We start from the raw sequence: 57,017 nt of genomic DNA, 5'->3' as shown, positions 1-57,017 counted from the left end.
GGATCTGCCGGATCACTGAACAAAGATCGTCGCGCTTGCGCGCGTCCACGATACGCTCCGGCACCACGCCCGCTGTCTGGGGAGATCTGCAGAGATAGTCCGGGCAGAAAAGCAAGTGCTCGATCCCGACAAACTCGCCCGGAAGTGTGCGCGTCAGCCGGGTCCGGAAGCTGTTCACCGTGCGCGCCATCTGCACCGGCACCGACTTCAGCTTGCCACCATAGTTCTTGGCCAGCCCGTCAGACGTTTCCTCGAGATCGCCGCACTTCTGCTCGATCAACATCATGTGGCCGGCGCGGTTCACAACGACAAAATCGATTTCGCCGTGAATCGCGTGCACGCATTCGATGTTCGTCCAGTGCACGGCGTGATAGACCGTGTAGTCGTCCGGCAACCCTTGCGCCAGCACGCCAAGCGTCTCAAGCTCCCGGCGCATGCCGCCCACGGCGTCCATGTGCTGCCAACCGTCCGGCACGATCTGCGCCATGTCGCTGTTTCCTTGTTGTGCTCGTGGCGCACAGCGCCGTTAAGTCAGCAGGCGTTTCACCCGGCTCGCCAGCAGCGCGAACACGGAGGCTTTCTGGATCTTCAATGCTTGAGAACCACAGCGGGGACAGTGTGTGGCAATGTCGCGCCCCGCTATCAACACATCACTGGCCGGCACGGACGTCCTGGACCAATCGCATCGAGGACAGACTTGGGTAAACGGTTTAGGGCGGACAGGCATTTGCGATCTTCAAGGTGTTTCTCCATACAAGGCCATCAGCGTCCGCGCTTCCGCAACCATCTCGCCGCGCAGCGCGGCCGGGCCAAGCACCTGAACATTGGGCCCGAACGAACGCAGCCACCAGCGCAGCCGTTTGCTGAGCAGCACGGTGCCTGTGACTTCCAATCCCTCGTTCGTCGTTGTCGCCACCTGGTCATCGGACAGCGGCGATTCCAGCAGATGGTTGCCAGCGCCGTTGAAGAACCGCAGCTCGACCGTGATCGCGCCTTCGACCATGAAGTCGAATTGCCTCTGATCCTTCACGTACTCGGCGAGGCTGAACTCCGCGGGGTAGGTGAACCGCTCCGGCAGCATCTTTGCGCTGACGAGCCGATCCAGCCGGTACATCGCGGGCTTGGGGTAGCCGGGCATTGCGGCAATGAGATAGACCAAGCCGCCCACCTCGACCAACCCTAGCGGGTCGACGACCTTGGACTTCTCCTGATAATCCTTGGAGCGAACGCGATAGACGACATCGAGCTGCTGCTCGTAGAACAGGGCGTGCGTGACGGCGGAAAACAGCACGGGATCGATGGCCGGATGCTGCAGGGCAAAGCCGCCGCTTTCGACCTCGACCTTGTCCACCCATTTCCGGTAGCGGCGCTCGGAGTCGTTCTGCGACGCATCCAGGCGCTTTTCGGCGGTATCGAACAGCGACGCCAGCGACTCGGCCACCAGCGACGGAATCTGGCGCGACGAGAAGCGCTTCAAGGTCTGAAGCGCGAGCGCCTGTTCATAGGTCATCAGGCCGGACGACCGGGACGCCATGCCGTTGGCGCCAGGGCGCTTGCGCCAGAAGAGGGCCGTGCCGCGCTTTTCGCAGTCGACCAACTGCTCGTTTCGCAGCTTCACCAAGGCACGCTGCACGGTCTTGACGGAGACTTCAATACGGAAGGTATTGAGCAGCGCCTTATTTACCTCGGGCGTACTCAAGAACAGGCCGTCTTGTTCGGCGTCCTTCAACACATGAAATACATTGGCGACTAGCGGGGGCATGGCAAACATCTCGCGCTTCGACTTAGTGTTAACGGCAGGGCGACTCGATTTCTTAAACGCACAACGTCAACCCAGCGCCGGCCATTCAAATCCCAACAGCGCATCCACGCGCATCGTGCCGTCCAGCGTCATCGGCGTGACTGCCAGGGTCTGCAGATCGTGCAGGCCTGCCTCGACGATCGTGCGCCGCGTTTCGCTGTCTGGCGCGCCCGCGACCGCGAGCGCGGTCGGCGGCATCAGCGATGCCGACAGCGCGTCGCGCAACACCGAAGAGAACGCCGATGCCGTCCTGTCCACGGCCGTCACGGCCAGGAGGTTGCGCTGGGCAAGTTCGCCTGTGGCTCGCCAGGCCGGCAGCGCCTTGTAGCCGTCCTCGCGGGTCCATTCCAGCACCGCCAGCGCGCGCACCAGGCTTTGCACGGCCACGTCCCACGCGTTGTCGGCCCGCAGGACCCAGACGCCCCTGCGCTCGGCCGGCAACTGGCTGGCGCGTCCCCGGCACAGCGCGAATGCCGGCTGGCCTTGCAGACGCGCCTGACGCATCGCGTCAAGCGGTCCGGACGCATTCCATACCGCGCGTCCGTTGCCCGCCAACTCGGCAAAATCGACAAGATGCAGCGCCAGCGCGCCGGCCGGCGCCGCTTCTGCTGCGTACCAGTCCATGCAGGGCATTGCCTCTGCAAGACGCGCCACAAGCGCCGCCAGTTCCCCCGCGGACACACCCCAACGCTCCAATGCGACCGCCGGCCGCACCAGGACGTCAACGGAACCTTGGCTCGATATCGATTGCGTCACTGTCGCTCCTCTTGAATTGGGAACTGACAGTTTGGGACGCCATCGGGACATTTTCTGTCCGGAGTTCGAATCCAGGCCATATCCGTCGATTTCGCCATCAGACCGTCAGTTGGCGTCCAAGGCCTCGGCGTGCAGAACACGCTTCCAACACGCGCGTTGCGGCGCGCCGGAAGCCGCGTTCCGCGCCACCGCAATGCGCTCTACCGACCGCTTCAATCGACCGTTCCGTTGCTCCAGCAGCCGTATCTGACGCAGATCGTCCCGGCTCTGAACCGCCTGCAGGTAGGCGCGCAGGCCATCGAACGGCGGTGCTGTACCAGGGCGGGTATCCGGCGCGCGCTTATCCATCCTTCTGATCCGCCTCAAGCGCCTGTCGCGGCAGCGCCGGGCGCACCAGGCAACGGAAACGTCACGTTCAAACACACCCCACGCCCGTCGGCGCCTTCCTCCACGGTGACGCGCGCATGGTGCGAGCGGGCGATTCTTGCCACCAGGGCCAAGCCCAATCCGCTGCCGTGGCTCGGCGCGCCCGGGCCGCGGTAGAAGGGGTCGAAGATGCGTTCGCGCAGCGGCCGTGCGATGCCGGGGCCGTTGTCCGACACCGCCAACGTGACGCTGTCGGCCGCCCAATGCAGCGCCACCCGGATCGAACTGCCGTCGCCGCTGTACCGGCCTGCGTTGTCCAGCAGATTGCGGACCAGGATGCCCAGCGCATCGACCTGACCCAGGATCTGGCCCGGGGCGGCATCCACCTTGAGCCGCTGGCCGCGATGGACGAACGATGCCTGCATGTCCCGCAGCACAAAGCCCACGACGGAAGCCAGATTCACCGGCTCGAGCACGATGTCGTTCCTGTCGGTGCGCGCCAGGTCCAGCAGCTGTTCCACGATGCGCGCGCTGCGGCGGGTCGTCTCGGCGATCTTCTGCATCAGCATCTTCGCTTTGACGGGATCGTTGACCCGATACGCCGTGTCCGCGTACACGGCCAGCACCGCCAGCGGCGTGCGCAGCTCGTGGGCGGCGTCGCCGATGAATCGCCGCTCGTTCTCCATGAGCGTCATCACCCGCCGCTGCCGCTCGTTAATGGCGCGTATCAGGGGTCCCACCTCGGCAGGGACGGCGCGTTCATCAACCGTCACGCCGTCGGTCACGCTGGCCTGCGCGATCTCGCGGCCGGCGCGGCCCAGCTTGCGCGTCGAACGGCAGACCACGAACATCGTGACGCTGCCGATCCCGGCAAACATCAGCAGCGTGATGATCAAGCCCAACTCGAACCGGTCGGCAAGCCCCGCATAGAACGCGCGCGTCGGCGTTGCGGCAACGATCTCGAAGCGGGCCGTCTCGTCCAGTCCCGCATAGACGCGCCAGGTGTCGCCGCCGAAGGTGACGCACGAGAACCCGATGGAATTGGCCTGCGCCATCCGCGTCCGGGGTGCGTCCGTCGAGGCCAGCACCAGCCGGTTCGTGACGCGGTCCCACACCTGGATCTCGGTCTTGCCGATGGACTGGCGCAACAGGAAGGCAGGCACCGGCAGATCCCGGCGGATGTCCTGAGTCACCGGCACCATCGCCAGAAAGAACGCGACGCTGTCGACCACCGCGTTCAGCTCATGATCGCGCGCGCCGGACTCCGTCCGCGTCAGGCTGTTCCAGTACAGGCCGAACTGCACCAGCCACGACACCAGCAACGCGCTGAAGATGCCCAGCAGAATCTGCGCGCGCATCGAATTCGTGACCCGGCGCATCAGCCGCCATCCCGGGCCAGGCGATAGCCTTGGCCGTGCACGTTCTCGATGGCGTCCTTGCCCAGCTTGCGCCGCAGGGCATGGATGAACACGGCGATCGTATTGCTCTCGCCGGGACGGCCGGCGCCGTAGAGATGCGCCCGCAGCTCTTCCGTGGACACCAGCCGGTCGGGATGCCTGAGCAGCATCTCCAGCGTGCGGAACTCCTGCTCCGACAGCCGCGTCGGCACGTCGTCGACGAAGGCCTCGCGGCGACCCGGATCCAGCTTGACGTGACGCCAGGCCAGCACCTTGTCGCCCGTCGCGCCGCTGCGCCGGAGCAACGCGCGCATGCGGGCAAACAGCTCCGTGGGCTCGAACGGCTTGATGACGTAATCGTCGGCGCCCAGATCCAGCCCCTTGATGCGGTCGCTCAAGGCGTCCCGCGCGGTGATCAGGATCACCGGCACCGCGTCGCCGCGCCGGCGCACAAAGCGCAGCACGTCCAGGCCCGACCCGCGATGCAGGCCGATATCGAGCAGCACGATCGTGAAGGCATGCGCGAGGAGCAGCACCTTGGCGGCGTCGACTTCCTGCACCAGCGTCACCGCAAAGTCCAGTTCCTCGAGAGCCAGCGTCAATGCGTCCGCGAACATCGCGTCGTCCTCGACCAACAACACCCGCATGTCAGTTCCCCTCCGTGGGCGTTGGCAGCCTCTGCGCGGCGCGGCGTGCTTGCCGCGCGTGCCGCATCATAAAAGGTCCGCCGCCGGCTCAGGCGTGCGCTGGCGCGGCCAGCGCCAGCGGTTCATAGCGCGCACCCGGATGCGCCGCGGCCGTCCGCCGTTCCGTCTTGAAGCGCGCCACCGCCTGCAGCAGCTCCTTCGCCTGCGTGGCCATCGCGCCTGCCGCCGCGGCCGATTCCTCGACCAACGCGGCGTTCTGCTGCGTCATCGTGTCCATCTGGGACACCGCCACGTTCACCTGTTCGATGCCGCTGGTCTGCTCCGCCGAGGCCGAGGCGATTTCCACGGTCACCTCTTTCAACCGCGCCACCGCGTCCAGCACCTTCTGCATCTGGTCGCCCGCCGTGGCCGCCAGCGCCTCGCCGCCTTGCACGGCGCGCTTGGAATTCTCGATCAGGCCCTTGATCTCCTTGGCCGCCGTGGCGCTGCGCTGCGCCAACGCGCGCACTTCGGTGGCCACCACCGCGAAGCCGCGGCCCTGTTCGCCGGCACGCGCGGCTTCCACCGCCGCATTCAGCGCAAGAATGTTCGTCTGGAACGCGATGCTGTCGATCACCGACACGATCTCGCCGACGCGCTCGGCATCGGTGGAGATCGCCCCGATGGCGTCCACCACTTGGCCCACCACGCGGCCCGCTTCACCCGTGAGCTGGCTGCAATCCACGGCAAGGCTGCTGCCGCTGGCCGCGTTGTCCTGGTTCATCCGCACGGTCGAGGTCATTTCCTCGATGCTGGCGGCCGTTTCCTCCAGCGACGCGGCCTGTTCCTCGGTGCGTTGGGAAAGGTCGGCGTTGCCTTCGGCAATCTGGGCGGACGCCGTCGAGATGGACTCCGCCGCGCTGATGATGGTCCCGACCGTCGTCGCGAGCTGCATGCGCATCGTCTCCAGCGAATACATCAGGCTCGACCGGTCGCGTCCGTCCAGCGTGAGCGCCGTCGTGAGATCGCCGCTTGCAATGGCGCCGGCCAGCTTCTGCGCATCGGCAGGCTCGCCGCCAAGCTGACGGAGGATGCTGCGCGTGATCAGCCAGGCCGACAGCACGCCGGCCAGCACGGCGATCGCCATGATCACGACGATTGCATTGCGCAGACGTGCAGACGTCTGCGCGGCCTCTGCGGCCGATTCGTCGCTCAGTTTGGTTTCCAGGTCGGCAAGGGCCATCAGCTGGTCGAGCCAGGCGTCCTGCTTGGCGCGCAGCTCTTCACGCAGGATCCTGGCGGCTTCCTGGGTATTGTTCTGCCGCCCCGCTTCGAGGGCGCGCATGTAGATCGGCGTCGCCTCGTCTTCTGCACGCCGGGCGGCGGCCAACAGGTCGGTTTCCGCGGGCAGCGTGCCGTGGTCCTCGGCAAACATCCGCGTGAGCCGCTCGCTGGCTTCGCGGTAACGCGTGGCCATGTCCTGCGAACGGGTCATCTCGTTCGCCACGGCCTGCGCATCCGTCTGCAGCACGATGTTGCGCACCACGATGGCGCGGCTCTGCACCAGATCCCGCATCTGCAACGCCAGCTTCAACTGCTGGTTGTTCACGTTCACGATGTCGGACATTGACTTGTCCAGCGTCCGCACGGCGTACAGGGACAGGCCCCCAAGCACCAGCAACGCCAGGATAAGCAAGAGGAAACCGATAGCGAGGCGGGACCTCACTTTCATGGCTGCAAGATTCATCATTCGCCTTTGTTGTGATCGACAACCGGCTCATGACTATTCGCGCTTTGGCAGCGCGGGACCCGTTGACAGGGGCCGCGCCGGCTGACGAGCGCGAATATAGCGAGGCAAGAATTAATGAATCGTTAAGCCCCGCCGGGATTAAAAGTTATGCCGCAGCCCCAGCGCAATCGTCTGCGGGCTGCCGCCGGCGGTCACGCCAAGTTCATTGATGGCGAAGTCGTACGCGGCGTTCGAGCGGTTCTTGATCTTCGAGTAATACGCATACACCGACGTGCGCTTGGACAAGGGCTGCTCATAACCGAGCGTGTACTGGACCGCGCCGGTGTTCTCGCCGCTACGGACATAACCCACCTGTTGCGTGGACGGCCCGGTTCCATTGGCGGCGTACCCGACGGAGGCATTCAGGCTGCCGGAGCCCAGCTTCTGCACGAGCGACACGTAGTAACCCTTGCGGCGCAGATCGCCGGTGGCCGTCTGGTAGCGCAGCTGCTCGACGACGAGGTTGATCGTGGTGGACGGGAACGAATACGAAGCACCCAGCTTGATGGCATCGTCGTGCGAGTCGGCCATCTGGTAGTTCTTGTGCAGTTCGTAGGCCGCCACCAGCGCCAGCGGACCTTCCTTGTAGGCCGCGGACCAGGAGAAAAGCTGGGGATTGCGCGGCGTCGTCATGCGCTCCTGCGGCAGGCCCCAGGTGAAGCCCGCGCTCAGGCCATGCCAGTCGGCCGACCGGAAATGCAGCGAGTTCTTCTGGCGCCGGTCGAACGAGCTGGTGTTCTCGACGTTGCCCGAGGTGGAGGCCGAGCCGTTGCCCATCAGCGCCATGTATCCCGCCGTCATCGGATAGTAGGGATCCATCTTCATGGTCGACTCGGTAAAGGCCGTGTGCCAATTGCCCAGGAAGAACGTGCCGTAGGGGGACGCCAGTCCCAGACGCGTGTTCCGGCTGGCGATCTCGCCTTGCCCGGTGTTGAGCGCGATGCCGCTTTCAATCTGGAAGATCGCGGACAGGCCATTGCCCAGGTCCTCTTCGCCGCGCAGGCCGAATACCGAGCGATTGTTCGTCATACGCGAGCCGGATCCGGCATTCTCGCCGCCGCTGATCCACGCGTATTCCAGCGCCGTGTTCAGCCGGCCGTATAGCGTCACGGACGATTGCGCCGACGCGCTGCCGACTGCGCCGCACAGCGCGGCCACCGCGCATCCACCAACCAGAACCCGTTTGCGCGCGTCGCGGCCAACTTTCATCTCATGCTCCTGTGCTTTCCGTGGGAATCCTGCGCGATGAACCCATGGGCACGGGATACGAGCGACCCCGGAACTGCAAGGCAGCACGCAAACGGCAAAACAATACGCGTGCATGCGGCGCCAGCGCCATTCGTCGATGGTATAGGGTCACAACCCTAATGTCGGATTGCGCCCCACTGGCCGCCATGGAAACCTACCCACCACGAAATTAATCGAGGAGAGTGGCATGGCTTCGCGTCGACAAGTCCTGGGAGCGGCATCTTCGCTGGCTTCAGCGTTTGCGCTCAACAGCATGTGGGCGGGCCGGGCGAATGCCGGGTCGCAGTCCCAGACGGGCACGCCGCTGGCGGACGGCCCCCCGGAAGTGATCTTCTACAACGGCCGCTTCACCACGCTGGACCGCGCCAATCCGGAAGCGGGCGCCGTCGCCGTGCAGGCCGGCAAGTTCGTCGCGGTGGGCAGCGACCGGGAAGTCCTGCGCCTGGCGGGATCGAACACCCGGCTGGTGGACCTGAAAAAGAAAAGCGTCCTACCCGGACTCTATGACAACCACACGCACGTCGTGCGCGGCGGCTTGAACTACAACATGGAGCTGCGGTGGGACGGCGTGCGGTCGCTCGCGGACGCGATGGAAATGCTGCGCCGGCAGGTCGCCAATACGCCCGCACCGCAATGGGTGCGCGTGGTGGGCGGGTTCACCGAGCACCAGTTCATTGAAAAGCGCCTGCCGACCATCGAGGAAATCAACGCGGTCGCGCCGGACACGCCCGTGTTCCTGCTGCATCTGTACGACCGCGCGCTGCTGAACGCCGCGGCGCTGCGCGTCGTGGGCTACACCCGGGACACGCCGGACCCCGAAGGCGGCCAGATCATCCGCGACTCAAACGGCAATCCGACGGGCCTGCTGCTGGCCAAGCCCAATGCCACGATCCTGTATTCCACGCTGGCCAAGGGTCCGAAGCTGCCGTTCGACTATCAGCTCAATTCCACGCGCCACTTCATGCGCGAGCTGAACCGGCTGGGCGTCACGGGCGTCATCGATGCGGGCGGCGGTTATCAGAACTATCCGGACGACTACGCCGTGATCCAGAAGCTGGCCGACGACAACCAGTTAACGGTCCGGCTGGCCTACAACCTCTTCACGCAAAAGCCCAAGCACGAGAAGGAAGATTTCCTGAACTGGACGTCTTCGGTGAAGTACAAGCAGGGCGACGACTACTTCCGCCACAACGGCGCGGGCGAAATGCTGGTGTTCTCGGCCGCCGACTTCGAAGACTTCCGCGTCGAACGCCCGGACATGCCGCCGGAAATGGAAGGCGAACTGGAAGAGGTCGTGCGCGTCCTGGTCCAGAACAAGTGGCCGTGGCGCCTGCACGCCACGTACGACGAAACCATCACGCGGGCGCTGGACGTCTTCGAGAAGGTGCATCGCGACACGCCGCTTACCGGCATCAACTGGTTCTTCGATCACGCAGAGACGATCTCGGACAAGTCGATCGACCGGATCGCCGCGCTGGGCGGCGGCATTGCCGTGCAGCACCGCATGGCTTACCAGGGCGAATACTTTGTCGAGCGCTACGGTGCGAAGGCCGCGCAGGCCACGCCCCCGGTCAAGCGCATCCTGAAAAAAGGCGTGAAGACGTCGGCCGGCACGGACGCGACCCGCGTGGCGTCCTACAACCCGTGGATCTCGCTGTCGTGGATGACCACGGGCAAAACCGTGGGCGGCATGCCGCTGTATCCGCATGAAAACCTGCTGGACCGCGAGACGGCCCTGCGCATGTGGACCGAAAACGTCGCGTGGTTCTCCAACGACGAAGGCAAGCGCGGCCGCATCCAGGTGGGCCAGTTCGCCGACCTGATGGTCCCGTCGCAGGACTACTTTGCCGTTGCGGACGAGGAAATCTCCTTCCTGACGTCCGACCTCACCGTGGTGGGCGGGCGCGTCGTCTACGGCGCCGGCGACTTCGCCAAGCTCGACGAGAACGCGCCGCCGCCCGCCATGCCCGACTGGTCCCCCACGCGCCTGTTCGGCGGCTATGCCGCCTGGGGCGACCCCGAAGGCGCGGGACGCAATTCGCTGGACTACAAGCGCTTTGCCGCCGCCTGCGGTTGCGCCACCGCGTGCAACATGCACGGGCATAGCCACGCCAATGCCTGGGCCTCCAGCGTGCCGGCCTCGGACCAGAAGTCGTTCTTCGGCGCGCTGGGTTGCTCGTGCTGGGCCGTGTAAAGGACTGAATCCATGTCGAGCATTTCAACTTCGCTGGCCGGCATCGCGCGTCCCGTTCTCGGCGGCCGCGTTGCCCGTTTTGTCGCCTATTTGGGCCTGTGCGCGGCGTATCTGCAGGGCGGCCTGGTCAAGCTGACTGACTTTCCCGGCGCCATCGCGGAAATGACCCACTTTGGGCTTACGCCCGCGCCGTTCTTCGCCGTGGTCGTGATCGCGCTGGAGATCATCGCCTCGCTCATGATCCTGATCGGATGGCACCGCTGGATCGGCGCGCTGGGGCTGGCGATCTTTACGCTCATCGCCACGTTTGTCGCCCTGCAGTTCTGGGAGATGCCGCCGGGCCAGGCACGCTTTTTCGCCGCCAACTCGTTCTTCGAGCACCTGGGCCTGGTAGGCGGATTCCTGCTGGTGATCTGGCAGGACCTGAACGAACGGCGGTAGTGGTCATGGAACAGACACCCGTATCTCCCCGATTCACCGGCCTCTTGGGCTTTAACGCGGGATACGTCGATACGGCGGGGTTCCTGGCGTTGAATGGCTTGTTCACGGCGCACGTGACCGGCAACTTCGTCACGCTGGGCGCCGCGTTCGTCCACGGCACGACCGGCGCCTTCGCCAAGCTCCTGGCCTTGCCGCTCTTCTGTGCCGTCGTCGTCCTGACGCGCCTGTTCGCATCCAGTCTCGCGGCCGCGGACACGGCCATGTCCAAGCTCATGTGCGCGAAGGTGCTGCTCCTGGCCGCCGCCGCGGCCGTCCTCATCGCCTACGGCCCGTTTCCCGACAGCGACGCCCCCTTTGCCGTGACGGGAGGCATGCTGCTGGTCGCGGCCATGGGCATCCAGAATGCGATCCAGCGCATGCACCTGGGCAGCGCGCCGCCGTCCACGCTGATGACCGGCACCACCACGCAGGTGATGATCGACCTTGCCGACCTCTGCAAGGGCGTCTCGGGCGAGGCCCGCACGGCCGCCATCGGCCGCCTGCGCAAGATGCTGCCCGCCCTGGCGGCCTTTGCGTCCGGCTGCGCCATTGCCGCGCTGCTGTATTGGGCGTCCCTCATGTGGTGTTTCGTCCTGCCGCCTGTCGTCGCCGCGCTGGCCACCCTGGGCATCAAGCGCGTCCCCGATTGACCCTACTTGAGGGGGGACGCGCCATACCTTCGAACAATGTCGAGATGCGAACGTTTCCCATATCCTGACGTTCTCGTTAAAGCCCGCGGCACAGCGGGCGGATGAGGCCTCCTCATGCAGCAAGGCGCTATGCGTCCCCCTCTGATTCAATCTTCCAGGTGATATTCATGTCCCAAGCAAAGCTCGAAGTCCTGACCCCGCAGAACAGCCAGATCATCTTCATCGATCACCAGCCGCAGATGGCGTTCGGCGTGCAGTCGATCGACCGCCAGACGCTGAAGAACAACACCGTCGGACTGGCCAAGGCCGCCAAGGTCTTCGGCGTCCCGACCACCATCACCACCGTCGAAACCGAGTCGTTCTCGGGCTACACCTACCCCGAACTGCTCGACGTGTTCCCGAACCAGAAGGTCCTGGAGCGCACCTCGATGAACTCGTGGGACGACCAGAAGGTGCGTGACGCGCTGGCCGCCAACGGCCGCAAGAAGGTTGTCGTCGCCGGTCTGTGGACCGAAGTCTGCAACACCACCTTCGCCCTGTGCGCAATGCTGGAAGGCGAATACGAGATCTACATGGTTTCCGATGCGTCGGGCGGCACGTCCAAGGAAGCGCATGACATGGCCATGCAACGCATGATCCAGGCCGGCGTCGTGCCGGTCACGTGGCAGCAGGTGCTGCTGGAATGGCAGCGCGACTGGGCCCACCGTGACTCCTACGATGCCGTGATGGAAATCGTGAAGGAACATTCGGGCGCCTACGGCATGGGCGTGGACTACGCCTACACCATGGTGCACAAGGCCAAGCAGCGCACGCAGACCGCCCACGACGCCATCGCGCCTGTCGCGGCGCCCGTCATCGCCCGCTGATGCCTCACGGGCCCGCAGCCGCTCTTGCAGCGGCCGCGGGCCTTTTTGCTTTCTTCCGCAGCCTGCCCCGCCATGACGACCGCCGACACCCGACCCGCCGACCACCCCCCGCCTTCCTCCCCGTTCGCCTACTCCGCCTTCACGGTGATCTGGGTGGCCACCGTGCTGTCGAACATCGGCACCTGGATGCACGACGTGGGCGCGGGCTGGCTCATGACCTCGCTGTCGCCGTCGCCGATGTTCGTGGCGCTGGTGCAGACCGCGGGCGCCTTGCCCGTGTTCCTGCTGTCGCTCCTGGCCGGCGCGCTGGCCGACACGATGGATCGCCGCAAGCTGCTGCTGATGGTGCAGATCGCAATGGGCTTCATCGCGCTGGCGTTGGGCCTGGTGGTCTGGTTTGGCCTGACCACGCCGTGGGTGCTGCTGGGCTTCACGCTGCTGATGGGCATCGGCACGGCGCTGTCGGCGCCCGCGTGGCAGGCCATCGTGCCCAGCCTGGTGCCGCGTCCGTCGCTGCAGCAGGCCATCGCCACCAACAGCGTGGGCATCAACGTCAGCCGTGCGATCGGCCCGGCGCTGGCCGGCGTGCTGATCACCAGCCTGGGCGTGGCGATTCCCTTCTTTGTGAACGCGGTGAGCTTCATCGTGGTGGTGGCCGCACTGATCTGGTGGAAGCCGCCCGCGGCCGCTGAAAAGCGCCTGCCGCGCGAGCAGCTGTTTCACGCGATGCGTGCCGGCCTGCGCTTTGCGCTGCACAGCAAGCCGCTCAAATCCACGCTGGTCCGTGCCGTCGCGTTCTTTCTGTTTGCCAGCGCCTACTGGGCGTTGCTGCCGGTGATCGTGCGTCAGGTGCTGCAGGGCGGCGCCTTGCTCTACGGCATCATCCTGGGCTGCGTCGGAGCGGGTGCGGTGATCGGCGCCATCGTACTGCCGCCGCTGCGCAAGAAGCTGGGTCCGGATCGCAGCGTCATGGCCGGCACGCTGGGCACGGCGCTTACGCTGGTGGTGTTTGCGGTGGTGCCGCATCCCGTGGTCGCCGGCGCGTTCAGCTTTCTGGCGGGCGCGTCGTGGATCATGGTGCTGACCTCGCTCAACGTCTCCGCCCAGGTGGCGCTTCCCGACTGGGTGCGCGCACGCGGGCTGGCGATCTTCGTCACGGTGTTCTTCGGCTCGATGACCGCCGGCAGCATGATCTGGGGACAGACGGCCGTGCGCGCCGGCGTCCCGACGGCCCTGCTGATCGCGGCCGCGGGTTCCATCATTGCGATGCTGCTGACCCGCAAGGCCAAACTGCAATTGGGCGCGGACCTGGACCTGGCGCCGTCGATGCACTGGCCCGAGCCCCTGATCGACCAGCACGTATCGCATGATCGCGGCCCGGTGATGATCACGGTGGAGTATCTGATCGACCCGGCGCGCGGCGCGGACTTCGTGCAGGCCATGCAGCATGCCGGCGCCGAGCGCCGCCGCGATGGGGCCTACGCATGGGGGATCTTCGAAGACGCGGCGCAGCCCGGCCGCTACCTTGAATACTTCCTGGTGACGTCGTGGCTTGAGCATCTGCGCCAGCACGAACGTGTCACGCACGCCGACGAAGACCAGCAGGCGGAAGTGCGCGCCTTCCATATCGGCGACACGCCGCCGCGGGTGTCGCACTTCGTTGCCCCCATCCCGCAATAAGGGGGGCAGGATGAGACCGGCGCTGCCCGCACACACCGTTACAAGAGAAGAATGATTCCTGACTAGAATTGCGCCGACAGGGATTTTGATGCCGCGCGCCGAGAGGCCGCGGCTTAGGTGTGACATGGATAGCGCTCCTCGCTTCGAGGCAGTCAACGGAGCCCGTTTCGAGGTTCTGTGGGTGGATGGCGACCGGGTCTTCGGACGCGGCGCCTCGAAGCTGGCCGTCTGGCTCAGGCCGAACGACAGCTCGGAGTGCGCGCGGCACCTGCTCGAGCAGGAATACGGCCTGCGCGACTACCTGCATCCGGGCTGGGCCGCCGTGCCGACCGAACTGGCGCGCGTCGGCGGCTCCACCGTCCTGTATCTGCAGGATCCTGGCGGACAGCCCCTGGCCACGCACCAATCGCGGGCGATGCCCGCCGCGGCGTTTCTCCGTTTCACCATCGCCGTGGCGCTGTCGCTGGGGAAGATGCACAACGCCGGGCTGATCCATCGGAATCTCAAGCCGGCGCACGTTCTCTTCAACGAACAGACCGGGGCCGCTCACCTGACCGGCTTCTCGTTTTCCACGCCCCTCGGCGCCTACCAGGCGGCGCCCGCCTCGGCCCCGGGCGACATCGTCGGCACACCCGCCTACATGGCCCCCGAACAGTCCGGCCGTTCCGGCCACCGCGCCGACGTGCGCTCGGATCTCTATTCGCTGGGCGTCGTCTTCTACGAAGCCTTGACCGGCGAGCTGCCGTTTCAGGCCGAATCGCCGCTGACGTGGCTGCACAGCCATACGGCACGCATGCCCGTGGCGCCTGCCGAGCGCAACGCCGGCATCTGCGCCGAGCTCTCGGCCATCGTCATGAAGCTGCTCGAGAAATCGGCAGACGAGCGGTATCAGACGGCGGAGGGGCTTGCCGCGGATCTGCAGTGCTGCCTGACCACGCTGACGGCCGGCCCCGACGCCGTGCCGGACTTCGTGCTGGGCCGCTACGACCATCCCGGACGCGTGCGCGTGCCGGCCACGCTGTACGGCCGTGGCACCGAACTGGACATCCTGCTCGGCGCCATGGGCCGGGTGGCGGGATCGGGCCGCGCCGAGGTGGTGCTGATCTCCGGCGAGCCGGGCGTCGGCAAGTCCATCCTCATCGAAGAGCTGCATCGCGTCGTCGGCAGCCAATACACCCTGCTCGCAAAAGGCAAGGGCGACCCCCACAGCCACGCGGGCCCCTATGCCGCGCTGGTCGAAGCGGCAAGAGGCCTGCTCCAGGCCGTGCTTGCCAAGAATGAAAGCGATCTGGACGAGTGGCGGGAAAAACTGCGCGTAGTGGTCTCGGCGGGCGGCGACAGCCTGCTCGCGTTGATCCCTGAACTGGCGATGATCGTGCCGGACGCATCGGGCCTGCTGGCCGAAGGCGACGCCAAGGCGCGGTTGCGCCTGGCCTTTCAGCATCTGTTCTGCGCGTTCTCGTCGCCGGGCCATCCGCTGATCCTGTTCCTGGACGATCTGCAGTCGACCGACGCCGCCACGCTGCGCGTCATCGAACAGCTGGCGCAGACGGGGCTTCAGAATATCCTGGTCGTGGGCGTGTACCGCGCCGAAGACATGACGGCGCGCCACGCGCTGGCCGCCTTCATTGACAGCCTGCGCGCCAACACGATTCCCCTGACCGAGATCGCGCTCAACAACCTGCACGAGCGCGATTCCGCCCGCCTGATCGCCGATGCGCTGCAAAGCAAGTCGCCGTGGATCGATCCGCTCGTCAGCCTGGTGCAGGCCAAGACGGCCGGCAATCCGTGCTTCATGCTCCGCTTCCTGGCCACGCTCACGGCCGAGGGACTGCTGCACTACGACCCGCGCCGCCAGCGGTGGATCTGGGATGCGGACGCCATTCGCGAGCAGGCCTATACCGACAACGTGGTCGGCATCATCATCCAGCAGGTCGAGCGCTTGCCGGCGGACAGCCGCGAAGCCATACAACATATGGCGTGCCTGGGACACGACGCATCGCTGGACAAGCTTGCGGTCGCACTGGACTGGCCGCGACTCGACGTTGCCACCGCGATGCGCGAATGCGAGCGGCAGAGCCTCGTGTTCCGGACCGGCGACGTGTACCGCTTTCCGCACGACCGGGTGCAGGCCGCCAGCTATGCGTTGATCCCCGAACGGCAGCGCGCGGCCACGCACCTGGCGATCGGCCGGCGGCTTGCGCGGGACCTCGAACCGGAGCAACTGAAGGCGCACGCGTTTGAACTGGTCGACCAGTTCAACCGGGCCTGGCAGCTGGTTCACAGCCCGGAAGAGCGCGTCCGGCTTGCCCATCTGAACGCCCTGGCCGGCGCGCTGGCCAAGGACACCGCCGACTATTCCGCGGCCATCCGGTATCTGGAGGCCGCCTCGGCGTTCCTGTCCGACGACGGCAGGCAGCATCAACCCGCGCTGGCCTTCACCATCGAGATCACGCGCGCCGAATGCGAATTCCGCAATGGCGCGGTGGCAAGCGCCAAGCATCGGCTGGCCCGCCTGGGAGAGCGCGACTGGCCCTTGCCGGAACTGGCCCGCGTAACCCAACTGCGCGTCGAAGTGTTCATGGCGCTGGGCGAGCGGCACGAGGCCATCGGCGCCGGGCTGCACTACCTGCGCCGCGCCGGCATCGATTGGACGGACAGCCCTTCCGAAGAGGTCGTATTCAGCGAGTACGCCGAGTTCAACGCGCTGCGGGCCGGCCGCCCCGCGTCCGCGCTGCTCGGCCTGCCCGAAATGAAGGACGCCGAAGCGGAAGGCACGATGGGCGTGCTGACCGCGCTGCTGCCCCCGGCCTGGACGCTCTTTGCGAATCTGCGCGAGCGCGTCATTCTGCGCATGGCCAACCTGAGCCTGCGCCATGGCAATACGGATGCATCCAGCCTGGGATACGCGTGGCTGGGCATGATTCTGGCCGCGCGCACCGGCGACTACGCCGACGGCTACGCCTTCGGCAAGCTGGGCGTCGATCTGGTCCAGCAGCGCGGGCAGGTCCGTTTCAGCGCGCGGGTGTATCAGGTGTTCGGCGGCCAGATCGTGCCATGGTCGCAGCCGGTCAGCCAGGCGCGCGACATGCTGCAAACCGCCTTCGAGCTGGCAAGCCTGCAGGGCGACTGGACCTATGCATCCTTTGCGCTGAACAGCCTGGTCACGCACATGCTGGCCACCGGCGGTCCGCTGAACACCATCCGCGCCGACGCCAGCCGCGGCCTCGCCTTTGCGCGCAAGGCGGGTCTTGAAGTCCTGGACCGATACACGTCGCAGCTCCAGCTAGCAAAGATGCTGCAAGGCCTCACGACGCAATTCGGCGCGCTGGACGACGCCGGTTTCAGCGAGGCCGAATTCGAAAGAAAGATCCAGGCCGAGCCCGGGCGCAACGTCACGGCGTGCTGGCATTACCTGCGCAAGCTCCAGGCCCGCGTGTTCGCGGGTGACTTCACCAGCGCCGTGCGCGCCAGCCAGGACGCGTCGGCGTTCGTCTGGACGTCGCTTGCGTTCATCGAGGAGATGGAATTCCATTTCTACTCCGCGCTGGCGCGCGCCTGGTGTCCCATTGCGGCATGTCCGTCGGAACGCGCCGCGGCGCTGGCCGCCGTGCAGGCGCATCTTGAGAAGCTGCGCCCGTGGGCCGCATCCAGCCCGTCCAACTTCCAGAGCCAGCAGATGCTGATCGACGCCGAAGTCGCGCGGCTCAATGGCGATGTGCTGGACGCGATGCAATGCTACGACGACGCCATCCATTGCGCCAGCGATCACGGCCTCGTGCATGTTGAAGGCCTGGCCAATGAATGCGCCGCGCGCTTCTTCGAGAGCCGCGGCCAGCAGCGCATTGCGCACACGTATCTGCAGCATGCGCGCGCGTGCTATCAGCACTGGGGCGCGTCGGGCAAGGTCAGGCAGATCGACGCCTTGTATCCCACGCTTTTTGTGGACCGCCGCAGCGCCGCGCAGGGCTCCACCATCGAAACGCCCGTGGAAAGCCTGGACCTGGCCACCGTCATCGACATCTCCCGCGCGCTGGCCAGCGCGCTGGACCTGCAGACCTTGCTGGACAAGCTGATGAAGATCGCGCTGGAACAGGCCGGGGCGACGCGGGGCGTGCTCGTCCTGCAAACCGACGGCGAACTGTATGCCCGCGCCATCGCGACCACGTCCGGCGATTCCGTGACGATCAGCCAGCGCGCCCAATCGCTGGACGAAGCCGGCCTGCCGCAGCAGATCGTGAACTACGGTTGGCGGACCGGCGAAACCATCGTGCTCGACGACGCATGGGTGACGGGCGCATTCACCGGCGACCCCTACGTGCGCGCCGCGCGGCTGCCGTCCGTGTTGTGCCTGTCATTGACGACGCAGTCCAAGTCCATCGGCGTGCTGTACCTGGAAAACACCTTGGCGCGCGGCGTATTCGCACCGCACCGGACCGCCGTGCTGCGCCTGCTGGCCTCGCAGGCCGCCATCGCCATCGAACGCGCGCGCCTGTATCGCGACCTGGCGCAACGCGAGGCCCGGATACAGCGGTTGGTGGAAGCAAACATCATCGGCATCTGGTTCTGGAGCACCGGCGGACAGGTGCTGGAAGCTAATGACCTGTTCCTGTCCATGACGGGATACGACCGCGAGGACGTGAGCGCCGGCCGGTTGCGGTGGACGGCGCTGGTGTCACGCAGCGGCGCGGTGTCGCTGGATGAACTCTTGCTGCGCGAAGCCGCCGAGCCGGTCGAGACCGAACTGACCCGCAAGGATGGCCGTCGCGTGCCCGTGCTGCTCGGCTCCGCCCGGTTCGCGGCCGACGACAACCAGGGCGTGTCGTTCGTCCTGGACCTGTCCGAACGCAAGGCTGCGGACGCCAAGATGCAGCAGATCCAATCGGATCTCGCGCACGTCACCCGCATGACCACCGTCAGCTCGATGACGGCGTCCATCGCGCACGATGTCAGCCAGCCGGTGTCAGCCGTCCTGACCGAAGCGCAGGCTGCGCTGAACTGGATTGCGCGCACACCGCCCAACACCGAAGAAGTCGCCGAGTCGCTGCGGCGCATCGTGCGCAGCGGCCAACGCGCCGGCTCGATCATCTCGGGCGTGCGCGCGTTGATCAAGAAGGCGCCCGCGGCTTTTGGGCCGATCGAAATGAACGGGCTTGTGAAGGAAACGCTGACGCTGCTGCGCAGCGAGCTCGATTGCAGCGACGTCGAAGTCATCCTGGATCTGGCCGATGCGCCCCTGCACAGCAGCGGAGACCGCGTCCAGCTTCAGCAGGTCCTGCTCAACCTCTATGTCAACGCGGTCGACGCCATGAAGCATGAGCCGTTCGCGCGGCAACTGACGGTCGTCACCCGGCGCACGTCAGCCGACGACGTGCTGGTCGAGGTGCTGGATACCGGCAGCGGGATCGACGCGGCATCCGTGAAGAAACTGTTCGATCCTTTCTTCACCACCAAGACCAAGGGCCTGGGCATGGGTCTTGCCATCTGCCGCGAGATCATCCAGTTGCATCACGGCCAGATGTGGGCGCGGCCCAATAGCCCGGCGGGCGCGGTGTTCTACTTTTCGCTGCCCGCGCAGGCGTGAGTCATTCGCCGTCGTTCGCCTCGCCGTCGCCACGCAATTGCGGCGATTGTGCGGCAACGCGCGGATTGACCTTCATGATCATCTGTACAAGCTGGGCAAAGCTGCGCGCCTGCATCTTCCGGTAAGCACTGGCCCGGTGCGCCTTGACGGTCACTTCGCTGATGCCCAGCTGCTCGGCGACTTCCTTGTTCAAGCAGCCGGACGCGATCATCTCGATCACCTGCTGCTCGCGCGCGGTCAACGAGCGATAAAGCTCCATGACCTTCTCGAACTCCTGCTCCTTGGCGCGCCGCGCCACGTCCGATTCCAGCGCGCGGTGCACGGAGTCCAGCAACCGCTGCTCGGAAATCGGCTTTTCCAGGAAATCGATGGCGCCGGCCTTCATGGCCTTGACCGTCTGGCGGATGTCGCCAAATCCCGTGACCACCACGATGGGGATGTGATCGCCGAGCTCGCGCATGCGCGCCTGCAATTCCAACCCGTCGCCGTCCGACAACTGGAGATCCAGGATCAGGCAGGACGGCACCGCCGGGCGCGTTGCGGCCTGGAAGGCGGTGATCGAGTCGAAGGTTTCGGCGTAGATGCCGATGGACGACAGCAGGCGAAACAGCGAGTCGCTGACCTCGGCGTGATCGTCCACGATGTACACGATCGCAGCGGGCGCGCCGGATTTTTGAATGTTCAACGCCATGACTCCTTGCGGGGCGCGACGCAGTGCTTTCATGCATCGCATGCCTCATAGGGCAGCCACCAGATACAAATGCTGCGAGTTTAAGCGTTGAGATTTGTCCCCTTTATCTGCAGGCGGCTTCAGCCGCCATGCAGGGGGCCCGCTAAGGGTCTTATTACTTCTTCTTCGCGCAGTCGATCACACTGGCGTGCTCGATGATGTCGTTCTTGTCGGTGAACAGCGTGATGCTGCAGAAGTAATCGATCACCGTGCGGTTTTCCGTGTAGCCCACCTTGCGATAGACCGGTTCACTGCTCACCGGCATCTGGCCGCTGACGCCCTGACCGCCGATGGTGACTGAGGTGGTCCGCTGCCCGACATATTCAACACCAGTCTGCACGAACACTTTCTCGTCCGTGGTGTGAGTCTGCACGCGGTTCCACGCGTAGAAGCCGCCGCTGCCGTAGGACGAGGGACCCATGCCCTGATCCGGCCTGCCAAACAACTTGAATGCGTTCTTGGCCGGTTGGCCCACCAGCTTCTGGGCCGCGATCTCAACGTCGTTGGGTGCGGCGGGCTGCATGGCGCAGCCGCCGAGGGCCAGAAGCGCGAAGGCCAGGCAACCGTGCTTGAGTGACGGCATCGGGCCAGACTCCTTGGGGAGATGAAGGGATGCCAAGCATACCCGCTTATGTGTCCCCGTTAGACGCCCCGCGTGGCGGCAATCGCAGCGGCTGGCTGACGCGCCATCTCGATGAATGCCCGCTGATAATCCAGGGCGTCATCGGCCTCGCGCGACCCCAGGAAGATCTGCTTGGCAATGCCCCGCGGGCCCAACCGCACCGGCACCAGATCCATCTTGACCGCGTACTCCTCGACCAGCCAGCGCGGCAGCGCGGCCACGCCGCGGCCGCTGGCCACCATCTGCAGCATGATGTCTGTCGTCTCGATCGCCTTGTGGCGTTTGGGCGTGACGCCGGCCTTCAAGAGGAACTGGTTGTAGATGTCCAGCCGTTCGATATCGACGGGATAGCTGATGAGCACTTCCTGGGTCAGTTGCTCGGGCTTCACGTACGCCACCGATGCCAGCGGATGCCCCTTCGCCACAACCAGCACCTGCTCGTAATCGAACACGGGTTCGAACTTCAAGCCCGGCTTGAAGAGCGGGTCGGGCGTGACCAGCATGTCGATCTCGTAGCCGAAGAGCGCGCCGATGCCGCCGAATTGGAACTTCTGCTTCACATCCACATCCACGTCCGGCCACGCGGCCAGATACGGCGCCACCACCTTGAGCAGCCACTGATAGCACGGGTGGCACTCCATGCCGATCCGCAGCGCGCCGCGTTCGCCCTGGGCAAACTGGCCCAACCGCTCTTCGGCCAGATCCAGCTGCGGCAGCACCCGGTTGGCCACCGCCAACAGATACTGGCCGGCCTGCGTCAGGCGCAAACGTCTTCCTTCGCGCAGCCAGATATCGGTGCCGAGCTGCACCTCCAGCTTCTTCATGCTGTGGCTCAGGGCCGACTGGGTCAGGTTCAGCACGCCTGCGGCGGCCGTCAACGAACCTTGCTTTTCGACCTGCTGCACGATGCTCAGATGGATACGTTCAAGCATTTCTATGATCTAGTTTCATGGAATCGTGAAATAAAACCATTTTACGTCATGGATATTGATATTTAGCATTGCGTTCTTGTTTGCCGCTGTGTTCCGCACGTTGATCTGATCAACACGCACGTTCCATGGCAAGTCGACCCCCTCCGCGCCGATTGGCTCCATGGAAGCAAAGATGACACACCCCCTACGCCTGGTCGCCGTTTCCGGCGGCATGCAACGTCCCTCCAGGACCACCGCCCTGGCAGAGGAACTGCTGGCGCTGATCGCCAACGAAATCCCCTGCGAGCCCCGCCTAGTCGAAATGGGCCGGATCGCCCCGCAGCTTGCCGGCGCAACGTGGCGCTCGAACTTGCCCGACACGGTCGAGCGCGAGTTGGCAGCAGTTGAGCAAGCCGATGTCCTGGTGGTGGCCACGCCCGTCTACCGCGGCTCCTACACCGGCCTGTTCAAGCACTTCTTCGATTTCATCCATCAGGACGCCTTGATCGACAAGCCGGTCCTCTTGGCCGCCACCGGCGGCAGCCAGCGCCATGCGCTGATCATCGACCACCAGTTGCGGCCGTTGTTCAGTTTCTTCCAGGCGCGCACGCTGCCGCTCGGCATCTACGCGACCGACGAGGACTTTGTCGACTACCGGCTTCAGAACGACGCGCTGATTCAACGCGCCGGATTGGCCGTCCAACGCGCACTGCCGCTGGTCGAACTGACCCGGCAGATGCGAACCGCCGCGGCCGCGGAAGCCGTCGCGGCCTGAGGCAAAGGCCCCACCGCTTTCACAGCAAGCAGCGCAGAAGCGGTTCTGCAAACGCCGCACTTGCCCGTTCCGAATTCACGCTTATCGCAGCACTTTCGCATCCGACCATCATGAACAAAGACTTCACTTTCAGCATCAAGAGCCTTCGCTTCGATGAAAACTATCAGCCGTCGGACAGCACGCGCATCACGACCAACTTCGCCAATCTGGCCCGGGGCGAAAGCCGCGAGCAGAATCTGCGCAACACGCTGAAGATGATCGACAGCCGTTTCAATGACCTGGCGCATTGGGACAACCCCACGGGCGATCGCTATTCCGTCGAACTCGACATCATTACCGCCGAGATGACGCTGGGCGCAAACGGCAACGCCAGTGCATTTCCGCTGATCGAAGTGTTGAAGACCAACATCGTCGACAAGAAGACCGGCAACCGCATCGACGGCATCGTCGGCAACAACTTCTCGTCCTACGTGCGCGACTACGACTTCAGCGTGTTGCTGCCCGAATACAACGACAACAAATCCACGTTCAGCACGCCGGACGATTTCGGCGACCTGCACGGCAAGCTGTTCAAGCACTTCGTTGAATCCGAAGCCTACAAGGCGAACTTCAAGAAGCCGCCGGTCATCTGCATCAGCGTTTCCAGCAGCAAGACCTATCACCGCACCGACAACCACCACCCGATCCTGGGCGTGGAATATCAGCAAAGCGAATTCTCCCCGACCGACCAATACTTCGAGAAGATGGGCCTGCAGGTGCGCTACTTCATGCCGCCGAACAGCGTTGCGCCGTTGGCGTTTTACTTCCAGGACGACCTGCTGGGCGCCTACACCAACCTGGAGCTCATTGGCACCATCAGCACGATGGAAGCATTCCAGCGCATCTACCGCCCCGAAATCTACAACGCCAATTCCGCGGCTGGAAAACGCTATCAACCCAGCCTGAAGAACCAGGATTACTCGCTGACGCAGATCGTGTACGACCGCGTCGAACGCAGCCAGCTCGCCGTCAAGCAGGGCAAGTTTGCCGAGGCGCACTTCATCAAGCCGTACAAGCACGTGCTTGATCATTGGGCTGCCAGCCACTCCCACCAATAAACCGAACACAGACGGACCCCCGCCATGAAAAAGCTTTTGCCCACCTCGACCGCCGGCAGCCTGCCCAAGCCCTCCTGGCTTGCCCAACCCGAAAAGCTCTGGTCGCCCTGGAGCCTGCAAGACGAACAACTGATCGAGGGCAAGCAGGACGCCCTGATCCTCGCGCTGAAGGAACAGGAGCTGGCCGGCATCGATATCGTCAGCGATGGCGAGCAGACGCGTCAGCACTTCGTCACCACGTTCATCGAGCATCTGGACGGCGTTGATTTCGAAAAGCGCGAAACCGTCCGCATCCGCGACCGTTATGACGCCAGCGTGCCCACCGTCGTCGGCGCCGTCAGCCGCCAGAAGCCCGTCTTCGTCGAAGACGCCAAGTTCCTGCGCCAGCAGACCAAGCAGCCGATCAAATGGGCGCTGCCCGGTCCCATGACCATGATCGACACGCTGTACGACGCCCACTACAAGAGCCGCGAAAAGCTGGCCTGGGAATTCGCCAAGATCCTGAACCAGGAAGCCCGCGAACTCGAAGCCGCCGGCGTCGACATCATCCAGTTTGATGAACCCGCATTCAACGTCTTCTTCGACGAAGTGAACGACTGGGGCGTCGCCACGCTGGAACGCGCCATCGAAGGCCTCAAATGCGAAACCGCCGTGCACATCTGCTACGGCTACGGCATCAAGGCCAACACCGACTGGAAGAAGACGCTGGGTTCGGAATGGCGCCAGTACGAGGAATCGTTCCCGAAGCTGCAAAAGTCCAGCATCGACATCGTCTCGCTGGAATGCCATAACTCGCACGTGCCGATCGACCTGATCGAACTGATTCGCGGCAAGAAGGTGATGGTCGGCGCCATCGACGTGGCGAACCACACCGTCGAAACGCCGGAAGAAGTCGCCAACACGCTGCGCACGGCGCTCAAGTTCGTGGACGCCGACAAGCTGTATCCGTGCACCAACTGCGGCATGGCGCCGCTGCCGCGTGCGGTGGCCAAGGGCAAGTTGAATGCGTTGAGCGCGGGTGCGGAGATCATCCGCCGCGAACTGGCGGGTTGACAAAGCAGGCAGCAAGCGGCGCGGCGGGATAGCGTCGCTGCGCACAATAAAAAGGGGTCCGCTCATTATTGAGCGACCCCTTTTTTGCGCCCGACGACCCGGGATTCCAACCTACCCGACAACCCACGCCGGGATTACCCGTAATAAGAAAAATCTCTCAAATCAGCGGCCAATTGTGATTACTTGCCGCCCAACCCTGCGTGCTAATTTTTCCCTGCAATTCAAAGCTCGCTTCATAACACTCAAGGGAATCACACCATGCACGCCGTGGGAAAAGCATGCCGCAAGGCAGGGATGGCATCGTCCGTTCGCAGCACGTTCTTGAAGTTGATGGCGCCGGCGCTGATCGCCGGGATGGCGCTGGCCGTGGCCGCCGCGCCTGCCCAGGCCGCCGACTTCCCGGGCGACAAGCCCATCAGCCTGGTCGTGCCGTTTCCCGCCGGCGGCGGCACCGACTTCATCGGCCGCCTGCTCGCCTCGGAGATGGGCAAGGCGCTCAAGACCACCATCGTGGTTGAGAACAAGGGCGGCGCCAACAGCAACATCGGCACCGCGTACGTGACCCAGGCGCGGCCCGACGGCCACACGCTGCTGGTGTCGGGCGTGGGCATCGCCACCAACCAGGGCCTCTACAGCAAGCTGCCCTACAAGCTCGATCAGCTCGACCAGATCGCCATCCTCGCCTTCGGCTCGGACGTGCTCGTGACCGCGCCCGGCTTTCCAGCCAAGACGCTGGCCGAGTTCGTGGAACTGGTGCACAAGGAGCCCGGCAAGTATTCCTACGCCTCATCGGGCAACGGCACCACCGGCCATCTGGGCATGGAAATGCTCAAGCAGCGCGCCAAGCTGGACATCATGCATGTGCCGTACAACGGCGGCTCGGCCGCCATCAACGACGTGCTGGCGGGCCGTGTCGACGTGCTGTTCGTCAATCAGGACACGGCGCTGCCGCACGTGCGCGCCGGCAAACTGCGCGCGCTTGCCATCGGCAGCGCCAAGCGCAATCCCACCTATCCCGACACGCCCACCGTGGCGGAAAGCGGTTATCCGGGCTTTTCATCCGAATACTGGTTTGGCCTCTCCGCGCCGGCCGGTGTGCCGGCGCCGGTGTTCCAGCAACTCTTCGAGGCCACCCGCACCGCCATGCAGTCGCCCGCCATTCAGGAAAAACTTGGCGCCGTCGGCCTGGTGATTCCGCAGCTCACGGATCGCAAGCAATTCGTGACGCTGGTGGATGCCGAAGTGCAAAAGTGGGGCGAGGTAGTACGTGTGTCGGGCGCACGTATCGATTGATGCGTGATACCGGACCGTCCGGGCGAGCCGAGCCACGCGCGACGACATGACACTGGATCGGGGCCGCTTACGCGGCCCCCTCGTCATGTCTAGCCAGCGTGCCCCGGCGCAGCGTCGATCGGCGCCAGGAAGTTCAGCCGCATGAGCGTATCGCGCGTGATGTCCACGATGGAATCGATGTGCGCGCCGTGCGAGGCGGTCAGATACGAGATGTAGAAGCGTGCCGGCGGAATCGGCGGATCCGCGGGCAGGGCGCGCAGCACGCCCATGGTCAGCATGTCCTGCAGCAGCGGCACCGGCAGAATGCCGATGGCATGGCCGGCCGCGATCAGCCGCGAGATCAGCGCCAGCGAATTGGTGGTGCTGGGCCCCGACATGTCGACGCCACCCGACGCCAGCCAGTTTTCAACCACGGTGTAGAGCGTGGAAGGCGGCGAGTGCGTGGCGATGTGATGGCCACGCGCGTGCTCGGCACGAAACGGATCGGCCGTGATGTGCAGCGTGGGCGAAGCCACCCAATGAAACGTCATCCAGCCGATGAACACGTCGGTGATGGTGTCGCCCGTGGCCGGATTGGTCAGCAGCGCCATGTCCAGCTCGCCCGCGTTGAGCTTGCTGTTGAGCACCGATCCCACGTCCACCGTCATTTCCAGCGCGAGCGAGGGATAGTGTTCCTTGAGCTGCGCGATCACGGCGGTGAGGCCCACATTGGCCGAGCACTCGTCCGCGCCCAGCCTCAATTTGCCACCCAGGCTGCGATCCTTGCCGAAGTGCTCCAACTGGCGCGTGCTGTGCAGCGCGCTCTCGGCATGGCGCAACGCCGATTGGCCCACGTCGGTCAGCGTCACGCGCTGGCGCGAGCGATCAAACAGCTGCACCTCGAGCGCGCCTTCGAGTTCGCGCAGGCGAGCCGAGACGGCCGGCTGCGTGACGTGCAGATGGCGCGCGGCCGCGTGGATGCTGCCCAGCTTGGCGGTCCAGTAAAAGGCCTCAAGCTGGCTTAGGGTAATCCGCATGATAAGAACTCTTTTTCAAACTGCGCCGAAACTTTGATTATTGGCCCGGAAAGCCCGCGTGATACCTTTTTTTCACCGGCTTTCCGAGCCTTTTTCATTGTAGTGAAGACGACACGATGTATCTGATTCATCCCATGCCCGCGCTGTTGCCGCCCGAGGATCTGGCGCTGCTGCTGAAGGCGGAGCCGGCCACCATCGGCCACTTCCAGACCACCGGCTTCATGCGTGGCGACATCCGTGCGCATCAGCAGGACGTGCGCATCGCCGGGCCGGCCGTGACGGTGCGCATGCCCGGCAACGACGGCGGCATTCTGCACCATACGATGGCCTGCGTGCGCCCCGGCGACGTGCTGGTGATCGACCGGGCTGGCGAGGCCGTGACGGCGGCCTTTGGCGGCGCGATGGCGTATGCCGCCAAGCAGGCCGGCGTGGCCGGCATCATCGTGGACGGCCTCGTGACCGACCTTGGCGAATTGCGCCAGCACGGCATGCCGGTGTGGTCGCGGGGGCCTTCTCCCATCACCACGCGCCTCTTGGGTCACGAAGGCGAATTCTGCGGCACGATTCACTGCGGCGGCGTCACGGTGCGGCCCGGCGCGGCCGTGCTGGCCGACGAGAACGGCGTGCTGGTGCTTGATCGCGCCGCGGTGCGCGCCGCCGCGCAGCAGGCCATCGACTTCCAGACTCAGGAACAGACCACGCTGGCGCGCCTGCGCGCCGGCGAGAAATTCCCCGACATCGTGGGCTCGCGCGCGGTCATCGATCGTGCCATCGCAGCGGCCCAAGGAGCAAACGCATGAGCATCGAACTCGACATCACCGACCTTGCACAGCGCCTGCGCCGCCGCGAGCTGCGATCCGAAACGCTGGTGAGTGACTACCTTGCGCGCATCGCCGCGCTCGACGGCTGGCTGCACGCCTATGTGGCGGTGTACGCCGACGAGGCGCTGGCCGCCGCGCGCGCAGCCGACCTGCAATTGGATCAAGGCATCTGGCTCGGCCCGCTGCACGGCGTACCTATCGCCCTCAAGGACCTGATCGACATCGCAGGCCATCCGACCACCATCGGCTCGCCCATCCACGCCAATACCATTGCCTCGCACACGGCCGAGCTGGTGCAGCAGTTGCAGCGCGCCGGCGCCATCATCCTGGGCAAGACCCACATGGTGCAGTTCGCCATGGGCGCGTGGGGTCCCAATCAGCACATGGGCACGCCGCGCAACCCCTGGGACGATCGCGTGCATCGCATCCCGGGCGGATCGAGCAGCGGTTCGGCGGTCGCGGTGGCCGGACGCCTGGCGCCGGTCGCCATCGGCACCGACACCGGCGGCTCGGTGCGCGTGCCCGCCAGCTACTGCGGCATCACAGGGTTCAAGCCGACCGTGGGCCGGATCTCGTCGCAGGGCGTGGTCACGCTGAGCCAGACGCTCGACAGCGTCGGCATCTTCGCGCACAGCGCCGCCGACGCGCGCGTCGTGTTCGACGCGCTGGCGCCGGCTGAACCGGGCGAGTGGCGCGAGCCGCTCGACGCGTCGCGCTTTGGCATCGCCGGCGCCACGTTGGGCCGTCTGCCCAAAGCGTTCCTCAACGACGTCACGCCCGCCGTGCGACGCGCCTATGAAGCATCCATCGCGCTGTATCAAAGCCTTGGCGCGCAGATCGTGGAAATCACGCCGCCCGCCACGCTGGCCGAGTTCAAGGCCGTGACGGGCGACATCATGATGACCGAAGGCGTGGCTTCGTTCGAGCGCGAGATGACCGACCTCGACCTGCCGGTGGACGACTCGGTGCGGCCGCGCCTGCTTGCCGCGCTCGAGACGCCGGCCTTGCGCTACCTGGCTGCGCTGCGCGAACGCGACCGACTGCAGGCGGCGATGGAGGCGCGCCTGCAGGGCGTGGCGGGACTGCTCACGCCCACCACGCTCACCACCGCGCTGCCGCTCGACGAGGTCGATCACGGCAACGCGCCGGTTCACTACACCCGTATTGGAAACCTTCTTCAGATGTGCGGCGTATCGGTGCCCAACGGCCGCGACGACGCGGGTCTGCCCACCGGCCTGCAGATTCTCTGCCCGGGCGGCGAAGACCGGCTGGCGCTGTACCTGGCCGAGGTGTTCCAGCGTCATTCCGATTGGCATCGCGTGCGCGCCGACACGCGTGCGCAGACGACCACGGCATAACCCGATGCCGTGGCGGGGCGCGCGCGGCGCGCGTGCCCATACACAAACAGGGGGAAAACATGAAACGAAGCATTCTGGCGGCGCTGCTGGCGGCCGTCGCAACCTCGTTCGCCGCGGCCGGACCGGCCCGCGCCCAGACCGCCGTCTTGCCCGAGACCCACTTCGCGGTCGTCGGCGGCGGCAGCCACAACTACACCTTCGGCGCGGTTGAAAAGCCGTTCTGGGAAAAGACCTTGCCCGAGGCCTCCGGCGGCAAGGTGACTGCCGAACTGATCGGCCTGTCCGAGAGCGGCCTGAAAGGCCCCGAGATCGTGCGCCTGATGCGTGCCGGCGCGCTCGACGTCGGCATGGGCGTGTTCGCCTTCGTCAGCGGCGATGATCCCACCTTCGAAGGCGTCGACCTGCCCGGCATGGCGACCGACTTCGCCACTGCCCGCAAGATGGTGGCCGCCTACCGGCCGGTGCTGGAACAGCGCATGCTCAAGCGCCACGGCGTGCGGCTGCTGGCCACCGTGCCGTACACCGCGCAGGTGTTCTTCTGCCGCGCACCGGTAAAGAGCCTGACCGATCTGAAGGGCCGCAAGGTGCGCACCCGCGGCAGCAACATGGCCGAATACGTGCGCGCGCTGGGCGCCTCGCCGGTGACCATACCGTTTGCCGAGGTGATTCCCGCGCTGCAGACCGGCGTGGTCGATTGCGCGGTAACCGGCATCGGCTCGGGCAACGCCGCGAAATGGTACGACGTGGCGAAGAATCTTTATCTGCTGCCGATCGACTGGTCCATCGGCTTTTACGCCATCGCCGAACGCCGCTGGCAGAAGCTGGATCCCACCGTGCAGCAGTTCATGCTCAAAGAGGCGAAGGTGCTGGAAGATCGCCTGTGGGACGAGACCGGCCGCGAGGGCGACTATGCGCTCGCCTGCAATACCGGACAGGGCGAATGCCGCATCCACACGCAGGCCGACATGCAGGCCACGGCGCCCACCGACGCCGAGCGCGCCACATTGCGCGAGGTCGCCACCGAAATGGCGAGCCGCTGGGCGCGGCGTTGCGGCGAGGAATGCGCCGCCAACTGGAGCGCGTCCGTGGGCCAGGCTCTGGGCGTGACGCTGCGCTGAACTTCAAGGAACTCTCATGACGACAGAAACGCATGGTTCGCTACGCCTGCTCGACCGCGTGGCCCGCATCGGCGCCTGGATCGGCGGCCTCGGGCTGCTGCTGGTGTCCTGGCTCATCGTGGCCGACCTGATCGCACGCAAGGTCGCGGGCGTCTCGCTCGGCGGCGCCGACGAGCTGGCCGGCTACACGCTGGCGGTGGCCAGCGCCTGGGCTTTTCCCATCACCCTGCTGCGCCGCTCTCATATCCGAGTCGACGTGGTCTACACGCATCTGCCCGCCAAGACGCGCGTCGTGCTCGACCTCTTCGCGCTCGCTTGCCTGGGCCTGTTCGTGGGCACGCTGACGTGGCACGCGTGGTTCGTGCTGGCCGACTCCATCGCCTTCCAGTCCGTGTCAAACACGCCGCTGCAAGTACCGCAATGGATCCCGCAGTCGCTCTGGTTCGCCGGCTATGCGTTCTTCCTGCTCACCATCGTGGTGCTCGGCGCCAGCGCGCTGGGCCGCGTGATGCGTGGCCGCTGGCAGGCGGTCAATGCGCTGATCGGCATCCACTCGGTGGAAGAGGGTATCGAAGAAGAAACCGCCGACGCACCCGTGCCCGCGCGCACGCAACCTCAGGAGTGAGCCATGTTGATAATGACGATTTCCATGCTGCTTGGCCTCCTGGCGCTGAGCGTCACCGCGGCCGCCACCGTGGGCTTGCTCGGCATGGGCCTGGCCGGCGTCTATTCGCCGCTGAAACTCACCAACGCCATCGGTGAACTGGCCTGGGGCACCAGCGCCGAATTCCTGCTGGTCGCGATTCCGCTTTATGTCCTGATGGGCGAGCTGTTGGTGCATTCCGGCGTGGCCGGCCGCATGTATGGCGCCGTGTCCAAGTGGGTGTCGTGGCTGCCGGGCGGACTGATGAACGCCAATATCGGCGCCTCCGCTATGTTCTCGGCCACCAGCGGCTCAAGCGTCGCCACCGCCGCCACCATCGCCACGCTGGCGCTGCCCGAACAGCGCAAGTCGGGCTACAACGCGCCGCTGTTCCTGGGCTCGATCGCGGCCGGCGGCACGCTCGGCATCCTGATCCCGCCTTCGATCAACATGATCGTGTACGCACTGATCGCCAACGTATCGGTGCCAAAGCTCTACCTGGCCGCGACGCTGCCAGGCATCCTGCTCACCGCGCTCTTCATCGCGCTAATCGTCGGTCTGTGCCTATGGCGTCCAGGCCTGGCCGGAAAACGCCCCACGGTGAGCTGGGCCGAACGCATCGCGGCCCTGCCGCACCTGGTGCCGCCGCTCGCGATCTTCGCGCTGGTGATTGGCGTGATCTACGGCGGCATTGCCACCGCCAGCGAATCGGCCGCGCTCGGCGTGGTGGCCGCCACCCTGCTGTGCGCCTACAAGCGCGTGCTGACGTGGGAAATGCTGGGCCGCGCCTTCGAAGCCACGCTGCGCACCACCGGCATGATCATCCTGATCACGCTGGCCGCGTTCTTCCTGAACTTCGTGCTGTCCTCGATCGGCCTGACCACCTTGCTGGTGAACGCCGTGACCAGCCTGGACCTGCCGCCGCTGGGCATGATGCTGGCCATCATCCTGTTCTACATCCTGCTCGGCTGCTTCATGGACACGCTTGCGATGCTGGTCACCACCGCCCCGCTCACCGTACCCATCGTCATGGCGCTGGGTTACGACCCGGTATGGTTCGGCGTGCTGCTGATCGTGCTGTGCGAAATGGGCCAGCTCACGCCGCCGTTCGGCATGAATCTGTTCGTGGTGCACAGCGTGCGAGGGCAGGGGAAATTCATGGATGTGGTGGTGGGCGTACTGCCGTTCCTGGCGATGCTGTTGCTGATGATCGTGCTGCTGCTGGCGGTGCCGCAGCTGGCGTTGTGGCTGCCGGGGCAGATGGCTACGCTGTGAGGGCGTCCCGGCAAGTGCACACTCAAGCGGAGTACCATTGTTTTTCGAGCAGACCCGGTAGCCCCTCCGGCAAGCCATCGCCAGGCAACCGGCTGCATTGACCGTCCAGGCGTGGAGTTGAATCGAAAACATGAAAGTACTGTTGGTGGGCGCCAGCGGCTGGCTCGGCCGCTCGACTGGACCTTTGCTGTTAAGGAAAGGCGTCGTCAACGCCCATGATCTTCACTGCCTGACACGCAGCGCAGATCCTGGCCCGACATACAACGAGTGGCCCGCCGTTCGACGCTTTTCCAACTTCACCGAAGCGGTCGCAGATTGCGATGTGGTGATTCTCTCGATCCGTCCAGACGACTTCCGCGCGGGCGAGTTCAAATGTGAAGACAGGCTGGTCATCTCATTCATGGCCGGTGTGGGGCTTGATGAACTCGCCCTGCGTTGCGGCTCGCGACGTATCGCGCGCGCCATGCCGAATGCCGCAGTTGAGATCGGCCGTTCGTACACGCCATGGATCGCGTCGTCCACGACACCCGCGGCCGACGAGGACCGAATTCGGCTGCTGCTGAGCGCGCTGGGAACGGAAGACGAACTCTCCGACGAATCGCACATCGACACGCTGACTGCCATTTCCGGCAGCGGTCACGCCTATCCCGCGTTGCTTGCGAAGGCGCTGGCGGACGTCGCCGTTTCGCATGGACTGCCTGAGCACGTTGCTATGCGAGCCGCCCTGGGCGTGGTTTGCGATGCCGCGCAGTTGCTTGGCGGTGACCACAATCTGCCCGGAGAAGTGGTGCAACAATTCCTGGACTACAACGGCACTACCGCCGCTGCGTTGCGCGCCGCGAGCCAGGCGGGATTTGAAGGGACGATCCAAAAGGCCGTCGACGCGGGCGCATTGAGCGCCCGTGAGTCATCGGGGCGTTCTCGCAAGGGCTGAGACTGCGCGCCCCGGCAAATCAGCCAACGTCCGATTCCCGCCGGGCAGTATCGCCCGTCAGCAACTCCGCCAACCGGTTCAAACCGTGCGTCAACCGAATCCGATCAATCGGCCCTCCCAACGACACACGAAGCGCCAACGGACTGAACGACCCGCTTGAAAACGACCCCGAATCCGTGACACTCACGCCTTGTTCAAGCGCAGTCTGTATAAGCCTGTACAGATCGATATCACCCGGCAACTTCAGCCAGAGATGCAGCCCGTTCGGGTCGGCTTCAATCTCGCCCGGCAGGATCGATGCGGCAATGGCTTGCCGATGCCGCAACTCACCCTTGACCTGCGCCATCCAGTGAACCGCAGCGCCCGACTCGATCCACGTCGACGCCATCTCCGTCATCCAGGGCGTGGGCATCAACGCCAGCGAGCGCAGGGCATCCAGCACGGGCGTCAACGGCTCGCCGGCAGGTACGACCAAGTAGGCGGTTCGCAGGCCTGGCGCAATGCATTTCGATAGCGTCGACACGTAGTAGACCGACGCAGACGACGTGGTGGCGGCCATCGAATACATCGTGCTCGGCGGCCGCTCCGCCAACAGCCAGTACGGATCATCTTCAATGACGGGCAGCGCAAATTTCCTGGCCACACGCAGCAGCTCGGTCCGGCGCTCGGTGGACAGCGTCAGCGCGGTCGGGTTCTGAATCGTCGGGTTCAAGTACAGCATTGCCGGGCGATGCTTCTGGCACACGCGCTCGAGGTCCGCGGGGTCCATGCCGAATGCATCCGACTTCACGCCAACGGCCACGCGCTGCAGCAGGCGAGCTGCATCCAGGAAGCCAGGGTAAGTCAGCGCATCGCACGCAATCGCATCCCCGGCCTGGCTTCTGGCCAGAAGCAGTGCGGCGATAGCGGTTTGCGCGCCAGGGCAAACCACGATCCGGTCAGAATCCAAGCCGCCAAGCACCGGCTGCAACCACTTCGCCCCGGCGGCACGATGCCGCATTGCACCCGCCCCCACGTGATAGCTCATCAGATCCATCGAGCTTGCCGCGGCCTGCGTCGAGCCACTGCCTTCTGCCAGCATCTGCGAAAACGCTTGGCTGCCGAGCAATGGCGGGATGTTCATCCCCAGATCGATCGTGCCGCCTGTTGCCGACCCGGAATAGGCCACATAGGTGCCACCGGCCCCCTGCGCTTCCAGGATCCCTTTCTGGCGAACTTCCGAATACGCCCGCGTCACGGTCGTGAGGTCGACGCCCAATGTCTGGGCCAGTTCGCGCTGCGTGGGAAGGCGATCGCCCGGCCGAAGGACGCCGTCCTCCACCGCGGTGACGATCTGCGTGGCGATTTGCTGGTATCGGGAGCCCGCACCGGCGGTGAGGGGCCGCACCCACGACATGCTTGCTTTTTTCAGACGACGCGAGAGAGCCATGTTTTTGATTTGTTGGGTTTTTTGACCACTTCCGCAGGTGGCAAGGAGGTACGAACCGGGCAATTCAACTGCTTGTATGGATTTTGGCGGTAGAATTCGCAATCTTGTATGGATTTTAGCACTCGCTCCGCGCGCTTCTGACTTCGTTCAGCGTCCGCGAGCAGCGATCAAGCTGCTGACGCAGCGTTTTGAGGAAATGATGAATTTCTGGGTTCCTTTAGCCTTCGGTACGTTCAAGCTCGGCGTGCTGGGCGTGTGCATGTTTCTCGCCATCAAGTCGCATCGCGAAGGCGCCAGAAAAGAGAAGGAGAAAAAGGAGATGGAACGCCTTGAAAGCCTCAAAGCGCTGTCTCAGGATCGTTGAGCAGATCCCCCTCATCCCGAGATGATGCCCAGCATCGCGTCCAGCCATAAAAAAATGCGGCTCGAGTGAGCCGCATTCGATAACAAGCAAACTTACGACTGCTGCGGCGCGACGAAGTGAGACACCTTCGGCGGCGCATCCCCGATGTGGAAACCGCGCACTTCGGCCTGCTGGTCCGCGTCGGCGTGGGTCACACGCTCATGCTGGCGCAGATGTTCCAGCCACGACGTCACGAGGAAGTATTCCAGGTACCGGCCAGGCTGTGCCGCGTCTTCGAAGATCCCCCAAGCGTAGGCCCCATCGCGACGGCGCTCGGCGCCGGCATGCTGCATGGCCTGCACGAAGTCCGCGCCGCGCGCCGGGTCGATCAGATATTCCACCGTGATCATGACCGGGCCGCGATCATGAGATACGTGCTGGTCGATCAGCGGCTCGGGCCAGTGCATCGACGGCGCCAGGTCCAGGTCCGCGCCCAGTTGCAGCTTGGCCTTGCGGGTCAGCAACATCGCAATTACCGAACCGGCGGCGGCGATCAGCATGGCGGCGGGGACGCCGGCATGCACCGCCGTCTGGCCCCAGATGATGCTGCCTGCGGACATCGAGCCGAAGAACACCGTCACGAAGATCGCCAGGCCACGGGCACGCACCCAGTCCGGCAGGGCGACCTGCGCCGATACGTTGAGCGAGGTCAGCACCATGATCCACGATGCGCCCGCCAGGAAACTGAAGGCACCGGCCACCACAGGATGCGGGATCACCGCAAAGACCACCAGCGTGAGCGCCGTGCCCAGCGTGCCGGCCATGACGCTGCGGTCCGGACCCAGCTTCTTGCGCAGCGGCGGCAGCACCATCGCACCGATCACCGCACCCGCTCCGACGCAGCCCAGGATGATGCCGTAGAGCAAGGCGCCGCCCTGCAGCACCTGACGCACGATCACCGGCAGCAACGCCCAGTAGGCGCTGGCAAACAGAAAGAACGCGACGGCACGGACCAGCGTGGATTTGAGCGGCTTGCTGTGCAGCGCAAAACGCAGGCCGGCACGCATGGCATGAAACAGCTGCTCGCGGGGCAGACGCTTTTCGGCGGCAACCGGCGGCTTCCACCAGATCAGTGCGGCCACGACCACGATGAAGCTGACCGCGTTCACGAAGAACGGAATAGCCACGCCCAGGCTAGTGATCAGCACGCCGGCCAGCGCCGGGCCGATCGCACGGCTCACGTTGATGCCCACGCTGTTGGTGGCGATGGCCTGCTGCAGCGACGGCCGCGGCACAAGGCTGGGCACGATGGCCTGCCAAGCCGGTGCCGACAGCGCCGTGCCGATGCCCATCAGCAGCGTGAAGCCCAGCAGCACCCACGGCGTGGTCAGCCCAAACCAGACCACCAGGCCCAACGCCAGCGCGATGAAGCCCATCGCGATCTGCACCATCAACAGCAGCTTGCGGCGGTCCATCGTGTCGGCCAGCGCACCAGCCAGGAGCGACAGCAGGAAGACCGGCAGCGCGCCCGCGGTCTGCACCAGCGCCACGAACATGGGCGAGGGCGACAACGACGTCATAAGCCATCCGGCGCCCACGTCATGCATCCAGGTTCCGATGTTGGACAGCACGGTGGCCACCCAGATCACGGAGAAGGCGGAATAGGCGAAAGGCGAGGACGGCTGGGCGTCGGCGGGGCGGGTGTCGGCGGTCGTCATGGGAGGCTCCGGGGATGCCGGTCGGTACGAGAAAAAAAAAACCGCGGCATCGGCCGCGGGCCTGGGACTTAGCGAGCGGTGACAGGCGCAGCGACGGGCGCGATCGCCTCATGTGCGGTCTGCGTGCGTTGCGCGGCCTTGTGCACCATCGTGTAGGCGTAGTCCACGCCCATGCCGTAGGCGCCCGAGTGTTCCTTGACGATTTCCATCACGGCATCGTACGAATCGCGGCGGGCCCAGTCGCGCTGCCATTCCAGCAGCACCTGCTGCCAGGTGACCGGCACGACGCCGGCCTGGATCATGCGTTGCATGGCCATGTCGTGCGCTTCCTTGGACGTGCCGCCCGACGCGTCGGAAACCATGTAGATCTCGTACTCACCTTCCAGCATGGCGCACAGCGCGAAGGTGGTGTTGCAGACTTCGGTCCACAGACCGGCCACGATCACCTTCTTGCGGCCGTTGGCGGCGAGCTGGTCGCGCACCTTCTGGTCATCCCAGGAGTTCATCGACGTGCGTTCCAGCACTTTCTTTTCCGGGAAGACATCGAGCAATTCGGGGTAGGTATAGCCGGAGAACGATTCGGTCTCGACCGTGGTGATGATGGTCGGAATGTCGAACGCCTTGGCGCCCTTGGCCAGACCCACGACGTTGTTCTTGAGCGTCTGGCGGTCGATCGACTGCACGCCGAAGGCCATTTGCGGTTGGTGATCGATGAAGATGATCTGGCTGTTTTCGGGGGTCAGCACTTCGAGCTTGGCGGTGGTGTTGGTCATGTCAGTGTCCTTGAAGAGGTAGGTTTGGGGTGTTGCTTGCAGCGCGTTGCTGCGATGAACAGAACTATATTCTTCGGCACAATCCGCCGGTAGATGGCTATTTTTGCCTTCATCGTTCTTTTTATGGAACGATGACTGACCACAGAACTGAGCCATGGGTATCATCCGCGGTCCCGCCGCTCAGACCGGCTCCAGCACCCGACCTCAGATCCCATGCAATGCCCTCGCTGCAACTGGCAGAACCCGGCCGCCAACAAGCTGTGCTTCAGCTGCAAAGCCCCACTGCCGGTTACTTCCCAGGCGGCGCCCGCCCAGCGCCCCGGCCCGGGCATCAACGCCCCCGTCTTTCCCAGCATCTGGGCCCGACTGACCGCCACGGCGATCGACGCCGTCGTCGTGGCGGCCGCGATGGTCGGTCTGTCCACGGCCGCTTCATACACCTATCAAGGCCTGACGGGCGTCGACGGACCCGTGCTGCTGGCAATAGCCGGCGGGCTGCTGGGCTTTCTACTGCCCGCGTTCATGGACGCCTGGGGCAATGGTTCCCCCGGCAAGCGTCTCTTGAAGCAGCGGGTGGTGACGCGCAAGGGCAGCTCACCGGGACTGCTGCGCTCGATCTGGCGGCACGCCCTGAAGTACGCGCTGAACCTGGCGCTGCCCGGCATCTTCCACCACATACAGCAGGCGGTTTTTGGCGAGCGCGCCATGCACAATTCCCTCGCCGGGACTCACGTGGTGTCCAGCCAGGCCAATCCGCGGGCCGTGCTGCCCGCGCTGGATCGGGTCCGCGCCGTCACGGGCGCGGGCCGCTTTCTCTTCACCGTATTCGGCATGGTGGCACTGGTCCTGGCCGGCATGGTGATCGCGGTGGTCGCCCTGGACAAGGATGACGGAGACAATCCGCTGCGCGCCGATGTCATACGTCTGGATCTCGTGTCCGATCCCGTGCGCCTGCTCGCGGAGAGCCACTACCAGCGCACCAAAACGTTTGCGCCCGACATGGCCGCGCTCGGAGTGACGCTTGAATCGTTGCGAACCAGCGGCTTTAGCAAGCTGGAGATGAATCCCGTCAACGGCGTGCTGCGCTTTACCATCGCGGGCGATCCGGGCACGGCGGACGCTCCGTCGCTGGGCGGCAAGCACCTGGTCTATCTGCCCGAGCTGAGGTCCGAAAAGAAGGGCGGCGGCGTGCGCCGATGGCGATGCGGCAGCGACGACATCCCGCGCGAAGACCGCCCCTACAGTTGCCGTCACGAAGCCGGCGCCCTGGCGCGCTGATCCGATCTTCCGAATAGAGAACCTTGCGCATGTCCAGCCTGATCGAATCCATCCACCGCGCCGATGACGGCAGCGACCTTGCCCAAATGCTTGCATTGTGCGAACAAGGACTGCGCGAACAGCCGGATCTCGCCGTCCTGTGGGCGCTGCGCGCCCGCTATCACGACCAGCGCCGCGCGTACGCGCAGCGTGACGCAGACCTGGATCGCGCGTTGGCGCTGGATCCGCAATGCAGCGACGCCATACGCTTACGAGTCACCGCGCTCTACGACGCGGGCCAACAGCAGCAGGCCTGGCGCCTTTTGCGCGAGTCCCTGACACGTGCACCGTCGCACTTCGGCTTGCTGATGGCCGAGGGCTACCTGCTGATCAACGACCGTCAACTGGACGACGCCATTGCAAGCTGGACCCGCGCCTCGCAACTGCGCCCATTCGCCGCCGCGCCGCATTGCTATATCGGATCCAACCTGCACAACGCAGGCCGCTACCAGGACGCTCTGCCCTACCATCAGCGCGCCGTCGCGCTGGCGCCCAACAACGGTGGCTTTCTTTACGACGCCGGCAACAACTACCGCCGTCTGGGTGACCTGAACAACGCCATCGCAATGTTCGACCGCGCCCGCGCCATCCTCGGCGAGGAAAACGCCATCCAGCACAATCGCGCCTCGTGTCTCCAGGCGCTCGGACGCCATGAAGACGCGGTGGAGGAATGGACCAGCCTGCTGCGCCGCGAACCCGATTGGGACTGGCCCCTCGAGGGCAAGGCGCGCTCCCTGCACCGCCTGGGCCGAGGCGACGAGGCGGCGCCGCTATGGCGGCGCCTGGACGCGCTCTCGGACAGCGGCTGGGAAGGCCGCAAGGAGCAAGCCCGCGAGTATGTGCGCAGCGGCGACCCGGAGTTGGCTGAACAGGCATTGCAGGGCCTGGACCCGCTGTCCAGCGGCGACGCCCAGCTGCTGTTCGTCGCCGGCAATGCGCAGCGCGACCAACGCCAATGGGAAGCAGCACTGACCTATTACCTGCGCGGCTACGAACTCGCGCCCGACAACGACTTCCTGCCCGGCAACGCCGCCGACATGCTGAACAGGCTGGAACGCCACGCTGAGGCCTTGCCCTTGTCCGAGGTCGCGATCTCGCTGGATCCCAATTGGTTGAAGTGGCGCCGCGCACGCATCGAGGCGCTGACCCACCTGGGGCGCGCAACCGAGGCCGTGGCCGACGCGGACCAGGCGATGGCGCACTGGCCCGACAGCGGACCTCTGCACGCCGAACGCGTCAATGCGCTGATCGCCGCCAGCCGCTATGACGAGGCGCTGGCAGCCTGCGACCGCCTTATTGCGCTGGATCCCGACTACCGCAGCTGGGCGCTGTTCTCACGCGGGGAAATCTACGGCCACATGAAGCGGCATGCTGAATCGGCGCTGGCATTCCGCCAAGCGTCGGCCTCGTACCAACAGAACGGCAAGCCTCAGTTCCAGGAGCTGTCGATGCAGAATGCGCTGGCTGCGGAACAGGCCGCGGCCGCGCCGCGCGGAATTCTCGGTCGCCTGTTTGGCCGGAAATAGGTGTCGAGATTCATGGCTTCCCAGGTTGAACTATTCACTAATCCGCTGCCGGTCTTCAAGACTGTAGATGAACCGACTTAGGTTCGGGTGCTTCAGCGCAGAAAACTCGGCTTAGGTGATCGCATCGCTGCCGCACCACACGGCATCATCATCCGAGGCGGATCGAAGGGCATCCTTTAGCCCGGCGGGAGTTATTGCTAAATAGAGCATTTGAGTTTTTGTCTCCTTGGGCTAATCCTTGATCACGCCCAGATCGTTTGATACACGATCTGAGATGAGCGGGCGAACAAAGCGCCGCGTAACGCGGCCCCCTCACCGAAGACTCATGGCTCAAGAATTTGAATGGTCTCCGAATGAGCCAGAGCTTCATCAATGAACAGTCGGAGCGCTACCGCAGCAACGTCTTTGTTCACCAGATGGTCAACAAAATAGAACCCATCGGATTCAATCGCATAGTTATAAATCTCTGACATCTGTCCGTGCGCGATGGGGCTTGGCAACTTCTTAAACAGCGCGCTCGGGTTGAAGTTTCCAGGCACGTTGAACTTGATTCTGTACTCGATTCCCATATATCTGGTGCTTGCGGTCTAAATTGGCATGAGTGACGGCTTTCGAGCTTTTAGCTGGATGGCGGCTCAGGGTCGGAAGACGTCGGCGGACAGCGATAGCCTGGTTCAGGATTCGCAGACCCACGCTATCGGCACATCGTTTGCGGCAAACTGCACGGACGGCCAATAGCCGTCCATGAACCAGGTAGCGTCGCGCGCCGCCAGGTGCAGCACGTAGCCGCCGTCAGTCGAGACGACCAAGTCCGATGGCACGAAGTGTTCGAGGAACGCCGCAGGGGCATCTTCGGGGTCGCCGCTGTCCCGCCCCGCGCGCCAGAGGAAATGCAGCGCCGCGTTGCGGTGCCCGGCCAACGCTTGGGCGATCGAGCGGGCTCGCGCCAGCATCGGCATCGCCGCCTGCGGATCGGCCGCAAGCAACACCAAGCGCAGCCGGCCACCGTCGGCGATTGCACAGTCCAGCCAAGTTTCCTGAGCAGGAATATCGTCGTGGGTATACGCCTTCAGATCGGGCGGCATAGGGGGTTGCGTAGGCTCTTGCATAAGGCGTCACGCCAGAAGCGCCGCCGTGGCACGGCCCGCAATCAGGTCTTCGAACAGGGCGCCGAGATTCGGGGAGACGACGCGGATGTCCTCGAACTCCGGCTCGATGCCGTGCACGATGCGGCCCGAGTCGCGTTCTATCGCCAGGTATTCGTATTCGCCGGCAACGCTCATGTAGATCGGCGTGTGCTGTTGCCAGAAGTTCAGGACCGCCTGCCGACCGGCGTCGTCCAGCGCAGCCTCCAGGCTGATATCGCGCAGGGTGTACCAAGGAAAGGCGCTGTCCGCCGTGCAGTCATGGTCGGCAGCGCTCAGGAACCAGCGTGTTTGATTCGCGTTGTGCAATTCGGTGAATGTCGCCAGGAAAGCGCCATAGCCGTACGCTTCGAACGGCGCAGCCGCTGGCGTCGCGCTGGGCGTGGTCCGCAGCACCGTCCAGCCATGAGCGGCCAGATGATCCAGGAAGCGTCGTGCCTGCGATGTCATGTCGGTTTCCTCGAATGGGGATCCATGATATTGCAATCCCTCGCCGGGAAAAACAGTCCAGTCGCTGTCTGCAGCCAGTTCGATCCCTACCTGGTCGTTGACCGGCATGGCCCGGCCCGAGGCTTGCGTCACCGCCGGGCTGCGCTACAGTCGCTCGTCCAGAGTGTGAGTTGAATCTAGCCGAGGCGTATCAAGCAGTCGTGCCTTGACATCGAGCAGCTCTTCGTCAGACACATCGAAGCGCTCAACCCATGCTTCGCCTTTTAGTCCGGTCAGCCGCGGTTCGCCGGCGGCACTGGCCGCCAGGTGTAGCCCGAACACAGCACTGCGCAGCGATTTGAGCGCTGCGTTAGGTAGCGCGTACTGCGGAGGCTTAGGGTCGATAGCCGTCGCAGCAAGGTCGGGTTCATTGCCAGCCTGAATGACGATGCCAGCGCCATAGTCATAGAAGGCAAACCAGTCTGGCGGCAATTCCGAGCGCAACGTGTGCAAGCCGCCTGCCTGCGCCACCATGTCACGATTGATTGCGGTCAGCCAAGACACTGTCTTGAACGTGTCGGGCTTGAGCACCATGGCGGAGAATACTGGCGCCCCCACATCAACGCCGCGGGCCTGCTCCGACGCGAAGGCTTCGGTGGGCTGATTACTATTCCATTCCGACGGGGACAGCACAAAACCAAAACCGCCATGGCCATGCAATGCTTGCAGCCGCGCAGCGAACTCGACGAACAAGGTTTGAAAGGCTTTGGGTTGCTCGACAATATCAACAAAGGGCAACGCGAACCGCAACACATCCAGACGGCCTGTTTTTTTGGCGGCCCAAGCCGGTGCGGCATTGACAGAAAAGGAATACGGGCCGGCGTCCTCGCGCTTGGTGCCGCTCGTGTACTGCAGGTCAAGCTTGTCGTCTTCGTCGAGCGTTTCAAAAAAATCGCGGAGTTTCGGACCCTTGACGTAGGGCATGCACGGCGAGCCTGACGGGGGCTCGCCACGCCACAGCCATGTGAGGGCATCGCCCGCGTGCGCCAGGTAATCGTCAAAACACTGTGCGATTGCCTCCCGCTTAAGCTGTGTATAGCCGCCTTCGAAATATAAGGTACCTGTAATGGCGATGACCGCGCCCACATAGTCGTGGCGGCTCTTAGGCATGAGCATCGCCCCGGGGAACTGCTGCGCCTGCGCGTTCTCGCGAAGTGCTGCGGCAAACGCCTCGCGGCTCATGTCGGGATGAAAGTCTGCCATTGGTCGTCTCAGAGTACGGCGTGGGTGGGCGCTGCTCATCGCTCACAATCTCTCAAGAGCAATACCCGGGGCGGTTCAAGGAGTTAATGAAAAAATAGGCCGCACTTGGCGACCTATTCTGCAAGGAAGCGCTAAATTAAAGAGCACTTCCCTCAAGCGAATGTTGTTCCTCGAGAGCGAACTTTATTCACGCTCTTCATAAGAGCTACGCAGCGCTACGCATCACTCCACCGTCACGCTCTTCGCCAGATTCCGCGGCTTATCCACATCCGTCCCACGCGCGCATGCCGTGTGATACGACAGCAACTGCAGCGGCACCGTGTGCAGAATCGGCGACAGCTTGCCGTAGTGTTCCGGCATGCGGATCACGTGCATGCCTTCGGCGCTTTGAATCTTGCTGTCGGCATCGGCAAAGACATACAACTCACCGCCACGCGCACGCACTTCCTGCATGTTGGACTTCAGCTTTTCCAGCAGCTCGTCCTTGGGCGCGATGGTGACGACCGGCATGTGCTCGGTGACCAGCGCCAGCGGGCCGTGCTTGAGTTCGCCGGCCGGGTAGGCTTCGGCGTGGATGTAGCTGATTTCCTTGAGCTTGAGCGCGCCTTCCAACGCGATCGGGTAGTGCATGCCGCGGCCCAGGAACAGGGCGTTTTCCTTGGAGGCGAAACGGTCCGCCCAGGCCATGATCTGCGGCTCCAGCGCCAGCACCGAACCGATGGCGGACGGCAGGTGGCGCAGGGCCTTCAGGTGCTCGGCTTCCTGCTCTTCCGTGAGCTGGCCGCGCGTCTGCGCCAGCGCCAGCGTCAAGAGGAACAGCGCGGTGAGCTGGGTGGTGAACGCCTTGGTCGAGGCCACGCCGATTTCGACGCCGGCACGCGTGATGTACGACAGCTTGCACTCGCGCACCATGGCGCTGGTCGACACGTTGCAGATGGTCAGCGTGTTTTCCATGCCCAGCGAGCGAGCGTGCTTCAGCGCGGCCAGCGTGTCGGCGGTTTCGCCGGATTGCGAGATCGTGACGACCAGCGAGCGCGGGTTCGGCACGCTGTCGCGGTAGCGGTATTCGCTGGCGATTTCGACGGCGACCGGGATCTTGGCGATGGATTCGATCCAGTACTTGGCGGTCAGGCCAGCGTAGTAGCTGGTGCCGCAGGCCAGGATCAGCAGGGAGTCGACTTCCTTGAAGATCTTGTAGGCGTCGTCGCCAAAGAGTTCGGGCGTGATGGACTCGATGTCCTGCAGGGTGTCGCCGACCGCGCGCGGCTGCTCGAAGATTTCCTTCTGCATGTAGTGGCGGTAGGGGCCCAGTTCGGCGGCGCCGGTGTGCACATGCACGGTGTGCACTTCACGGTCGACGTTCTTGCCGGCGGCGTCGACGATCCAGACGCGCGAGAGCTGCAGGTCGACGACGTCGCCGTCTTCCAGGTAGATGATCTGGTCGGTCGTGCCGGCCAGCGCCAGCGCGTCGGACGCCAGGAAGTTCTCGTTCTGGCCCACGCCCACCACCAGCGGCGAGCCTTGGCGAGCGCCGACGACACGGTGCGGTTCGTCGCGGCAGAACACGGCAATCGCATAGGCGCCATGCAGGCGGCGCACGGCGTTCTGCACCGTTTCGAAGAGGTCTCCCGAATACAGGTGGTTCACCAGGTGCGCGATGACTTCGGTGTCGGTCTGGCTTTCGAAGACGTAGCCGACGGCTTGCAGCTCGGCGCGCAGCTCGTCGTGGTTTTCGATGATGCCGTTGTGAACGAGCGCGATGCGCGGCTCGTCGTTGCCCAGGTGCGAGAAGTGCGGGTGGGCGTTGTGAGTGGCGGGCACGCCGTGCGTGGCCCAGCGGGTGTGGGCGATGCCGGTGAAACCTTGGACTTTGTCCTGCGCAACCTGATCGGCCAGCTCGGCCACGCGCTGCGTGCTGCGCGTGCGGCGCAGATGGCCGTCGGCATAGACGGCGACGCCGCAGGAGTCATAGCCGCGGTATTCCAGGCGCTTCAGGCCTTCAACGAGGATCGGGGTGATGTCGCGCTGGGCGACGGCGCCAACAATGCCGCACATAAGAGTGACTCCGGGTAAGTTCAGTACGGACGCATTGTGCGCGCCCCTTAAAGAAATTTGATTTCTTTATGTGCGACTATTTGGCAGTTAATTCCCTTACACAAATGTGATTAAATTATATTTCGTCTAAACGCCGGTTTTGAATTAATCATGCAAAACACGCCAATTCCGCTGCCTGAACTCGATGATCTGGACCGGCGCATTCTTGAACAGTTACAAGAAGACAGCTCGCTGACCAACCAGGATCTGGCCGCGCGGGTGCACGCGTCGCCCCCGACCTGCCTGCGGCGGGTGCGGCGGTTGGTGGAAGAAGGGGTGATAGATCGCCAAGTGGCGATCCTGTCGGCCGAGAAGCTGGGCAGCACGCTGACGGCAATCGTGGAGATCACGCTGGACGTGCAGGCCGCCGAGAGCCTGGACGCGTTCGAGGAAAGCATGCTGACGGAGCCTGCGGTGCTGCAGTGCTACCGCGTATCGCCGGGTCCGGACTTTGTGGTGATCGCGCAGGTGAAGGACATGCCGGCGTACCACGCGCTGGTGCATCGGGCGTTCACGGCGCAGGCCAACGTGCGCAACGTGCGCACGTTTTTTTCGGTGCATCGCGCCAAGTTCGAGACGCGGATCGATGTGCGGGGTTGAGGCTTCGAAAGCGGCAGCCGATGCCGCCTACTTCCGCCCCACCAACCGCTCAAACTGCGCCAGATACCGGTTTCCCATCTTTTGCACGTCATGTTCATTGCGCACGTACTCATAAGCACGTTCGGTGACCTCATGCCGAAACGCCGCGTCATCCAGGCAACGCGCCATGCCGGCTGCCATGGCTTGATGGTCGCCCACGGCGCATAGCACGCCGCGGCCGTCGGCCAGGCTTTCCTTCAGGCCGCCGGCGTCGGTGGACACGACCGGCACGCGTTGCAGGAAGGCATCGAGCACGCTGCTGCCCAGCGCTTCTTCCTCGGAGCTCATGACGAAGACGTCGAGGATGCTGTAGAAGTCCTCCACACCCTTTCTAAAGCCGGCAAAGCGGTAGACGTCTTCGATGCCCAGCTTGCGGGCCTCGTCCTTGGCCTGCTGTTCGCGGTCGCCGCCGGCGCCGAAATGCAGGAAGACGAAGTCGCGGCGCGTCCTGGCCAGTTCGCCAACGGCGCGCACCAGCGTGACGGGGTCCTTGTCGCGGATGAGGGCGGCGGAGGTCGCCATGACCTTCTTGCCCTCAAGGTCGAACTCGCGCACCAGGTTGGCGACGTTCTCGGCGTTGATCTGATGGGGTTCGACGGCGCTGCGGATGATGACGGGCTCGATGCCCAGGCGGCGCGGTTCGCCCGCGGCCATCTCGCTGATGGCGACGAAGAGGTCCGTGTGGCGCCACTTGTAGCCGGTCTTCCATTCGTCGCCCGGCTTGACCACAAACGACGTGCGGCGCGAGAACACCACCGGCCGGCGGTGCAGCCACTTGGTCAGCACGGCCCACGTGATGGTGTTGGCGGTCTGCGCGTGGATGATGTCGTAGCGGCCGGCGCCGGCCAGAAACGCAAGCTGTCCGGGCACGTTGCGCACGGTGTGGGCGACGAATCCTTCCTGGCGGGCGCGCTCGGCCAGCGGCGCGCCTTCGCGGCACATCACTTCGACGTCATGGCCGGCCTTGCGGAAGGCGCGCATGCAGTACAGCGTCTGGCGTTCGCCGCCGCGCCAGCCTTTCTCGAAGTTCAGTTGCAGGATCTTCATGCGCGGCCGATGCCCGAGTACTCGAAGCCCAGGCTGCGCACGTCGGCCGGCGTGTACAGGTTGCGGCCGTCGATGATGAGCGGCGTCTTGAGCAGCGCCTTGACGCGATCGAAGTCGGGCGCGCGAAAGACCTTCCATTCGGTGGCGATGAGCAGCGCGTCCGCGCCGTCCAGCGCGTCGTACATGTCGGTGGCGAAGCTGACGCCTTGGTGGCCGGCCAGCACTCGGCCGGCTTCGTTCATGGCCACCGGATCGTAGGCGCGCACCTCGGCGCCGCGGCGGGTGAGTTCGGCGATGGCGGTCAGGCTGGGGGCCTCGCGCATGTCGTCGGTGTTGGGCTTGAAGGACAGGCCCCACAAGGCGATCTTGCGGCCGCTCAGGTCTTCGCCAAAGCGCTCGACCAGTTTTTCGGACAGGCGGAATTTCTGCGCGTGGTTCGCGGCTTCGGCGGCTTCGATGACGCGCATCGGCAGGCCGTGTTCGGACGCGGTGTTGACCAGCGCCTGGACGTCCTTCGGGAAGCACGAGCCGCCGTAGCCCGCGCCGGGATACAGGAAGTGATAGCCGATGCGCGGATCGGCGCCGATGCCGCGGCGCACCTGTTCGACGTCGGCTCCCAGGACTTCGGCCAGGTTCGCCATTTCGTTCATGAACGAGATGCGCGTGGCCAGCATGGCGTTGGCGGCGTACTTGGTCAGCTCGGCGGAGCGCACGTCCATCACCATCAGGCGGTCGTGCGTGCGCTGGAAGGGCTCGTAGATGCGGCGCATGACGCCGATCGTGTAGTCGTCGTCGGCGCCGACGATCACGCGGTCCGGGCTCATGAAGTCGTTGATGGCCGCGCCTTCCTTCAGGAATTCCGGATTGGACGCCACCGTGAACGGCAACTCCACGCCGCGCTCGGCCAGTTCCTTGGCGACCACGGCGCGCACCTTGTCGGCCGTGCCGACGGGCACCGTGGACTTGTCCACGATCAGCTTGCGCGAGGTCATGTGGCGCGCGATGTTCTGCGCGGCAGCCAGCACGTATTTGAGATCGGCGGAACCGTCTTCGCCGGGCGGGGTGCCCACGGCGATGAACTGGACGTCGCCGAACGTCACGCTCTGCGCGACGTCATCGGTGAAGTGCAGGCGGCCGGCCTGCACGTTGCGGCGCACCAGGTCTTCGAGACCCGGCTCGTAAATGGGGATGCCGCCCTGGCGCAGCAGCGCGATCTTGGCCGCGTCCACGTCCAGACACATGACATCGTTGCCCATGTCGGCCAGGCACGCTCCCGACACCAATCCTACGTAACCGGTACCCACGACCGTGATTTTCATGCCTGTGCGCCTTCAAATAGGTAATCTTTGCGCCCGGAAAGTGAAACCGGGCGCCGGCCGCCATTATAGAAGCGGCCCGCGCCCGGCGGTCCGAGCGGGTTCCTGGCGGCAGTGGCGGCTGTCAGACCCTTAGCTTGTTGAAGCGGACGGTGTTGACCACCACGGCCAGCGCCGCGCACACCGTGCCCAGCACCAACGCCAGCCCCGGCCCGTGGGCCGCGCTGACGCTGAAGGCGATGGCCACCAGCGCCGTGCCGAAGCTCTGCCCGAAAACACGGGTCGTAGCCTGCAGGCCGCCCGCCGCGCCGCTGCGCAGCCGGGGTGCGGCAGAGAGCAGCGCGCGGTTGTTCGGCGTCTGGAAAAAGCCGAAGCCCACGCCCGCCACGAACATGCCGGCGATGACGGGCCAGTTCGACACCGTGGACGGCAATAGCGCCAGCCACAGCATTCCCACGACCATCGTGGCCGCGCCGATGCCGCTCAAGGTGGCGGCGGAATAGCGGTCGGACAGGCGTCCGGCCAGCGGCGCGATGATGGCCGTGCCGACGGGCCACGCGCCCATCAGCATGCCCACTTCCAGATAAGGCCGGCCGAGCACCTGCTGGAAGTAGAACGGCAGCGACACATACGAGGCCATCTGCGCCGCGAAGGTGCAGGCCGAGGCGCCCACCGCGAACGCGAGCGGCCGGATGCGCAGCAGGTCCACGGGCACCAGCGGTGCGGTCTGCTGGCTGGCGCGGCGCACCAGCACAATACCCGCCACTGCCGAGATCGCGACCAGCCCGATGCCGCGCAGCAGGTCCTCGCCCATCATGTCCACGCCGGAGATGAACACGCCCAGCGTTGCCATGCAGAGCAGCGCGCTGATCCAGTCCAGCTTCACATCGTTGCGCGGCACTTCGGGCAGATGGCGCAGGCCAAACATGGCAAGCGCGCAGATCGGCAGGTTGACGGCAAAGATCCACGGCCACGGCGCGACGGACAGAATCGCCGAGCCGATGGTCGGACCGAGCACCGACATCACCGCCACCGTGGTGGCGTTGATGCTGATGCCCCGCCCCAGCATCTTGAGCGGATAGATGTTGCGCACCAGGCCGCCGAACATGCACATGAGCGTGGCGGCGCCCAAGCCCTGGAACACGCGCGCGGCGGTCAATTGCCACAGCGTGCCGGCCAGCGCGCAGCCCAGCGAGGCCAGCGTGAACAGCACCAGCCCGAACGTGAACATGCGGCGAAAGCCGATGCGCTCGGCCAGCGCGGACAGCGGCAACAGCGCCATCACGACGGCCAGGTTGTAGGCATTGACGATCCAGACCGCCTGGGCGGGCAGCGCGTCGAGATCCTTGGCGATCGTGGGCAGCGCCACGTTGGCGATGGTGGTGTCCAGCACCGACAGGCTGATGCCCGTCATCACGGTGGCCGCCGCCCAGTACCGGCGCGGCGCCGGCAGGCCGTCGGGCGGCGCGGGCTTGGCCCCGCCCCCCGCGGCCGCTTCCTGTTCCTGCGTCACGACTTCTTTACCGGGCGCTGCCATCCGTCAACGGTGACCTGCTTGGAACGCGACACCGTCAGCTTCTCGGCCGGAGCATCGCGCGTGAGGGTGGTGCCGGCGCCCAGCGTGGCGCCGCGGCCGACGCGCACGGGCGCGACGAGCTGCGTGTCCGAGCCGATGAAGGCGTCGTCTTCGATGACGGTGCGGTGCTTGTTCACGCCGTCGTAGTTGCAGGTGATGGTGCCCGCGCCCACGTTCACGCGCGCGCCGATGTCGGCGTCGCCGATGTAGGCAAGGTGATTCGCCTTGCTGTCCGCGCCCAGCACGCTTTTCTTGATCTCGACAAAGTTGCCGACGTGGCTGCGGTCGCCCAGTTCGGCGCCGGGACGCAGGCGGGCGTAGGGACCCACGCGCGCATCGCGGCCGACTACGGCCTGCTGCAGGTGGCTGAAGGCTTCGATCTGCGTGCCCGCGCCGACGCTGACGTCGCGCAGCACGCAATGCGGACCGACGCGCACGCCGTCGGCCAGCGAGACCTGGCCTTCGAACACGCAGCCCACGTCGATGAACACGTCGCGACCGCAGGTAAGCGTGCCACGCACGTCAAAGCGCGCCGGGTCGGCCAGCGTGACGCCGGCTTCGAGCTGGCGGCGGGCCTGCTCGGCCTGCCAGCGGCGCTCCAGTTCGGCCTGCTGCACGCGGCTGTTCACGCCCAGCGTTTCCCAGCCGGCGCCCGGCTGGGCCGCGCCCACGGGCACTTCGTCGACGACGGCCAGCCCGACCACGTCGGTCAGGTAGTACTCGCCCTGGGCGTTGTTGTTGTCGATGCGGGTCAGCCAGTTCTTCAGCTTCGCGGTCGGCGCGCTGAGGATGCCGGTGTTCACTTCCTTGATCGCGCGCTCGGCGTCGGACGCGTCCTTATGTTCGACGATGCGGCACACGTTGCCGTTGGCGTCGCGCACGATGCGGCCATAGCCGGTGGAATCGGCCAGCACTTCGGTCAGCACGGCGGCGCCCTGGCCGCGCGCGTCCAGCAGGCGCTGCAGCGTTTCCGGCTGCACCAGCGGCACGTCGCCGTACAGCACCAGCGTGACGTCGTCCTTGCCGTCGCCTTCCAGCAGCAGCGGCACGGCCTGTTGCACGGCGTGACCCGTGCCGTGTTGCGGTTGCTGCAGCACGAAGTGCAGATCGGGCTGGCCTTCGAACGCCTGCTTGACGCGATCCGCGCCATGGCCGACCACCACGATGATGCGCGCGGGCTTCAGTTGGCGGGCGCTATCCAGCACGTGCGACAGCATGGGTTTGCCGGCCAGCGTGTGCAGCACTTTGGGAAGATCGGACTGCATGCGTTTACCCAGTCCGGCGGCAAGAATCACAACATTAAGCATAGGTTCCAGTAGGTTGAGAGACGGGCGGAGGGCCTTGCGGCCCACCCGCGTGTCGATTGAAGGATGGGTTCAGGGCTTGCCGTCGGCAGGCCCGTTTTTCTTGGCGGTCTTGGCCGTGCGCTTGGCGGCGGCCGGCTTGCGCGCGGCGGCGGGTTTGGCGGACGGCTTTCCGGTTGTGGCGTGCGGCTCGGCCGACGCCTTGGGACTCGCGGGTTCGGCCTTGGTCTTTGCGGCGCCCGCAGCGCCCGGTGCCTCTGGCGTCGCGGCCGGCATGGACGCAGCGGTAGCCGCTGCGATCTGATTGAACTGCTGCTGCAGCAGGTCCCACCAGGCCTTGGACGCCGACTGCGCCGCGGCGCCCATCTGTTCGCTCATGGCAGCGGCCGATTCCGGCCCGGTTCCGGCCGATGCGTCCGCGCCTTCCGGCTTGGCGCCGGACTGCGCGCTGACGCTTTCCTTTTCAGCTGCTGCGGTCGCATTGCCGGACGGCGCAGAACCCGCGGAAGATCCCGCCGACTTCGGTGCGGGCTTCAACCCCAGCACGACTTCCAGCGGCGACGGCGCGGCGCCGTCCTGGGTTGCGCCCATGTCCATGCGCGATGCGCTGTCCACGAAGGCGCGCAAGGTGCTGATGGTGGAGCGCTGCACTTCCATGCCCTGGATGGTGCTGGAGAGCATGCTCAGATTCATGCGCAGCCAGTTTTCCACCGAGCGGAGTTCGGCGATGCGGCGGTCCAGGTCTTCAAGATTCATCGGCGGCGCCATGGGCAGGCTGCTGGCGAGGCCGCCGGGTCCGGTCAACCCGGCCCACGCCTGGCGCATCATCTCCATGCTGGCCAGCAGCGGATTGCCCGACAGATCAGAGCTCTGGCCCATGCCGGGCAGGACGAACGGGTTGTTGTATTGGTCGCTCATTCCAGGTCTCTCCATAGTCGGGTGCTTGCTGCCGGCGGCCGGGGATCACCCGGGTAGCAGCTGATTGTTCTCCACGCGCACGTGGTCGCCGGAGGCGAACGCGAACGGCTGCGCGCTGCGGAACTGGCGCGTGCTGCCGTCATTCATGCGCACCGTGAGCTCATAGTGCGTCACTGTTTGTTGCTGTCTGATATTACGCTCAACTTCACGGCCTGCCAAAGCGCCGCCGACCGCGCCCAGCACCGTCAGCGCCGTCTTGCCGTTGCCTCCGCCAAACTGATTACCCACAACGCCGCCGGCCACGCCGCCCGCGATGGTGCCGACCAGATGATTGCTGTCGTCCTTGGTGGGCACCTGCACCTGACGGATGGTCTGGACCACGCCGCAGGTCGCACACGCCTGCTGCGCGGGCGCTGCGGCCGGACGCTGGGGCTGAGCGGGCTGGGATTGCTGTGCCTGATGCATCTGACCGGCGGGCCTGCCCGCGCCCGGCGGGGCGGTGTTCGCGGCGGCGGCGGGTTCAGCAGCCGGCGCCGGCGCCAGGTTGGCGTCCTCGGGCCCGGCCTCGGCCACGGCGGCCTCCGCGTGCGGATTGGCCGACGGCGACGGCAGCCAGCCCAGCACGGCGGCCACGCCCACCGAACACATGACGATGACGGCGATCGCCGCGGCGGCAAGCAGCGGATGCAGGCCGCGGCGCGGCGACGCGGTAGAGGTCGAAGTATTCATGACGATGCTCCATCGTAACTAACCGGCAGTGGTATAGCACCCGCGCGCGGTTTCGGCATGTTGCGATGGTGACCCTTCATTGCAGGGCAGATGGAGGGTGGACAGGGTGGGGCATTCGTGGACAATAGGCCCATGGATTCGATCACGCTGACCCAACTGGAACAGGCAATCAACTACTGGCGCAACACGTCGCCCTCGGTGGGAGAAGAGTCGCGCCTGTGCCCCGAAGCAGCCGCGTTGGCCACCCCGTATGCGCTGATGATCATCAGCCATCAGCGCGAAATCGCCGCCACGGAACTCGGCGATAAAGCGCGCGCGGCGCTGGCGGCCTGGGCGGCCGCAAAGGTCTGAGCAGGCCGGCGGTCAGGCTGGCCTAAACCGCAATCAACCCCGCAGTTATCCCTTCAGCAGCGCCTGGATGTCATGCGTCAGGGCATCGACCCCGACGTTATTGTTGACCAGCACGCGCGATTCGCCCTTGCCGTCCAGCAGGTAGAACGCGGCCGTGTGGTCCATCGTGTAGTTGCCGTCCTTGGTGGGCGCCTTCGCGTAGTACGCCTTGAACGATGCCGCGGCCTTCTTCACTTGATCGGGCGTGCCGGTCAACCCCAGAAAGCGCGGATCAAACGCCGTGACGTACTGCTTGAGCACCTCGGGCGTATCGCGCTCCGGGTCCACCGAGATCAGCAGCACCTGCACGCGATCGGCGTCCGGACCCAGCTTCTTCATGACTTCGGTCAGTTCTGCCAGCGCCGTGGGACACACGTCTGGACACTGCGTGAAACCGAAGAACACGACCACGACCTTGCCGGAAAAGTCCGACAGCTGGCGCATCTTGCCGTTGTGATCGGGCAGCTCCATGGCGCGGCCCAATTGCGTGCCGCTGATGTCGCTGCCCTTGAAAACGGGTTTGCTCTCGCCGCAAGCAGCCAGAGCGGCGGCGACAGCGGCGGCTGCGCCCAGTCGCAGGGCCAGCCGGCGGCTGGCGGAAAACACGGACATCAACAACCTCCAGGGGATCAGCGCAACAGGCCGACCCAGTGGTCCACCAGCAGCGCGCCAAACAGCAACGCCAGGTAGAGAATGGAAAAACGGAACATGCTGCGGGCCAGCTCGTCGCTGTACGCGCGGTACAGGCGCCAGGCGTAGGACACGAACATGCCGCCCAGCACCAGGGCCGACAGCAGGTAGAGTTCGCCGCTCATGCGGATGGCGTAGGGCAACAGCGTGGTCGCCATCAGCGCCAGGCTATACAGCAGGATGTGCAGGCGGGTGAACTGGTTGCCGTGCGTCACCGGCAGCATGGGCAGGCCAGCCTTGGCGTAATCGTGATTGCGATAGAGCGCCAGCGCCCAGAAGTGCGGCGGGGTCCAGATGAAGATGATGAGGACCAGCACCCAGGCCTCGGCCGGCACCGAGTCCGCGACGGCGGCCCAGCCAAGCGCGGGCGGCATCGCGCCCGACAGGCCGCCGATCACGATGTTCTGCGGCGTGCGCGGCTTGAGGATGATGGTGTAGATGATGGCGTAGCCCACGAACGTGGCGAACGTCAGCCACATGGTCAGCGGGTTGACCATGTTGTAGAGCACGAACATGCCGGCGCCGCCCAACAGGCCCGACAGGCTCAGCACCTGGAATGCCGAAATGGTGCCGCGCGCCGTGGCCCGGCGTGCGGTGCGCAGCATGCGGGCGTCGACTTCCTGTTCGATCAGACAGTTGATGGCAAAGGCGGCAGCGGCCAACAGCCAGATGCCGATCGTGCCAAACAGCACACGGCGCATATCGGGGATGCCGGGCGCCGCGAGGAACATGCCGATCACGGCGCAAAACACCGCCAGCTGCGTGACGCGCGGCTTGGTGAGAACGAGGTACTGGCGGAGCAATCCGGATTGAGGAGCGGCAAGACTGGTCATAGTGGACCTCATTTTAAACGCGCACCAAATTGGGGTCGTACCGCCCCACCGGCTCGCGGCCGGCCGACGCCAGCCGCACCATCAACACCACCGCCGACAGCGTCAGGCCCGCGGCGCCCCCATTGTGCAGCACGGCGATCAGCAGCGGCCACTGGAAGAAGATGGTGGTCAGTCCCGTGAAGAGTTGCGCGGCCAGAAGGGCCAGCATCAGCGTGGCCGGGCCACGCAGGCCGGGCTCGGCCGCGCGCAGCCGCCACGCCAGGATGCCCAGATAGACGAAGACCACGAAGGCGAAGTTGCGATGCACCCAGTGGATCGCCGTCAGCGCGGGCTGCGAGATCATTTCGCCGGAGGGCAGTTCGCCCAGCCCCCGGATGACGGAATAGCCGCCGTGGAAGTCCATTTCCGGCACCCACTGCCCGTGGCAGGTGGGAAAGTCCATGCAGGCCAGCGCCGCGTAGTTGGTGCTGACCCAGCCGCCCAAGGTGACCTGCACCAGCAGCAATCCGAAGCCGACCGCCACCCAGGGCTTCCATCGCACCGCCTCGGCGCTGACCGGCAGGTGCGGACGCTCGCGCGAAGACAGCCAGGTCATCAGTGCCAGCACCGACAGGCCGAAGACCAGATGGGCCGTCACGACGGCGGGCATGAGCTTGTGGGTCACGGTCCAGGCGCCGAACGCGCCCTGCACGCACACGGCGACCAGCGTCGTGATGGCCAGCGCGGGCGAGCGGCCCAGTTCGCGGCGATAGCGCCACGCCATGTAGACGATGCCGATGATGAGCATGCCCAGGATGGCGCCGACGTAGCGGTGGATCATCTCGATCCAGGCCTTGGACAGCGTCACCGGCCCGAAGGGCATGGCCTGCGAGGCCTCGTGGATGTCGCCCATCGCGCCGATCGGCGTGACGCTGCCGTAGCAGCCGGGCCAGTCCGGACAGCCCAGGCCGGAGTCCGTCAGGCGCACGAAGGCGCCGAACATGATGAGGTCCAGCGTCAGGAACCAGGTAAAGAAGACGAGCTTGCGATAACGCGCTTTGATGCGTTCCATATTCAAAATCAAAAACCTACATTCAACCAATGCGCGAGTTATAGACGAGCTTGCTGATGTCCTTGCGCACCCGCACGCCATCCGCCTCGGCGGGATACTGCATCATCAGATTGCCCAGCGGATCGATCACCCAGATCGGATCCTGCAGGCCGGGCTGGCCGGCGGCCGTGTCGCGCGCCAAGAGGAAACGCGCCAGCTGATCGGGATCCACGCGCACCATCACCGTGCCCTTGTAGGCTTCCAGCACCTTGTCCGGCACCACCGCGTCATCCGTGATGAACCAGACGCGCGCCAGGCGATCCACGTTCTTGCCCTGGCTGGCGTGGCTGTTGCGCGTGATGAAGAGCTTGCGCGCGCAGCTTTCGGGGCAGGCCGCGCCGTCGGCGGCCACCAGCAGCCACTTGCCCTTCAGGCTTTCCAGATCGAAGGGCTTGCCGTCCAGCGTGGTCAGGCGCAGTTCGGACGCCGCGGGCATGGGCCGTTGCGGCGTCAGCAGCGTACCGTAATTGCTGGAATCGGTGGGCCACCACTGCGGGTTCATGTAGACCACGAACGCCGCGACGATGGGCGCCAGCGAGCACAGGAACACCAGCACCATGGGCGTCAGCGAACGCTTGACTGCAGGCTTGTTGGTTGGAATGTCGCGAGCCACTTTTTATCCTGGAATAGCGTTGGTCATCTGCGCGCACGCATGCGCGCCTGGGCCTGCTGGTCCACGCGCTGGCGCGTGCGGCGAATGGCGCCCCCCAGCACCACCAGCCATGCAATGGCGGCGATCGCGCCAAAAGCGAACCACTGTACCGCGTACGACGTGTTCTGCTGGAAATCGACCGAGGGCTGCGGCCAGTCGCGCACCAGGCCTTCATCGGCCTGGCCGCTTTGGCTGAGCACCGTGGGCAGGAGATTCAGTCCGGTCGCGCGGGCGTAGGCGTCAAGCGGCAGGTTCTGCACCTGCGGCACGGCGCCGCCCGCCACCGGCAGCGCCGCGGGCAGCGTCGAGGTTTCCGCGCCGCTGAGCGACCACAGCTCGAACATGCGCGGCACGCGCACCGACAATTCGCCTTGCACGGTCTGCACGCCCTCGGGCGTCACCGGCAGTTGCGGCTCGCCCTGGCCCTGAATGACGCGCGGCAGCCAGCCCCGCAGCACCAGCACCGCGCGGTTCGTAGCCGCGTCCAGCAGCAACGGCGTGGCCAGCCAGTAGCCCGGCCGGCCGTCATGGTTGCGATTGTCCAGCAGTACACTGAATTGCGGCAGCCACGTGCCATTCGCCTGTGCCACGCGCCACGCCGTCATGTCGGCGGGCGGCGTTGACGGCGTCAGCGCCAGCGGCGCTTGCTTGCGGCCCGCTTCGATCGAGGCCAGAATGGCGCGTCGCTCATCGCTGCGGCGCAACTGCCATTG

At 65.1% G+C, this 57,017-nt stretch carries 52 protein-coding genes (2 of these 52 only partly in view); 21 read left to right on the top strand and 31 right to left on the bottom strand.

Annotated features, from left to right (window positions below):
* The 8 genes from RT697_RS04075 to RT697_RS04040 form a co-directional block, all read right to left on the bottom strand.
* Positions 1–487: the 5' end (the start) of an ATP-binding domain-containing protein gene (locus tag RT697_RS04075; protein WP_313697096.1), read on the bottom strand. It extends 1,145 nt beyond the left edge of the window; only the first 487 of its 1,632 coding nucleotides appear in the window; it begins with the start codon at positions 485–487; the stop codon falls past the left edge of the window.
* Positions 488–736: 249 nt separating this feature from the next.
* Positions 737–1,762 (bottom strand): WYL domain-containing protein, encoded by a 1,026-nt coding sequence (locus tag RT697_RS04070; RefSeq protein ID WP_313697095.1) that lies wholly within the window; start codon positions 1,760–1,762, stop codon positions 737–739.
* A 66-nt stretch (positions 1,763–1,828) separates the two neighbouring features.
* The gene (locus tag RT697_RS04065; protein ID WP_313697094.1) at positions 1,829–2,425 is read right to left on the bottom strand and encodes a hypothetical protein; all 597 of its coding nucleotides are present in this window, start codon (positions 2,423–2,425) and stop codon (positions 1,829–1,831) included.
* A 237-nt stretch (positions 2,426–2,662) separates the two neighbouring features.
* Entirely contained in the window at positions 2,663–2,905 is a 243-nt protein-coding gene (locus tag RT697_RS04060; protein ID WP_313697093.1) for a hypothetical protein, read from the bottom strand.
* A gap of 14 nt (positions 2,906–2,919) precedes the next feature.
* Positions 2,920–4,281 (bottom strand): ATP-binding protein, encoded by a 1,362-nt coding sequence (locus RT697_RS04055; RefSeq protein ID WP_313697092.1) that lies wholly within the window; start codon positions 4,279–4,281, stop codon positions 2,920–2,922.
* A 20-nt stretch (positions 4,282–4,301) separates the two neighbouring features.
* Complete coding sequence (locus RT697_RS04050) at positions 4,302–4,967, bottom strand: response regulator transcription factor (RefSeq protein WP_313697091.1); 666 nt, start codon at positions 4,965–4,967, stop codon at positions 4,302–4,304.
* Between the two features lie 88 nt (positions 4,968–5,055).
* Complete coding sequence (locus RT697_RS04045) at positions 5,056–6,678, bottom strand: methyl-accepting chemotaxis protein (RefSeq protein ID WP_313697090.1); 1,623 nt, start codon at positions 6,676–6,678, stop codon at positions 5,056–5,058.
* Positions 6,679–6,834: 156 nt separating this feature from the next.
* Entirely contained in the window at positions 6,835–7,944 is a 1,110-nt protein-coding gene (locus RT697_RS04040) for a porin (protein WP_313697089.1), read from the bottom strand.
* A gap of 343 nt (positions 7,945–8,287) precedes the next feature.
* Here RT697_RS04040 and RT697_RS04035 point away from each other — a divergent pair, with 343 nt between their 5' ends.
* From RT697_RS04035 to RT697_RS04010, 6 genes are all read left to right on the top strand, one after another.
* On the top strand, positions 8,288–10,177 hold the full coding sequence (locus tag RT697_RS04035) for an amidohydrolase (RefSeq protein WP_313697106.1): 1,890 nt from the start codon (positions 8,288–8,290) through the stop codon (positions 10,175–10,177).
* A gap of 12 nt (positions 10,178–10,189) precedes the next feature.
* Complete coding sequence (locus RT697_RS04030; protein ID WP_313697088.1) at positions 10,190–10,618, top strand: DoxX family protein; 429 nt, start codon at positions 10,190–10,192, stop codon at positions 10,616–10,618.
* A gap of 5 nt (positions 10,619–10,623) precedes the next feature.
* A complete protein-coding gene (locus RT697_RS04025; RefSeq protein ID WP_313697087.1) occupies positions 10,624–11,307 on the top strand; it encodes a YoaK family protein in 684 nt (227 codons plus the stop codon).
* 167 nt (positions 11,308–11,474) lie between these two features.
* Positions 11,475–12,173, top strand: coding sequence for a hydrolase (locus RT697_RS04020; protein WP_191576344.1), 699 nt, complete (start codon positions 11,475–11,477; stop codon positions 12,171–12,173).
* A 72-nt stretch (positions 12,174–12,245) separates the two neighbouring features.
* Entirely contained in the window at positions 12,246–13,853 is a 1,608-nt protein-coding gene (locus RT697_RS04015; protein ID WP_313697086.1) for an MFS transporter, read from the top strand.
* Positions 13,854–13,977: 124 nt separating this feature from the next.
* On the top strand, positions 13,978–19,437 hold the full coding sequence (locus RT697_RS04010; RefSeq protein ID WP_313697085.1) for an AAA family ATPase: 5,460 nt from the start codon (positions 13,978–13,980) through the stop codon (positions 19,435–19,437).
* A 1-nt stretch (position 19,438) separates the two neighbouring features.
* On the opposite strand, the gene RT697_RS04005 is transcribed toward RT697_RS04010, so the two are convergent.
* The 3 genes from RT697_RS04005 to RT697_RS03995 all read right to left on the bottom strand — a co-directional run bounded on the left by RT697_RS04005 (position 19,439) and on the right by RT697_RS03995 (position 21,721).
* The gene (locus RT697_RS04005) at positions 19,439–20,161 is read right to left on the bottom strand and encodes a response regulator (RefSeq protein ID WP_313697084.1); all 723 of its coding nucleotides are present in this window, start codon (positions 20,159–20,161) and stop codon (positions 19,439–19,441) included.
* Positions 20,162–20,282: 121 nt separating this feature from the next.
* Complete coding sequence (locus RT697_RS04000; RefSeq protein ID WP_313697083.1) at positions 20,283–20,750, bottom strand: hypothetical protein; 468 nt, start codon at positions 20,748–20,750, stop codon at positions 20,283–20,285.
* A gap of 59 nt (positions 20,751–20,809) precedes the next feature.
* Entirely contained in the window at positions 20,810–21,721 is a 912-nt protein-coding gene (locus RT697_RS03995; RefSeq protein ID WP_313697082.1) for a LysR family transcriptional regulator, read from the bottom strand.
* A gap of 172 nt (positions 21,722–21,893) precedes the next feature.
* Between RT697_RS03995 and msuE the strand changes: the two genes are divergently transcribed.
* The 4 genes from msuE (at position 21,894) to RT697_RS03975 (ending at position 25,918) form a co-directional block, all read left to right on the top strand.
* Positions 21,894–22,475 (top strand): FMN reductase, encoded by a 582-nt coding sequence (msuE, locus tag RT697_RS03990; protein WP_313697081.1) that lies wholly within the window; start codon positions 21,894–21,896, stop codon positions 22,473–22,475.
* A gap of 110 nt (positions 22,476–22,585) precedes the next feature.
* Positions 22,586–23,572 (top strand): DUF1852 domain-containing protein, encoded by a 987-nt coding sequence (locus RT697_RS03985; RefSeq protein WP_313697080.1) that lies wholly within the window; start codon positions 22,586–22,588, stop codon positions 23,570–23,572.
* A 24-nt stretch (positions 23,573–23,596) separates the two neighbouring features.
* Complete coding sequence (locus RT697_RS03980; protein WP_313697079.1) at positions 23,597–24,625, top strand: methionine synthase; 1,029 nt, start codon at positions 23,597–23,599, stop codon at positions 24,623–24,625.
* A gap of 294 nt (positions 24,626–24,919) precedes the next feature.
* Positions 24,920–25,918 carry a tripartite tricarboxylate transporter substrate binding protein gene (locus tag RT697_RS03975; protein WP_313697078.1) on the top strand — a complete coding sequence of 333 codons (999 nt, stop codon included), beginning with the start codon at positions 24,920–24,922 and terminating at the stop codon, positions 25,916–25,918.
* A gap of 89 nt (positions 25,919–26,007) precedes the next feature.
* On the opposite strand, the gene RT697_RS03970 is transcribed toward RT697_RS03975, so the two are convergent.
* The gene (locus RT697_RS03970; RefSeq protein WP_313697077.1) at positions 26,008–26,934 is read right to left on the bottom strand and encodes a LysR family transcriptional regulator; all 927 of its coding nucleotides are present in this window, start codon (positions 26,932–26,934) and stop codon (positions 26,008–26,010) included.
* Between the two features lie 116 nt (positions 26,935–27,050).
* On the opposite strand from RT697_RS03970, the gene RT697_RS03965 reads away from it, so the two are divergent.
* From RT697_RS03965 to RT697_RS03940, 6 genes are all read left to right on the top strand, one after another.
* Positions 27,051–27,734: an RraA family protein gene (locus RT697_RS03965; RefSeq protein ID WP_313697076.1), complete on the top strand. Its 684-nt coding sequence runs from the start codon at positions 27,051–27,053 to the stop codon at positions 27,732–27,734.
* Positions 27,731–29,113, top strand: coding sequence for an amidase (locus tag RT697_RS03960; protein WP_313697075.1), 1,383 nt, complete (start codon positions 27,731–27,733; stop codon positions 29,111–29,113). Before RT697_RS03965 ends, RT697_RS03960 begins: the two co-directional genes overlap by 4 nt.
* Positions 29,114–29,172: 59 nt before the next feature.
* Complete coding sequence (locus tag RT697_RS03955; protein WP_313697074.1) at positions 29,173–30,231, top strand: TRAP transporter substrate-binding protein; 1,059 nt, start codon at positions 29,173–29,175, stop codon at positions 30,229–30,231.
* Positions 30,232–30,247: 16 nt separating this feature from the next.
* A complete protein-coding gene (locus RT697_RS03950; protein ID WP_175123863.1) occupies positions 30,248–30,856 on the top strand; it encodes a TRAP transporter small permease subunit in 609 nt (202 codons plus the stop codon).
* A gap of 3 nt (positions 30,857–30,859) precedes the next feature.
* Entirely contained in the window at positions 30,860–32,149 is a 1,290-nt protein-coding gene (locus tag RT697_RS03945; protein ID WP_313697073.1) for a TRAP transporter large permease, read from the top strand.
* Between the two features lie 130 nt (positions 32,150–32,279).
* On the top strand, positions 32,280–33,083 hold the full coding sequence (locus RT697_RS03940) for a pyrroline-5-carboxylate reductase family protein (protein WP_313697072.1): 804 nt from the start codon (positions 32,280–32,282) through the stop codon (positions 33,081–33,083).
* 19 nt (positions 33,084–33,102) lie between these two features.
* On the opposite strand, the gene RT697_RS03935 is transcribed toward RT697_RS03940, so the two are convergent.
* On the bottom strand, positions 33,103–34,575 hold the full coding sequence (locus RT697_RS03935; RefSeq protein WP_313697071.1) for a PLP-dependent aminotransferase family protein: 1,473 nt from the start codon (positions 34,573–34,575) through the stop codon (positions 33,103–33,105).
* 13 nt (positions 34,576–34,588) lie between these two features.
* On the opposite strand from RT697_RS03935, the gene RT697_RS03930 reads away from it, so the two are divergent.
* The gene (locus RT697_RS03930; RefSeq protein ID WP_313697070.1) at positions 34,589–34,876 is read left to right on the top strand and encodes a hypothetical protein; all 288 of its coding nucleotides are present in this window, start codon (positions 34,589–34,591) and stop codon (positions 34,874–34,876) included.
* A 92-nt stretch (positions 34,877–34,968) separates the two neighbouring features.
* Here RT697_RS03930 and RT697_RS03925 read toward each other — a convergent pair whose 3' ends face one another.
* Positions 34,969–36,573 (bottom strand): MFS transporter, encoded by a 1,605-nt coding sequence (locus RT697_RS03925; RefSeq protein ID WP_313697069.1) that lies wholly within the window; start codon positions 36,571–36,573, stop codon positions 34,969–34,971.
* A 68-nt stretch (positions 36,574–36,641) separates the two neighbouring features.
* Positions 36,642–37,346, bottom strand: coding sequence for a hydrolase (locus RT697_RS03920; RefSeq protein WP_313697068.1), 705 nt, complete (start codon positions 37,344–37,346; stop codon positions 36,642–36,644).
* 213 nt (positions 37,347–37,559) lie between these two features.
* Between RT697_RS03920 and RT697_RS03915 the strand changes: the two genes are divergently transcribed.
* Together RT697_RS03915 and RT697_RS03910 are read left to right on the top strand one after the other, a co-directional pair.
* Positions 37,560–38,624, top strand: coding sequence for an RDD family protein (locus RT697_RS03915; protein WP_313697067.1), 1,065 nt, complete (start codon positions 37,560–37,562; stop codon positions 38,622–38,624).
* Between the two features lie 29 nt (positions 38,625–38,653).
* Positions 38,654–40,189, top strand: a complete 1,536-nt coding sequence (locus RT697_RS03910; protein WP_313697066.1) for a tetratricopeptide repeat protein — start codon at positions 38,654–38,656, stop codon at positions 40,187–40,189.
* A gap of 323 nt (positions 40,190–40,512) precedes the next feature.
* Here the strand turns inward: RT697_RS03910 and RT697_RS03905 are convergent, their stop codons facing one another.
* From RT697_RS03905 to glmS, 5 genes are all read right to left on the bottom strand, one after another.
* Complete coding sequence (locus tag RT697_RS03905) at positions 40,513–40,758, bottom strand: hypothetical protein (RefSeq protein WP_313697065.1); 246 nt, start codon at positions 40,756–40,758, stop codon at positions 40,513–40,515.
* A gap of 105 nt (positions 40,759–40,863) precedes the next feature.
* Entirely contained in the window at positions 40,864–41,274 is a 411-nt protein-coding gene (locus RT697_RS03900) for a hypothetical protein (RefSeq protein WP_313697064.1), read from the bottom strand.
* A gap of 30 nt (positions 41,275–41,304) precedes the next feature.
* On the bottom strand, positions 41,305–41,892 hold the full coding sequence (locus tag RT697_RS03895; RefSeq protein WP_313697063.1) for a hypothetical protein: 588 nt from the start codon (positions 41,890–41,892) through the stop codon (positions 41,305–41,307).
* Between the two features lie 36 nt (positions 41,893–41,928).
* Entirely contained in the window at positions 41,929–43,026 is a 1,098-nt protein-coding gene (locus RT697_RS03890) for a type VI immunity family protein (RefSeq protein ID WP_313697062.1), read from the bottom strand.
* Positions 43,027–43,248: 222 nt separating this feature from the next.
* On the bottom strand, positions 43,249–45,081 hold the full coding sequence (gene glmS / locus RT697_RS03885; protein ID WP_313697061.1) for a glutamine--fructose-6-phosphate transaminase (isomerizing): 1,833 nt from the start codon (positions 45,079–45,081) through the stop codon (positions 43,249–43,251).
* Between the two features lie 150 nt (positions 45,082–45,231).
* Between glmS and RT697_RS03880 the strand changes: the two genes are divergently transcribed.
* On the top strand, positions 45,232–45,720 hold the full coding sequence (locus RT697_RS03880; RefSeq protein ID WP_313697060.1) for an Lrp/AsnC family transcriptional regulator: 489 nt from the start codon (positions 45,232–45,234) through the stop codon (positions 45,718–45,720).
* 27 nt (positions 45,721–45,747) lie between these two features.
* On the opposite strand, the gene RT697_RS03875 is transcribed toward RT697_RS03880, so the two are convergent.
* The 6 genes from RT697_RS03875 to RT697_RS03850 form a co-directional block, all read right to left on the bottom strand.
* Positions 45,748–46,806 carry a glycosyltransferase family 4 protein gene (locus RT697_RS03875; protein ID WP_313697059.1) on the bottom strand — a complete coding sequence of 353 codons (1,059 nt, stop codon included), beginning with the start codon at positions 46,804–46,806 and terminating at the stop codon, positions 45,748–45,750.
* A complete protein-coding gene (locus RT697_RS03870) occupies positions 46,803–48,125 on the bottom strand; it encodes a UDP-glucose/GDP-mannose dehydrogenase family protein (protein WP_313697058.1) in 1,323 nt (440 codons plus the stop codon). The genes RT697_RS03875 and RT697_RS03870 overlap by 4 nt, the downstream gene beginning before the upstream one ends.
* A gap of 121 nt (positions 48,126–48,246) precedes the next feature.
* A complete protein-coding gene (locus tag RT697_RS03865) occupies positions 48,247–49,635 on the bottom strand; it encodes an MFS transporter (RefSeq protein ID WP_313697057.1) in 1,389 nt (462 codons plus the stop codon).
* On the bottom strand, positions 49,632–51,005 hold the full coding sequence (glmU, locus tag RT697_RS03860) for a bifunctional UDP-N-acetylglucosamine diphosphorylase/glucosamine-1-phosphate N-acetyltransferase GlmU (RefSeq protein ID WP_313697056.1): 1,374 nt from the start codon (positions 51,003–51,005) through the stop codon (positions 49,632–49,634). The genes RT697_RS03865 and glmU overlap by 4 nt, the downstream gene beginning before the upstream one ends.
* Before the next feature lie 69 nt (positions 51,006–51,074).
* Positions 51,075–51,920, bottom strand: coding sequence for a PhaM family polyhydroxyalkanoate granule multifunctional regulatory protein (locus RT697_RS03855; protein WP_313697055.1), 846 nt, complete (start codon positions 51,918–51,920; stop codon positions 51,075–51,077).
* A gap of 45 nt (positions 51,921–51,965) precedes the next feature.
* Complete coding sequence (locus tag RT697_RS03850; protein WP_313697054.1) at positions 51,966–52,649, bottom strand: glycine zipper 2TM domain-containing protein; 684 nt, start codon at positions 52,647–52,649, stop codon at positions 51,966–51,968.
* Between the two features lie 132 nt (positions 52,650–52,781).
* Here RT697_RS03850 and RT697_RS03845 point away from each other — a divergent pair, with 132 nt between their 5' ends.
* Positions 52,782–53,000 (top strand): DUF3717 domain-containing protein, encoded by a 219-nt coding sequence (locus RT697_RS03845; RefSeq protein ID WP_313697053.1) that lies wholly within the window; start codon positions 52,782–52,784, stop codon positions 52,998–53,000.
* Between the two features lie 45 nt (positions 53,001–53,045).
* Here the strand turns inward: RT697_RS03845 and RT697_RS03840 are convergent, their stop codons facing one another.
* From RT697_RS03840 to RT697_RS03820, 5 genes are all read right to left on the bottom strand, one after another.
* On the bottom strand, positions 53,046–53,651 hold the full coding sequence (locus RT697_RS03840) for an SCO family protein (RefSeq protein ID WP_313697052.1): 606 nt from the start codon (positions 53,649–53,651) through the stop codon (positions 53,046–53,048).
* A gap of 17 nt (positions 53,652–53,668) precedes the next feature.
* Entirely contained in the window at positions 53,669–54,562 is an 894-nt protein-coding gene (gene cyoE, locus RT697_RS03835) for a heme o synthase (RefSeq protein WP_175123882.1), read from the bottom strand.
* 13 nt (positions 54,563–54,575) lie between these two features.
* A complete protein-coding gene (locus RT697_RS03830; protein WP_313697051.1) occupies positions 54,576–55,613 on the bottom strand; it encodes a COX15/CtaA family protein in 1,038 nt (345 codons plus the stop codon).
* Positions 55,614–55,635: 22 nt separating this feature from the next.
* Complete coding sequence (locus RT697_RS03825; RefSeq protein ID WP_312437670.1) at positions 55,636–56,211, bottom strand: hypothetical protein; 576 nt, start codon at positions 56,209–56,211, stop codon at positions 55,636–55,638.
* A gap of 77 nt (positions 56,212–56,288) precedes the next feature.
* Positions 56,289–57,017 carry the 3' portion of an SURF1 family protein gene (locus tag RT697_RS03820; protein WP_313697050.1) on the bottom strand. It continues 84 nt past the right edge of the window, so 729 of the gene's 813 nt are visible here — the last part of the coding sequence; its start codon lies beyond the right edge, outside the window; its stop codon occupies positions 56,289–56,291.

Source organism: Achromobacter sp., from assembly GCF_032113835.1.
Lineage (GTDB): Bacteria > Pseudomonadota > Gammaproteobacteria > Burkholderiales > Burkholderiaceae_B > Achromobacter.
This window is presented reverse-complemented; position numbering and strand designations above follow the sequence as displayed.

What these genes read in the sequence shown, in the direction of transcription:
- RT697_RS04015 (WP_313697086.1), top strand. Translation starts at nt 12,246, where the DNA reads ATGACGACCGCCGACACCCGACCCGCCGACCACCCCCCGCCTTCCTCC.
- RT697_RS03855 (WP_313697055.1), bottom strand. Translation starts at nt 51,920, where the DNA reads ATGAGCGACCAATACAACAACCCGTTCGTCCTGCCCGGCATGGGCCAG.
- RT697_RS04055 (WP_313697092.1), bottom strand. Translation starts at nt 4,281, where the DNA reads ATGCGCGCGCAGATTCTGCTGGGCATCTTCAGCGCGTTGCTGGTGTCG.
- RT697_RS03955 (WP_313697074.1), top strand. Translation starts at nt 29,173, where the DNA reads ATGAAACGAAGCATTCTGGCGGCGCTGCTGGCGGCCGTCGCAACCTCG.
- RT697_RS03900 (WP_313697064.1), bottom strand. Translation starts at nt 41,274, where the DNA reads ATGCCGCCCGATCTGAAGGCGTATACCCACGACGATATTCCTGCTCAG.
- RT697_RS03890 (WP_313697062.1), bottom strand. Translation starts at nt 43,026, where the DNA reads ATGGCAGACTTTCATCCCGACATGAGCCGCGAGGCGTTTGCCGCAGCA.
- RT697_RS03960 (WP_313697075.1), top strand. Translation starts at nt 27,731, where the DNA reads ATGAGCATCGAACTCGACATCACCGACCTTGCACAGCGCCTGCGCCGC.
- glmS (WP_313697061.1), bottom strand. Translation starts at nt 45,081, where the DNA reads ATGTGCGGCATTGTTGGCGCCGTCGCCCAGCGCGACATCACCCCGATC.
- RT697_RS03910 (WP_313697066.1), top strand. Translation starts at nt 38,654, where the DNA reads ATGTCCAGCCTGATCGAATCCATCCACCGCGCCGATGACGGCAGCGAC.
- RT697_RS03980 (WP_313697079.1), top strand. Translation starts at nt 23,597, where the DNA reads ATGAAAAAGCTTTTGCCCACCTCGACCGCCGGCAGCCTGCCCAAGCCC.
- RT697_RS03850 (WP_313697054.1), bottom strand. Translation starts at nt 52,649, where the DNA reads ATGAATACTTCGACCTCTACCGCGTCGCCGCGCCGCGGCCTGCATCCG.
- RT697_RS04065 (WP_313697094.1), bottom strand. Translation starts at nt 2,425, where the DNA reads ATGGACTGGTACGCAGCAGAAGCGGCGCCGGCCGGCGCGCTGGCGCTG.
- RT697_RS04050 (WP_313697091.1), bottom strand. Translation starts at nt 4,967, where the DNA reads ATGCGGGTGTTGTTGGTCGAGGACGACGCGATGTTCGCGGACGCATTG.
- RT697_RS04030 (WP_313697088.1), top strand. Translation starts at nt 10,190, where the DNA reads ATGTCGAGCATTTCAACTTCGCTGGCCGGCATCGCGCGTCCCGTTCTC.
- RT697_RS03950 (WP_175123863.1), top strand. Translation starts at nt 30,248, where the DNA reads ATGACGACAGAAACGCATGGTTCGCTACGCCTGCTCGACCGCGTGGCC.
- msuE (WP_313697081.1), top strand. Translation starts at nt 21,894, where the DNA reads ATGACACACCCCCTACGCCTGGTCGCCGTTTCCGGCGGCATGCAACGT.
- RT697_RS03995 (WP_313697082.1), bottom strand. Translation starts at nt 21,721, where the DNA reads ATGCTTGAACGTATCCATCTGAGCATCGTGCAGCAGGTCGAAAAGCAA.
- RT697_RS03840 (WP_313697052.1), bottom strand. Translation starts at nt 53,651, where the DNA reads ATGTCCGTGTTTTCCGCCAGCCGCCGGCTGGCCCTGCGACTGGGCGCA.
- RT697_RS04020 (WP_191576344.1), top strand. Translation starts at nt 11,475, where the DNA reads ATGTCCCAAGCAAAGCTCGAAGTCCTGACCCCGCAGAACAGCCAGATC.
- RT697_RS03830 (WP_313697051.1), bottom strand. Translation starts at nt 55,613, where the DNA reads ATGGAACGCATCAAAGCGCGTTATCGCAAGCTCGTCTTCTTTACCTGG.
- RT697_RS03940 (WP_313697072.1), top strand. Translation starts at nt 32,280, where the DNA reads ATGAAAGTACTGTTGGTGGGCGCCAGCGGCTGGCTCGGCCGCTCGACT.
- RT697_RS04005 (WP_313697084.1), bottom strand. Translation starts at nt 20,161, where the DNA reads ATGAAAGCACTGCGTCGCGCCCCGCAAGGAGTCATGGCGTTGAACATT.
- RT697_RS04070 (WP_313697095.1), bottom strand. Translation starts at nt 1,762, where the DNA reads ATGCCCCCGCTAGTCGCCAATGTATTTCATGTGTTGAAGGACGCCGAA.
- RT697_RS04060 (WP_313697093.1), bottom strand. Translation starts at nt 2,905, where the DNA reads ATGGATAAGCGCGCGCCGGATACCCGCCCTGGTACAGCACCGCCGTTC.
- RT697_RS03915 (WP_313697067.1), top strand. Translation starts at nt 37,560, where the DNA reads ATGCAATGCCCTCGCTGCAACTGGCAGAACCCGGCCGCCAACAAGCTG.
- RT697_RS04045 (WP_313697090.1), bottom strand. Translation starts at nt 6,678, where the DNA reads ATGAAAGTGAGGTCCCGCCTCGCTATCGGTTTCCTCTTGCTTATCCTG.
- RT697_RS03930 (WP_313697070.1), top strand. Translation starts at nt 34,589, where the DNA reads ATGGATTTTGGCGGTAGAATTCGCAATCTTGTATGGATTTTAGCACTC.
- RT697_RS03875 (WP_313697059.1), bottom strand. Translation starts at nt 46,806, where the DNA reads ATGAAGATCCTGCAACTGAACTTCGAGAAAGGCTGGCGCGGCGGCGAA.
- RT697_RS03945 (WP_313697073.1), top strand. Translation starts at nt 30,860, where the DNA reads ATGTTGATAATGACGATTTCCATGCTGCTTGGCCTCCTGGCGCTGAGC.
- glmU (WP_313697056.1), bottom strand. Translation starts at nt 51,005, where the DNA reads ATGCTTAATGTTGTGATTCTTGCCGCCGGACTGGGTAAACGCATGCAG.
- RT697_RS03970 (WP_313697077.1), bottom strand. Translation starts at nt 26,934, where the DNA reads ATGCGGATTACCCTAAGCCAGCTTGAGGCCTTTTACTGGACCGCCAAG.
- RT697_RS03825 (WP_312437670.1), bottom strand. Translation starts at nt 56,211, where the DNA reads ATGGTGCTGGTGTTCCTGTGCTCGCTGGCGCCCATCGTCGCGGCGTTC.
- RT697_RS03845 (WP_313697053.1), top strand. Translation starts at nt 52,782, where the DNA reads ATGGATTCGATCACGCTGACCCAACTGGAACAGGCAATCAACTACTGG.
- RT697_RS03870 (WP_313697058.1), bottom strand. Translation starts at nt 48,125, where the DNA reads ATGAAAATCACGGTCGTGGGTACCGGTTACGTAGGATTGGTGTCGGGA.
- cyoE (WP_175123882.1), bottom strand. Translation starts at nt 54,562, where the DNA reads ATGACCAGTCTTGCCGCTCCTCAATCCGGATTGCTCCGCCAGTACCTC.
- RT697_RS03985 (WP_313697080.1), top strand. Translation starts at nt 22,586, where the DNA reads ATGAACAAAGACTTCACTTTCAGCATCAAGAGCCTTCGCTTCGATGAA.
- RT697_RS04000 (WP_313697083.1), bottom strand. Translation starts at nt 20,750, where the DNA reads ATGCCGTCACTCAAGCACGGTTGCCTGGCCTTCGCGCTTCTGGCCCTC.
- RT697_RS03965 (WP_313697076.1), top strand. Translation starts at nt 27,051, where the DNA reads ATGTATCTGATTCATCCCATGCCCGCGCTGTTGCCGCCCGAGGATCTG.
- RT697_RS04025 (WP_313697087.1), top strand. Translation starts at nt 10,624, where the DNA reads ATGGAACAGACACCCGTATCTCCCCGATTCACCGGCCTCTTGGGCTTT.
- RT697_RS04010 (WP_313697085.1), top strand. Translation starts at nt 13,978, where the DNA reads ATGGATAGCGCTCCTCGCTTCGAGGCAGTCAACGGAGCCCGTTTCGAG.
- RT697_RS03925 (WP_313697069.1), bottom strand. Translation starts at nt 36,573, where the DNA reads ATGACGACCGCCGACACCCGCCCCGCCGACGCCCAGCCGTCCTCGCCT.
- RT697_RS03975 (WP_313697078.1), top strand. Translation starts at nt 24,920, where the DNA reads ATGGCATCGTCCGTTCGCAGCACGTTCTTGAAGTTGATGGCGCCGGCG.
- RT697_RS03880 (WP_313697060.1), top strand. Translation starts at nt 45,232, where the DNA reads ATGCAAAACACGCCAATTCCGCTGCCTGAACTCGATGATCTGGACCGG.
- RT697_RS04040 (WP_313697089.1), bottom strand. Translation starts at nt 7,944, where the DNA reads ATGAAAGTTGGCCGCGACGCGCGCAAACGGGTTCTGGTTGGTGGATGC.
- RT697_RS03905 (WP_313697065.1), bottom strand. Translation starts at nt 40,758, where the DNA reads ATGGGAATCGAGTACAGAATCAAGTTCAACGTGCCTGGAAACTTCAAC.
- RT697_RS03920 (WP_313697068.1), bottom strand. Translation starts at nt 37,346, where the DNA reads ATGACCAACACCACCGCCAAGCTCGAAGTGCTGACCCCCGAAAACAGC.
- RT697_RS03895 (WP_313697063.1), bottom strand. Translation starts at nt 41,892, where the DNA reads ATGCCGGTCAACGACCAGGTAGGGATCGAACTGGCTGCAGACAGCGAC.